Annotated in this window: 27 protein-coding genes and 2 CRISPR repeat arrays; of the genes, 11 read left to right on the forward strand and 16 right to left on the reverse strand. The window is 68.3% G+C overall.

The features are described 5' to 3' along the window. Window positions 1-292: 292 nt before the first annotated feature. From HR086_RS10630 to HR086_RS10640, 3 genes are all read left to right on the forward strand, one after another. A complete protein-coding gene (locus tag HR086_RS10630) occupies window positions 293-850 on the forward strand; it encodes a hypothetical protein (RefSeq protein WP_141640472.1) in 558 nt (185 codons plus the stop codon). Between the two features lie 112 nt (window positions 851-962). Further along, window positions 963-2,096: a protein kinase gene (locus tag HR086_RS10635; protein ID WP_174453882.1), complete on the forward strand. Its 1,134-nt coding sequence runs from the start codon at window positions 963-965 to the stop codon at window positions 2,094-2,096. A gap of 119 nt (window positions 2,097-2,215) precedes the next feature. After that, complete coding sequence (locus HR086_RS10640) at window positions 2,216-2,587, forward strand: response regulator (protein WP_141640470.1); 372 nt, start codon at window positions 2,216-2,218, stop codon at window positions 2,585-2,587. A gap of 13 nt (window positions 2,588-2,600) precedes the next feature. On the opposite strand, the gene HR086_RS10645 is transcribed toward HR086_RS10640, so the two are convergent. The 6 genes from HR086_RS10645 to HR086_RS10670 all read right to left on the reverse strand — a co-directional run bounded on the left by HR086_RS10645 (window position 2,601) and on the right by HR086_RS10670 (window position 12,561). Beyond that, window positions 2,601-5,048 carry a PAS domain S-box protein gene (locus HR086_RS10645; protein ID WP_174465518.1) on the reverse strand — a complete coding sequence of 816 codons (2,448 nt, stop codon included), beginning with the start codon at window positions 5,046-5,048 and terminating at the stop codon, window positions 2,601-2,603. 131 nt (window positions 5,049-5,179) lie between these two features. Continuing rightward, window positions 5,180-5,425 carry a hypothetical protein gene (locus tag HR086_RS10650; protein ID WP_141640468.1) on the reverse strand — a complete coding sequence of 82 codons (246 nt, stop codon included), beginning with the start codon at window positions 5,423-5,425 and terminating at the stop codon, window positions 5,180-5,182. Between the two features lie 245 nt (window positions 5,426-5,670). Continuing rightward, entirely contained in the window at window positions 5,671-8,913 is a 3,243-nt protein-coding gene (locus HR086_RS10655; RefSeq protein WP_174465519.1) for a bpX6 domain-containing protein, read from the reverse strand. Further along, window positions 8,910-10,823, reverse strand: a complete 1,914-nt coding sequence (locus HR086_RS10660) for a hypothetical protein (protein WP_174465520.1) — start codon at window positions 10,821-10,823, stop codon at window positions 8,910-8,912. Before HR086_RS10660 ends, HR086_RS10655 begins: the two co-directional genes overlap by 4 nt. After that, window positions 10,820-11,290: a hypothetical protein gene (locus HR086_RS10665; protein ID WP_174465521.1), complete on the reverse strand. Its 471-nt coding sequence runs from the start codon at window positions 11,288-11,290 to the stop codon at window positions 10,820-10,822. Before HR086_RS10665 ends, HR086_RS10660 begins: the two co-directional genes overlap by 4 nt. A gap of 89 nt (window positions 11,291-11,379) precedes the next feature. After that, a complete protein-coding gene (locus HR086_RS10670; RefSeq protein WP_174465522.1) occupies window positions 11,380-12,561 on the reverse strand; it encodes an AAA family ATPase in 1,182 nt (393 codons plus the stop codon). A 230-nt stretch (window positions 12,562-12,791) separates the two neighbouring features. Between HR086_RS10670 and HR086_RS10675 the strand changes: the two genes are divergently transcribed. The 6 genes from HR086_RS10675 (at window position 12,792) to HR086_RS10700 (ending at window position 19,757) form a co-directional block, all read left to right on the forward strand. Beyond that, on the forward strand, window positions 12,792-13,385 hold the full coding sequence (locus HR086_RS10675; RefSeq protein WP_141640460.1) for a porin family protein: 594 nt from the start codon (window positions 12,792-12,794) through the stop codon (window positions 13,383-13,385). A gap of 61 nt (window positions 13,386-13,446) precedes the next feature. Continuing rightward, the gene (locus tag HR086_RS10680) at window positions 13,447-15,393 is read left to right on the forward strand and encodes a gliding motility protein (protein WP_174465523.1); all 1,947 of its coding nucleotides are present in this window, start codon (window positions 13,447-13,449) and stop codon (window positions 15,391-15,393) included. Then, window positions 15,390-17,033, forward strand: a complete 1,644-nt coding sequence (locus HR086_RS10685) for an SWIM zinc finger family protein (RefSeq protein ID WP_174465524.1) — start codon at window positions 15,390-15,392, stop codon at window positions 17,031-17,033. Before HR086_RS10680 ends, HR086_RS10685 begins: the two co-directional genes overlap by 4 nt. 165 nt (window positions 17,034-17,198) lie before the next feature. Beyond that, window positions 17,199-18,476 (forward strand): reverse transcriptase family protein, encoded by a 1,278-nt coding sequence (locus HR086_RS10690; protein WP_174465525.1) that lies wholly within the window; start codon window positions 17,199-17,201, stop codon window positions 18,474-18,476. Window positions 18,477-18,618: 142 nt separating this feature from the next. Next, window positions 18,619-18,969, forward strand: a complete 351-nt coding sequence (locus tag HR086_RS10695) for a calmodulin (protein WP_174453871.1) — start codon at window positions 18,619-18,621, stop codon at window positions 18,967-18,969. Window positions 18,970-19,070: 101 nt separating this feature from the next. After that, window positions 19,071-19,757 (forward strand): YqiA/YcfP family alpha/beta fold hydrolase, encoded by a 687-nt coding sequence (locus tag HR086_RS10700; protein ID WP_174460686.1) that lies wholly within the window; start codon window positions 19,071-19,073, stop codon window positions 19,755-19,757. Between the two features lie 858 nt (window positions 19,758-20,615). Next, window positions 20,616-22,708: a CRISPR direct-repeat array (repeat unit 37 nt; unit sequence GTTTCAACCCACGCTCCTCGCGGTCACGAGGAGCGAC). 9 nt (window positions 22,709-22,717) lie between these two features. After that, window positions 22,718-29,085: direct repeats of the CRISPR family, unit length 37 nt; unit sequence GTTTCAACCCACGCTCCTCGCGGTCACGAGGAGCGAC. Window positions 29,086-29,288: 203 nt separating this feature from the next. Here the strand turns inward: HR086_RS10700 and cas2 are convergent. The 7 genes from cas2 to HR086_RS10735 are packed head-to-tail and all read right to left on the reverse strand — an operon-like array spanning window position 29,289 to window position 36,856. Then, on the reverse strand, window positions 29,289-29,588 hold the full coding sequence (gene cas2, locus HR086_RS10705; RefSeq protein ID WP_141640452.1) for a CRISPR-associated endonuclease Cas2: 300 nt from the start codon (window positions 29,586-29,588) through the stop codon (window positions 29,289-29,291). Then, a complete protein-coding gene (gene cas1c, locus HR086_RS10710) occupies window positions 29,589-30,617 on the reverse strand; it encodes a type I-C CRISPR-associated endonuclease Cas1c (RefSeq protein ID WP_174465526.1) in 1,029 nt (342 codons plus the stop codon). A gap of 37 nt (window positions 30,618-30,654) precedes the next feature. After that, window positions 30,655-31,302, reverse strand: a complete 648-nt coding sequence (gene cas4 / locus HR086_RS10715) for a CRISPR-associated protein Cas4 (RefSeq protein ID WP_174465527.1) — start codon at window positions 31,300-31,302, stop codon at window positions 30,655-30,657. Next, window positions 31,299-32,204 (reverse strand): type I-C CRISPR-associated protein Cas7/Csd2, encoded by a 906-nt coding sequence (gene cas7c, locus HR086_RS10720; RefSeq protein WP_174465528.1) that lies wholly within the window; start codon window positions 32,202-32,204, stop codon window positions 31,299-31,301. The genes cas4 and cas7c overlap by 4 nt, the downstream gene beginning before the upstream one ends. A gap of 41 nt (window positions 32,205-32,245) precedes the next feature. Beyond that, window positions 32,246-34,006, reverse strand: coding sequence for a type I-C CRISPR-associated protein Cas8c/Csd1 (gene cas8c, locus HR086_RS10725; protein WP_174465529.1), 1,761 nt, complete (start codon window positions 34,004-34,006; stop codon window positions 32,246-32,248). After that, window positions 34,003-34,668, reverse strand: coding sequence for a type I-C CRISPR-associated protein Cas5c (gene cas5c / locus HR086_RS10730; RefSeq protein WP_174465530.1), 666 nt, complete (start codon window positions 34,666-34,668; stop codon window positions 34,003-34,005). Before cas5c ends, cas8c begins: the two co-directional genes overlap by 4 nt. A 19-nt stretch (window positions 34,669-34,687) precedes the next feature. After that, complete coding sequence (locus HR086_RS10735; RefSeq protein ID WP_254626276.1) at window positions 34,688-36,856, reverse strand: CRISPR-associated endonuclease Cas3''; 2,169 nt, start codon at window positions 36,854-36,856, stop codon at window positions 34,688-34,690. A 448-nt stretch (window positions 36,857-37,304) separates the two neighbouring features. Here HR086_RS10735 and HR086_RS10740 point away from each other — a divergent pair, with 448 nt between their 5' ends. After that, the gene (locus HR086_RS10740; protein WP_174465532.1) at window positions 37,305-38,813 is read left to right on the forward strand and encodes an aldehyde dehydrogenase family protein; all 1,509 of its coding nucleotides are present in this window, start codon (window positions 37,305-37,307) and stop codon (window positions 38,811-38,813) included. Between the two features lie 91 nt (window positions 38,814-38,904). On the opposite strand, the gene HR086_RS10745 is transcribed toward HR086_RS10740, so the two are convergent. Continuing rightward, complete coding sequence (locus tag HR086_RS10745; protein ID WP_174465533.1) at window positions 38,905-39,711, reverse strand: hypothetical protein; 807 nt, start codon at window positions 39,709-39,711, stop codon at window positions 38,905-38,907. Window positions 39,712-40,028: 317 nt separating this feature from the next. On the opposite strand from HR086_RS10745, the gene HR086_RS10750 reads away from it, so the two are divergent. Next, on the forward strand, window positions 40,029-40,742 hold the full coding sequence (locus HR086_RS10750; protein ID WP_174465534.1) for an esterase family protein: 714 nt from the start codon (window positions 40,029-40,031) through the stop codon (window positions 40,740-40,742). A gap of 28 nt (window positions 40,743-40,770) precedes the next feature. Here the strand turns inward: HR086_RS10750 and HR086_RS10755 are convergent, their stop codons facing one another. Both HR086_RS10755 and HR086_RS10760 read right to left on the reverse strand, forming a co-directional pair. Then, window positions 40,771-42,171, reverse strand: coding sequence for an MATE family efflux transporter (locus HR086_RS10755; RefSeq protein ID WP_174453862.1), 1,401 nt, complete (start codon window positions 42,169-42,171; stop codon window positions 40,771-40,773). 189 nt (window positions 42,172-42,360) lie between these two features. After that, on the reverse strand, window positions 42,361-44,437 hold a 2,077-nt coding region (locus HR086_RS10760; RefSeq protein ID WP_174465535.1), incomplete at its 5' end, for a beta-propeller domain-containing protein.

Here is a 44,437-nt window from a genome sequence, read left to right on the forward strand (position 1 = left end):
CACCACCGCCCCCCGAATCCCGCCGGGCCCCCTATGACAGGGCTCCCGCGTGAAACCCAGGAGGTCCAGGGCATGACATGGGACCTTTCACGCGCGGTGGGCCCCTCCTCACAGGTCGTCCGCGCCCCGACTTCGCGGCTTGACACCTCCCATTCGTAAAGCTGAAAATCAAGACATAGCCTCAAAACTGTTCAGGAGCGGAAGCCTCGCGCGAGGCGGTGCAGGCGAGGCTCGACGTGGCCCGCAAGTTCCTCCAGAACAGCAGTGCTTGCTCGAAGACCGAGGACCCACCATGGCCGGGCACCCCACCGCCGATGAGCTGATGAAGCGTCTGTTGGCCACCCGCGAGGCTGGCGACGCCACCCCCGCGAGCCCGGAGCAGTTGCGCCTGCTGCGCGAGCTGACGCGGGATGCGCCCACCTTCGCGCCCGCGCTGCTGGAGCTGGCGCGACTGCTCCAGCTGGCGGAGGAGCCGGGCGTGGACCCCGAGGTCACCTTCACCGAGGTGCAGCGGCTCCTGGAGCAGTCCGTCTCCGTGTCGCGCCGCAACCCGGCCGCGCTGGTGGAGCTGGGCTACTTCCTGGACGTCATCCGGGGCCGCGAGGACGACGCGATGACGCTGTGGGAAGAGGGCTCGTCCCACGCCCTGAAGACGCTGGAGCAGGCGTGGGCCGGCATGCTGCGCGGCCTGGGCGACACGCGCACGAAGGAGTCCCTGGAGAAGGGGCTGCGGCTGGCGGAGCGCGCGGAGAAGGTCTTCCCTGACTCGCCGCGGCTGCTGGACGAGGTGGAGCTGGTGCGCGAGTACGCGCGCCAGGACGGGCTCATGAAGCCGGCCTCGGAGCCATGAAGCGGCGGATGGAAGACACACTACCCAGGAGGTGACTTCCCGCCGGAGGACGACCATACTCTCCGAGTGAGCCCGCGGGCCCATCGGGTCCGTTCGTCCGAGGAGAGTCGCCATGTCGCCCCCGTCGTCCGACGCCTCCGCCCAGCCGCACGTGCTGCTGCGCTCCGGTCGCGCCTCCTATGAGCTCGTCAAGTCGCTGGGCGCCGCGCACCACGGGGAGTTGCTCCTCGCGCGCCGCCGCTACGAGTCGGACTTCGGTGGCTACGCGGTCATCAAGCGCCCGCTGCGCGCCGAGGCCGCGCACCGGCTCTGGGAGGAAGGCCGGCTCACCGCGCTGCTGCACCATCCCAACGTCGTCAGCGTGCATGACCTCAAGGGCCCGGACGAGGCGCCCGTGCTCGTCTTCGAGCACACCCCCGGCCACCGGCTGGACTCGCTCATGGAGGCCTCCGGCCGCGCCCACCTGCCCTTCACGGAGGGCTTCTCCCTCTATGTCGCCGCCGAGGTCGCGGAGGCGCTGCACCACGCCCACACCCTCACCGACGAGCACGGCCGGGCGCTGCGCGTCGTCCACCGCGACGTCGGTCCCCACAACATCCTCATCACCGAGCACGGCGCGGTGAAGCTGCTCGACTTCGGCGCCGCGTCGTCCGTGCTCTCCGGCACTCCCGAGGGACAGGAGCATCCCACCAGCCTCGCCTACGCCGCCCCCGAGCACGTCGCGCGCCAGGCGTTGGATGGACGCGCGGACCTGTTCAGCCTGGGGCTGGTGCTGCTCCAACTGCTCACCGGACGACACCTCTTCGAGGGCGCGGACCGGTTCGAGGCGGAGCGCCGCCGTCGTCGCGAGCAGGCGCTGTCGTCGGACACGCCGACGCAGGAGCACGCGCTCGACTCGGCCATGCAGGAAGCCGTCAGCGTGGCCGCCGCGCGGGAGCTGCGCCGCCGCATCCGCGCCTACACGCGCGAGGACCTGGAGGACGCGCTGCGCGCGGTGCCCGTGGCCTTCCAGCCGCTCTTGCGAGGCACGCTGGCGCCCGAGCGCGAGGAGCGCTTCGGCACCGGCGCGGAGCTGGCGCGCACCCTGCGGTTGTACGCCCGCCGCGCCGGCCAGGTGTTCGGTCGCGCGGACGCGCTCGCGGAGGTGACGGGCCTGCGCTACGCCGCGCTGCGCGTGCAGGCTGGTGAGTCCCCCGAAGAGGTGCTGGAGGACAGGCTGCTGCCGGAGGAGGACCCCGCAAGCTGAACGCCGCCCACGTCCCATTCCGGAAGCGTGTGCTAGCGAACATCCCCGCAGTCGTGACGTGGACGTATCGACGCGGTGCGGCTGGCGACCCTGGCCCTTCGGTACGAGTCTGAGTCTCCATGTGCACGCCAAGCCTCGTCCTCCTGGTCGAAGACCACGCCGATAGCCGGGAGCTGCTGGAGGAGTTCCTGACGATGGAAGGCTTCGCCGTGGAGACGGCGGGCAACGGCCAGACGGCGTGGGAGCGACTGAGGCGACTCCCCCGCCCGGACGCGGTGCTGCTGGACTTGATGATGCCGGTGATGAGCGGGTGGGAGCTGATGCGCCACGTCCGTGAGGACGCCAGGCTGAGCGCCCTGCCCGTCGTCGTCGTGTCCGGCGCGGGCAACAGCCAGCCGCTCCCCGAGGGCGTCCAGGCCGCGGTGCCCAAGCCGGTGGACCTCTGGGAGCTGCGCGCGACGCTCGCCCGCGTGGTGAACGCGGCAGGCTGAGGGCGTCGGCGCGTCAGGCTGGGGGTGGCACGCGCGGGAGCGTCACCTTGAAGACGGTGCCGTCCGCCTCGGTGGAAGCCACCTGGATGTGGCCGCCGTGGCCCTTCACCACCTGCTCGACGATGTAGAGGCCCAGGCCCAGGCCCCCGCTGATGCTGCTGCCGGGGTGACTGCTCGTGGCGCGACGGAACGGGTCGAACAGGTGGGGCAGCGCTTCGGCGGAGATAGGCTCGCCGGGGTTGTGGACCTCCAGCACCACCGTGTCGCCCAGGTCCGACAGCGTGAGGGTGATGGGCGCGTCCGGCGCGCTGTACTGGAGCGCGTTGCCACCCAGGTTGCTCACCACCTGGAGCAGCCGGTCGGCGTCCCACTGACCGTCATACCGGCCGGAGCCCCCCGCCACCCGCAGGGTGCGCTCCGGCCACGCGGCCTCCAGTTCCTCCACGCCCTGCCGCACCACCGCGCGCAAGTCTCCCGGCGTGCGCTGGATGGGGATGCCTCCGCCCAGCCGCCCGCGCGTGAAGTCGAGCAGCTCTGAAATCATCCGCGTCATCCGCGCGCTGGAGCGGGCGATGCGCGTGACGAAGCGGCGCTCGCGTTCCGCGAGCACCTCGCTGTGGAGCAGCTGCGTGGTGGACAGATGGATGGCGTTGAGGGGGTTGCGCAGGTCATGGCTGACGATGGCGATGAGGCGCTCGCCGAAGCGGGCCGCCTGGAGCTCGGCCTCCTGCGCGCGGCGGCGCTCGGTGACGTCCGCCAGCGTGGCGACCCCGGCGATGAGCTCTCCGTCCCTGTCGCGGATGGGCGCGCTGGAGACGAGCACGGTGAGCGTGTGGCCATCCTCGTGCTTCAGCATCGCCTCCTCGCCCTGCACCACCTCGCCGGTGCTCAGCGTGCGCGCCAGCGGCCACGCGTCCGGGGCATAGGGTGTCCCGTCCGGATGACAGGCGCCGTAGAGGGTGGCGAACGTGTCCACGTTGGACATGGGCTGGAAGGGGCGCCCGGTGAGCATGGCGACCTGCCGGTTGGCGAGCACCAGCCGGCCGCTGGCGGCGTCCGCGATGAAGACGCCCGCGGGCAATTGCTCCAGCACGGCGGCCAGCCGCGCGCGCTCCGATTCGATGGTGGACAGCAATCGCTGCCGGTCCGTCTCCACCGCGCGGCGTTGGGTGATGTCCAGCACGGTGGCCACGCGCCGCGACACCTTCCCCGTCTCGTCGCGAAAGGCCGTGACGTGGGAGAAGGCGGGGAAGCGGCTGCCGTCCTTGCGCACGTGGAGCGACTCGTACTCGTGCGAGGGCTTGGAGTTCGCGGCGGCGGCGTGGCGCGGGAGCATGCCCCGGGCCTCGGGAGCAATCGTCGCCTCCAGCGGCTGGCCGATGAGCTCCTCCGGCGAGGCTCCGTGCATGCGCGCGAAGGCGGGATTCACGTCGAGCAGGGTGTCGTCCTCGGCGGACACCACGACGACGCCGACCCCCAGGCGGAAGAAGACCTCCTCCCAACGCCGCAGGCCGGCCTCGCTCTCGCGCAGGCGCTTCAGGGAGGCCTCCGCCTCCGCGCGGGCCTCGCGCTCGCGGTCCCGGGCCTGGCCCTGGGCGAGCAGTCCGGTGGCGCGCGACGCCATGGCGCGAAACAGCAGCAGGTCCTCCTCGGACAACTCGGTGCTGACGCGGCTGCCCATGAGGGCCACGCCGATGAGCACGTCGTTCAAGACGAGCGGGACGCCGTACAGCGCGCGCACGTCGGAGGTGCGCACCACGGCGGAGTGGGCCCGCTCGTCGCAGCTTGCGTCGTGTACCAGCAAGGGCTCGCGCGTCGCGGCGATGGTGCCGACGAAGCCCTGCCCCATGGGCACGAGCCCCCCGATGTCCACGCCTTCGCCCACGCCGCTCTCCACGCGCAGGAAGTCCTCGCCGTCGCGCAGCAGGACGACGGCCACGTCCACGGCGGCCACCGTCTCGCACAGCACCTGGAGCAGCCGGGGCAGGAAGCCCGCCACGTCGGGGCTGCCCAGCGCCGCCGCGCTGATGCGGTCCAGGGCCTGGATGGTGCGCTCGCGGGCGCGCGTGTAGCGACTGACGGCGGCGGCGACGGCCTCGTCCATCGCCTCATGGAAGATGCGCTCCTCGTCGGGGCGGAGCGTGGCGTGGCCTCGCGCGGACCACAGGCGCAGCACGCAGCCGCGCAGGAGCCGGTACTCGGTGACGACCTGTCGCAGGTCGAAGCCCTCGCCCAGGCGCTCCAGGGCGTGGTGGTCGCTGATGGCGCTCAGCCCCGAGGCCAGCTCCGCCTGGGGCTTTCGCATCATCCTCGCGATGCCCTCCAGCAACCCGGGCAGGCCGTCGCGGAGCGCGGGGCGCGTCAGGGCCTGGGCCGCGGGGATGGAGCGCACCTCCACCTCCCAGGCCTCCAGGATGGTGTCGCGGTTTTGAATCAGGAAGTCAGCCAGGGGAATGGGCAAGGGCGTGTCGAAGAGGGTGTTCCGGGCCGGGCACGACGTGCCGTGGGTCTAGCCACTCCCCCGCCCTTCGACAACCGCTCGGAAGCGATGCGCCATCCAGGCCACACTTCCGCCCGGGTTCGCGGCGTCCTTCAGTGCGACGTCGGCGCCATCACGTCCGTGAGCCGCAGCAGGCGGTGCTCCTGCTCCAGCAGATAGTGGACGCGGAAGCCGGAGCCCAACACCACCAACCCCACCTCTTCGGGCAACAACGGCCCCTCGAGCGGGAGTCCCGCGGCCAGTTCGGCCAGCTCGCCTTGAAGCTTCTGTCTCACCGGGGCAGGACACCGGTCGAGCGTTCGCAACGCAGGAGGAGAGAGCTGGAGACGCAGAGCCATGGTCCTACTCAGGGTGACCACCCCGGGCGCGCGTATCAAGATGTGCCATGGGTCCATGACACTGGTTCGCTTCCAACTTCAGCGAATCTGGATTTCCGGCGCTGCGTCGCGCGTCACGCCTGGGTTGTCCTCCACCGAACGCGAAGCCTGGGGTCTGGCGGACAGGACAGGAGGGCCCGAGGTATCTGAAACAAGTCGCTCCTCCGACATCCTGTCTCAACCCCGACGTCAGGGGCCGATGCGGCTCACGCGGCGCCGACGTTGCGCACCGTGCCGTGCTCCAGGTCCAGCCACAGCATCCGGCCCCGTGTGTCGAACATGAGCAGCGCGGTGTTGGTGAGGCGGACCTGGGGAGTCGGTGACTCCTCGAAGGTGAAGTTGAGCCGCGCGCGCATGACTTCACTGACGTCGAGCAGGCGGACCTGCCAGGCCCCGTCGAAGAGCGTCAGCTCCGCGCGCCACGACTCGGAGAGGAAGCACTTCACGCGCTCCAGGGACTCACCGACCACGGACATCGGCGCGGCGAAGCGCGGTCCTTGAGGCTTCACCCACAGCCAGTCCGCCTCTCCAGGGCGAGGGTACTCGCGGTCGCTGAAGTGGACGGAGGCGCGCACCTCGCCATCGGCGGTGATGGCGCAGGAGCGCAGCACGGCGGAGACACCCTTGCCGAGGGCCACGAACGGCTCACGCGAGCGCAGGGTGGGGCCGTCTTGCAGCGCATAGACCCAGCACTCCGCGTCGGTGGTCACGAAGCACAGGTATGTCTCGTCCGCGGCCAGCATGGCGACGGGGCCAGGCACCTTCGACACCCGCCACAGGGCACGCGGCTCGGCGGCCTGCGCGTCCAGCATCATCACCGTGAGCTCCGAGGCGACGAACCATGTCTCACCGTCATACGTCGGCGCCCACGCGTGCATGGCCACGTCGCACCACGCGGTGGCCCGCCGCCGCACCACGTCCACGCGGGACACATGGTGCAGCTCGCCCCGACGCGCGATGGCCAGCACGCGGTCCCCATGGATGGAGGCGACCAGGGAGAAGGCCGGCACATCGAAGTGCGCCAGCCTGCGGCCCTCCGCGCTCAGCAACACCGCGCCCGCCTCGCCCAACGCGAGCAACAGCCGGTCCGAGGGGAGCACCACCGCGTCATGGATGGCGAACGGCCCCGCGTCCCCCAGCGAGGCGGTCGCCTGCACCACGAAGCGGGTCCACGGGGACGGGACCTTGGGGGCCAGCGCGGGCAGGTCCGCGCGCAGCGCGCCGTCCGGCAGGTCCCTGAGCAAATGGGTGATGAAATCGGTGGGCAAGTGGGCCTGACCCAGGGCCCTGTCTCTCATGAGGGCGCGCACGGTGGGCACGAGCAAGGCCGAGCGGACTCCGGAGGGAGGCTCGCTCGCCAGCGTCCGGGCGAAGGCCAGCCGCTCCGCCGCGCCATTCAGGGAGTCGTCGTCCAGCAGCGCGAGCACGCGGGCACGCGCCGCGTCGAGTCCTCCCGGAAGCGAGCCCGCCCACAGCGCCAGGAGTCGCGCGCCGCCCACGCCGCCCACGTCCACGCCACGCTCCATCCACTCGCGCGCTTGCTCCCGAGCCGCCTGCACCGGCCAGATGGCCTCGACGGCCTGGACCCAGCTTCCCGCCTCGGCGCGAGACTGGCCCCACAGCAGACGCAGCTCATGTGCCTCCGCGAAATGCGTGCTCTCCAGGCGCAGCACCGCGTCCTCGAAGCAGCCGCTGCGCCGGGCGATGGCCTTCGCGCGCTGTGGGTCCTTCGCGAGAAACCACTGACGCACCACCAGACCGGGTGCCAGGGCACGCCCCTCGGCCAGCTCCGCCGCGAGCTTGAAGCGACGGTGCCGCTCCAGGAAGGCGACGGCTTCCTCGTGCGCGCCCAGCAACTCGGAGAGGATGAACGCGGCTTCCTCGATACGACCTTCGCGCTCGAAGCGCTGCAAGGCCGCGCGGTAACGCTGCCGGAGCGCCTCGTAGAGTTCTTCACCTCCGGCGAAAGTGGCGGCGGGGCCGCGCGGGCCTAGCTGGAGCTTGAGGTCCTCTCTCGGCCCCGGCAGACCGAGCGCCTCGCGGGTGTTTTCGTTCAGCTTCTGATTCAGCGGAATGGCATGGCGCAGCGCTTCGTGCAGGTCTCCGCCCTCGAACATCTCGAACAGGCGACGCAGATACTCCGCCTTGCGCCGGCCGAGCAGCTCGCCCAGCGGCGTATGTCGCAGCAGCCACTGGGACAGGCGCGCCAGGGAACCCGGGCCTGGAGGAGGCCCCGCGTTCCGAGGTGACGTCTGGCCACCACGAGCGCCACTTCCACCGCCCGCCGCCTTCGCCGTCGAGCGCGGCCGGAGCGCCGCCCACAGTCGGCCCAACAGGGAGGGAGTCCTCGGAGCCAGGACCTCGCGCCGCGAGCCCGACGAGGAGGAGCCCTTGCCTTCACCCGAGGGCAGCGCGCCCGCCGTGGAGGGAGTGTTCCTCAGCCACGCCGCGAGGCGGCCAAGCCACCTGCTTCCTGTTCCTCCACCCTCACCCTCCGCTGTCTCCGCCTTCGATGCGGACCCCCATAGGGCGCGCAGTTGCGACAACACTCCAGCGCGCGCGACGACGCCGTCACCGCTGGAGCCCGACGACGCGGCACTCCGGCCCGTCCATGCGGAGCGCAGCCGCGACAGCAGTCCAGGACGCGCGCCCGACCCCTTCACTCCGGCGGCCTGTCCCGTCCATGCGGAGCGCAGCCGCGACAGCAGTCCAGGCCGCGTGCCCGACCCCTTCACTTCGGCGGCCTGTCCCGTCCATGCGGAGCGCAGTCGCGACAGCAGTCCAGGACGCGTGCCCGGCCCCTTCACTTCGGCGGCCTGTCCCTTCCATGCGGAGCGCAGCCGAGCCAGCAGTCCAGGACGCTCGGCCACGACGGCATCGGAAGGGGGCGCACGTCCCTCCATGCGCGCGAGCACCACCCGTGCTTCATCGGACGGCTCGGGAATGGAGCCACCGAAGGAGGCGCGTGTGACAGGCGCCACGGGCTCCACCGCGGCTGCCACGGGTGGAGGTGGCGCGCCCAGGCTCCGCGTGGGCAGCACCGTCCACGCGGACACGTCGAACCACGAGGACAGGTCCACGACCCGCGCGCTCGACAGCGGATGGACCCGGGCGACGCCCGCTCGCACGAGCACGAGCGAGTCACGCGGCGCACCCAACCGCGCCCACTCCGAGGCAGCCAGCGGCGCGGAGGTGAGCACACCGCCTTCGAGCGTGAGGGGCAGACCCGGGCTCGACCCCGTCGAGACCCGCTGAGCACAGTGAAGCCGCAGCAGATAACCCTCCGCCACGAACAGCACGGACGCGCCCGGCGCCCACAACGCCATCACCCGCCGCCGAGCCTCCTGCTCGCCGAGCAGCTCCGGGTCGAACCAGAACGCCGAGGCACTCACCGTGCCCCGGTGCACATGCTGACGCGGCGCCGCCCTCGCGTGGGCGAAGCGCCTCATATGCCCTCCGCCGTCGCGCGATAGCGCACGTGTCCGTCACGAAGGTCCAGCAACACCAGCTCCCCGGTCTGCGTGAGCCAGCCGAGCAGCGACGTGGTGTGGCTGAGCTCCGCGTGCACCACCGGAGCCGAGGCCTGAGCAAGCACGTGGTGGCCGGTCGCGCCGAACCACGACAAGGTGCGCTCATCCGGCCCCAGCACCACCAGCCCGGCCTGCCCTGGAGAGCCATGGCAGCATCCCACGCCGACCACGTGGAAGCCTTGAGGCACCGGGAGGTCCTGGACAGAACCCTCGAGAAACAGTCGCCACACTCTCGGCCCGTGACTCATCGCGAGCAACCCCGAGTCCCCAGGCACCTTGACTCCGACGGCGTGACCGAAGAAGGACTCACCCCCCCGGGCCTCCAGCACCGTGCTCGTCGACGCGTCCGGCCCCACGACATGGAGCGTCGTCCGCGAAGGCAAGGGCTGCCCCTCCGAGGGCGCGATGTAGACAGGCTTGCAGACATTGGGCGGATACGGAGACACGGGATAGAGGCTGTGCAACCCCGTGCCCACGCGAACGCTGGGGCCACTGCGGACGTAGACGAGCTTGCCGTGGACCCGGGCCATCGCCGTCACCGAATTGTCCAGCGCCATCAACTCGACGCGATGCTCGGCCTTGACCAGGTAGACGAGGAAGAGCTCTCCGCTCCGCGTCAGCAGCAGGACCGACTCCCCATCGCGGTCCCTCCACGAGAACAGCCGGCCGGGGCCTCCGTGCGCGACGGGAAGCTCCGACGCGTGGCCCGGCGTCCACCGCTCGGACACCGGGCGCCGCTCACCCGCGTCGGCCCGGGGAGGCTGGGGCTTGAGCGTGCCATGGAGGACATAGCGGTCCGGCCGTTCCATCAACGCGAGCAGTCCGCCATTCGAGCGCCACCCTGCGGCGAGCATCAGATGACCGGGCTGAAGCCTCATGCGCCGAGGTCGGGGCGCGGTGGAGCTGGACGAGTCGGGAATCGCCATCGCGGACACGCCGCCGTCGGAGTGGAACATCACCAGCCGGAAGCCGTCCGCCGAGAAGTGGAACGAGCGGGCCTTCTGGCCTCCGGCCATCGACACGGGCTTCGCGACGCGACTCTGGAACGGGTCTCTCAGCAGACGAATGCTGTCGTCGGGAGGCGGCAGGTCCAGCACGACTGAACGCACCGGACGGGAAGCGGGACGCACGTCCACGGTGAGCTTGCGCACCTCGGGGGCCAGCACCTCCGTCACCTCGATGCGGGACATCGACTCCGCACCGGGCAGCCGTGCGAGGCGAGCACTCCCCACCAGCCACGTCTCTTCCGGCGCATCGCCCAGGGACAGGGCCTCATGCCATGCGGCGAGTCGCTCGGCGGCGGGTGGATCCACGTCGCGTGCGGAGAGCCAGGAGAGCAGCACGCTGGGAGTCACCTCGGAATAGGTGCCCCGCTCGGGCGGAGCCTGGAGCACGCCCCACGCGAAGGAGGCCCCGGCGGCCTGGGCACGGCGGGCCATGACGATGAGCAGCGCGAGGTGTGCGATGCGAGGGTTGCCAAGCTGGTCGGGCCCCGCGTCCAGCAACACGACGGTGCGGCGAGCGCCCTGCGGCTGACGGAAGGCGGGCTTGAGAAAGGACAGCTCCCCGAAGGCGGCGCGGCGCACCAGCTCGTCCGGAGCCTCCAGGGCCCACAGCCACTCACTGACGAGCAGCCGGTCGAACGAGCCCCGGCGGGTGATTCCGTCGTAGCCCTGGGGCTCGCCACCGGCGGTCTCTCCGCGCGGGCGCAACGCCCCCATGGCCGCGGACAGCCGGGCCACGAACGGCCCCAGGTGCGTGGCCATTTCCTCGGGGAACAGCGCGAGCGACTCCGCCCACGGGCGCAGCACGGGAGGCAGTGAGCTCATGACGCCCCTTCCCTTCCCGCGCCGGCTTCCTCGCTCGCGAGCCAAGCGACGAGCGTGGGGCGATGCACCGGCCGAGCCGAGGCCACCGAGACGAGCTGAAACGAGCCAGGAAGCACGGCGAGCGGCGTGGCGGTGTCCCCCGCCAGCGCCAGCAACGCACGCTCCAGCAGCGAGGCCACCACGTCCGGCGCGAGCGCACAGGGCAGCAGCAGTGACGGCGCGGCGCTGTCGCGGCCCAGGTACAGGGCGCCATCCACCCACGGCAGGGACTCCGCCGCGCCCAGCAGCACGAGGACGCCCTGCCCCGCGACACCGCGCCACGCCCCCAGCTTCGCGTCGTCCTCCCGAAGGGCCCGTCGCGCGAGCACGCGCGCCACCTCTCCCACGCCGATGACGGCGAGCGGCTCCAGCGCCTCCGCGCGCGGTCCCCAGCGCACCGGCAGGGCCCCCTGACTTTCACTGCTCATGACTCCACTCCACCGCCCTCTCGCACGTCTTGAAGACCCGTCCCCCGCGTCGTCGACGCGGACCGCGCCGCCAGTCGTCACATCTCCGGTCAGGAGAGCCCGGCGCCGCGAGCCTCCAGCGACACCGGAGACACGAGCGCGAGCGCCTCCGTGAGCCCGGCGCGCAGGACCTTCAGGTCCTCGGTGAGGAACTCGGGAGCGAAGCTCGCGTCCATCTCCCTCGCCACGCCCTCCAGCTTGAGGTGCCACGCGGCGAAGGCCTCGGCGTCGGTGTCGCTGGGGCGCTCGGCGAGCAGCACCTGCCCCGCCTGGACGATTCGCTGAGCCCGAGCCCACGGCCCCGCGCTGGCCTCCAGCGCCGCCGCCGAGAGGGCAGGGTTCTCCGTCGCCGCGAGAAACTCCCTCAACACCTCCCGAGCGAGCGCCTGTCCTTCCTTCGTCGGCACCGCGTAAATGAGCGGCCACAAGTCCGCGGTGCTCGGCACGGAGCGTCCCGCGAGCACGGCCGCGGCGGCCACCAGTCGCTGCACCTTCACCGCGCGCCGGTCCGACAGCGTCAGTCCCGCCGCGCGCAGGGAGCGCAGCGCGTGGGCCAGATGCGGACGCACGGGAGCCAGGTCCGCCTCGCGCGCCGCCTGAGCGAGCACATCCAGCGCGGCCAGGGAGGCGCGGCGTCCAGTACCGTCGCCCCACAGCGAGGCCCCGCCCGCGAGCAGGTCCTCCAGGCGCGGGTCCGGCACGGGCTCGACGAAGATGCGCGCCAGGAAGCGGTCCGCGAACGCGGCGAGCGACTCATCCTCGGGCAGCGCGTTGGCGGCGCCCACGCAGACGCGCAGGGGGCAGCGCATGCGCGTGTGGCCCCGGCGGAACGTGCGCTCGTTGAGCAGGCCCAGCAGCGTGTTCAGGATGGCGGTGGAGCCGAGGAAGACCTCGTCGAGGAAGGCGACATCCGCCTCCGGCAACATGCCCGTGGTCTCCGTCTCCACCAGACCCTCGCGCAGCTTGCGCAGGTCCACGGGGCCGAACAGTTCGGAGGGCTCGGTGAAGCGGCCCAGCAGGTACTCGAAGTAGGAGCCCCCCAGCGCGCGGGCGGTGCGGCGCACGGCCTCGCTCTTCGCGGTACCGGGGGGACCGATGACCAGCAGGTGCTCACCGGCGACGGCGGACAGCGCGATGAGCTCCACCATGGCCTCGCGCTCGACGAGCCCCTGTCCCGCGTCGGAGAGGGCGTCGCGGACGGCGGTGGCCGCGGCTTCAAAGGTGACGGACATGAACGAAAGCCTAACCGCCGGACTCCGCCAGCGCGAAGAGCACCCACCCCCTTGAAGGAATACCAGCGGACGTCCACCGGCCTCGCGGTACCGGGACGCCTGCTCGTCGACGGTGAAGGCCGGGGGTGGGCGCGGGAGCGGGGCGTCCTCCCGTGACGGAGGGCGGTTGGCTTCATGACACGGAGTCCCACTTCATGCTCCGGGCGCGAGTCGGACATAGACTGGCCTCCATGAAAAAGGTGTCGAAGTGGGTGGCGCTGGTGGGCGTGCTGGGCGTGGGCACCCAGGCGGTGGCGGACGGTTGGAATGGTCATGCCTCGCTGGGCGCGGGAATCTCCCTGGACCATTTGAGTGACTTCAGCGCGAAGGGACCCGCGCTGCATGCCTACCTGGGCGTGGAGTCTCCGCCGGGGCTGTCCCTGGGGCTGCTGGCCGAAGTCTCCGAGACGTGGGGCACGGAACTGCGCGACGCGGCGAGGGACAACCGGCTGGAGCGCACGCAACTGGATTACAAGGCGGTGGGAATCGAGGCGCGGCTGCGCTTCTTCCGGGACAAGCCCATCACCCCCTGGGTGGGCGCGAGGCTGTCGAAGAGCTGGGGCAGCACCTTCACCCCGGACGCGATGGGCAACTTCCTGCGAGAGAACGTGGACACCACGAGCATGGCCTTCCGCCTGGGCGTGGATGGCTGGTTCAGCGAGCACTGGGGCATCTCCGCCGCCACGGCCTTCCAGTTCTGTGACGTGAAGCTCTCGCGGGACTCGGTGGACGAGTGCGCCAAGCTGATTCAGTCGGTGATTGTGGGCCCGGTGCTGCGCTTCTGAGGCACCGCCGGGCGAACTGTCCTGGTGCGCGGCCCGACTCGGCCGGTGTAGAAAACCAGGCGTGAGCGAGAGCTGGGAGCAGCGGGCAAGACGCGAGGCGCGGGAGATGGAAGCCGCCATCCGGAGCGCCCTCGCGCGAAGACAGTCGGACCTGGAGCTTCGCGCGGAGCTGGAGTCGCTGGCCCGGCGGCCCCGCTTCCAGAGCTTCCCCTGGCTGTGGGGACCGGCGCTGCATGTGAGGGACCGCGTCCTCTTCCGTCCGCTCATCCTCTCCTGGCTGGTGCCGGTCAACGTCACGGCGAGCGGGAAGTTGTTCGACCCGTGGAAGAGTGAGTACGCCGCCGCGCTGGAGACGTGGCTGTCGGACGCGGACCGCGCCGACGACGTGGCCGTGTTCCGCAAGCTGTACGGCTGGAAGCTTCAGGGCCTGGGAAAGTTGCAGGAGGCGGTGTGGCGCGAGGACGTCACGCGACGCTTCCGGGGCGCGAAGACGCGCGGCGCGCGGCACCTCGAGTTGAGCAAGGTGGAGCAACCCCTCCTCCGGCTGGATGAGGCGACGGCGCTCGAATTGGATGCGGTGGACCCGGAGGCGGCGCGGCCCTTCATCCGTCAACACCTGCCCTTCACGCAGAACACCTGGTCCCCGTCGAAGAAGCCGCTTCCGATGTGGAGCACCTACCGGGAGCGCCTCTTCGCCAGGGGCGACACGGAGCAGGCCTGGACGGTGTATCGCCGGCTGGTGTCCGAGGAGACGTGGCGTCGGGACGTCATGGCGCTCACGGAGTCGGTGAAGGCGCCGGACGCGCTGGTGCGAGAGCTGGGCGAGCACCATCCGGAGTTCGCGCCCACCATGGCCGCCCACGTCTTCGTGGAGCTGGTGGAGAAGCGCGGGCGCGACGTGGTGCCCTATGTCCTGGAGAACCTGCGCTCGGTGTTCCCGAGGTGGGCCGGCAGGACGAGCATCCATGGAGTGAAGAACGCGAAGGCCCTGCCGGAGTTGCTCGAGCTGTGCCGGGTGCGCGGCTGGGAGGACGTGTGGGCGGCGGCGCTGCGCACCTCCTCGACGGAGGAGACGTTCGACACCGAGGTGCGCAAGCTGGTGAAGGACGCGGACCGGGACGAGCCCGTGGCGCGGCGGCGGCTCCTCCATGTGGCGGGGGCAGGCGCCGAATGGAACCTGCCAGGCCTGGGCTTCGCGAGGGTGTTGCCGCTGAAGGACGCGACGGCGGTGGCGATGTACGAGCGCTTCCCGGAGCTGATGCGCGGCCCCTTCCGGATGCACGTCGCCTCCGGCTGGCATGCGGCATACCCGGAGCTGGTGGCGCGCGCGTTGGAGCAGCGCGATGAGGAGCTGCTGGACTTCATCGCGAGCCGCGCCGCCACGCAGTTCGTGCCCGAACATGGCGCGGACAAGCGCCAGAAGGAGTGGACGCGGGTGCTGGACGCGCTGGCCGAGCACTACGAGAAGTTGCCGAAGGAAGGCGGCGTGTTCGCGCGTCGAGCCGCCAACGCCCTGGGCGCCGTGCCCGCGTTCTCCATCTGGGACTTCGACCGGCTGCTGATGCGGAACCGGCTCACGAGGCTGTTCTTCCAGCGCTCGGATGACTTCTACCTGGCGGACCCGCTGGCGGTGCGGGACCTGCTGGAGGCGCCGCAGATTCACGTGCAGGCGCTCGCGTTCCGGCTCCTGGGGCGGGACTCACCGCGCGCGAGGGCGCTGGCGATGCTCAACCTGGACCTGCTCCAGGCCACGCTGCTGAGGCCCCTGCACCGGCGCACGCGGCACGCGGCCTTCGCCGCGCTGGCCAACGCGGCGTTGCATGATGTGGAGGCCGCGAGGATGTTGCTGCCCCGGATGCGAGACACCTTCGCGCTGCCGGACAAGCGCTATCCGAAGGAGGCCCTGGTGGAGCTGCTGGCGAAGGTGCTCACGCGCTGGCCGGAGCTGCGAGGCCCGTCGGAGACTCCGCGAGTCTTCTCCGCGTCCACGAAGGAGGCCCTGTCATGACGGTGGTCGACCTCCTCTACGCGACGCCGTCGGTCTTCGAGTCCACGCGGGAGCGCGCGCTGTTGGGCTTGTCGGCGGACCAGCATCGGCCGGTGCGCTTCCACGCGAAGGTGGCGAAGGACGTGCTGCCGATACGGCTGGCGCTCCAGGCGCTCGGGCAGCTCATCTGGCAATCGGACGAGTGGAGCTCGGAGTGGATGGGGGGATTGATGGACCCCATCATCACCGTGCACCCGGACCGCGTCTTCTTCGAGGCGTTCAGTCAGGACCAGAGTTCGTACGGAATGGTCATCGTGGACCGGAGCTGCTTCGCGCCCGAGGGCGAGGTGCGCTGCGGCACCACCAACGTGGACTTCACCGCGTGGCTGTGGGCGGCGCTGGCGGAGATGCGCTCCAGCCGGGAGACACACCTGCGCGTGGGTGCGGAGGGCTTCGAGGTCCGCACGCAGGGCGCGGGAGGACGCTTCGAGCAGAAGGTGGAGGTGCCGGACGCGTGGGTGCGAGGCTTCCTCCAGCTCCAGGGCGGCATGGCGATGCCGGGCACAAAGCTGACGGTGAGGCCGGTGGACCTGCTATCGGCGGTGCGCTACCTCACCTTCACCAAGGCGAAGATGTCTCCCCGGGCGCTGCGCTACGTGCTCACTCCGGGTCAGGACGCGAAGCTGGTGCTGGAGCCGTGGGAGCACGAAGTGCCGTTGCGTGGCGCGACGCATGGCTCCACGGAGCCGCGCACGGTGCGCACGTGGGGTCGGCGGAGGCTGCGGCTGCTGGAGCCATTGCTGCCGTACGCGGACAAGGTGGACATCTACCTGAAGGGCCGGGCACTGCCGCACTTCTACGGGGTGCACCTGGGGCCGGGGGTTCGCTTCGTGCTCGGGCTGTCGGGGTGGACGGAGAACCGGTGGACGGGCACGGCGGGGATGGACCTGCTGCTGGAGCCGGGGCAGGACAGCGAGCTGACGGAGCGGGTGCTCGGGTTGTTGCGTGAGCGCGTGCACGCCTCCACGGACGAGGTCGCGCGGGCGCTGGGCGTGAGCAAGGCACAAGCGGCGGAGGCATTGGCGACACAGTGCGCGGCGGGGCGGGCGGTGTTCGACGTGGAGGCGCGGCACTGGCGGCACCGCGAGCTGTTCGCCACGCCCGTGAACCTGGGCCGGCTGTATCCACCGGATGTGCGGCGCGAGGAAGCCGAGCGCCTGGTGGCGGCGGACGCGGTGAAGGTGACGTCGGAGACGACGCGCGAGACACGCAAGGTGCGCAAGCTGCCGACGCCCGAGGGCGCGGTGGTGCGCGAGGTGGTCCACCGCGACTGGGTGGTGCACGGGCACGTGGGGCCGCAGCGGGACGTGGAGCTGGTGTTGAACGACGAGGACCGGCTCCTCTTCGGCAAGTGCGGCTGTGAGTACTTCCGCGAGCACCTGATGAACCAGGGGCCGTGCGCGCACCTGCTGGCGTTGCTGCGGCTGGCGAAGGCGCGGCGCAAGGAGTTGGCGAGCTCGGTGCCGTCTTCGGCCGAGGCGCTCGCGGTGAGCACGGCGGGAGCGGCGGCGCGGCGACCCAGGAACGAGGACGCCGACACGGACGAGGCGGACGACACCGAGGCGCTTGACGAGGACGGCGGCGATGACGATAACCGGTGATGCTCTCGGGAAGGGCCCGGGCTCGCGGATGAGCCGTCGGTGCCGTGGTGTTTCGCCGCGGCGGTGTTCTGTCTCCTTCTCTTCTCCAGGGTCCCAGCGTACGGAACGCAGGGAACCCCGGGTCCAGCGCCTCGCAGGTCGTCCCCTGGCCCCTCCCGGAGCACCATGAGCTGGCTCGATTGGTTCAAGGGGCTGTTCTCCCCCAAGCCGGTGACCCGCGACGTCGCGCGGTTGGATGCGTCCGAGCGAGATGCGCGAGGCCGTCCGGCGGACGTGGTGCGCGAGACGGTGGCCACGTCGGGGCCGCTGAAGCCCGGGCACCTGCGACAGATTCTGCGGGACGCGCGGCTGTTGCCCAAGGGCAAGCGCGTCTACACGCGGAAGCGCAAGCGGCTCTTCGCGGCGACCGAGGCGCGGCGTTTCTTCTCCACGGCGTTCCGGACGCGGAACCGGAACGTGCGCGATTTGCTGCCGGACGAGGCGCAGCTCGCGCGGTACGGGTTGCCGGTGTGGCGCACGGAGGAGGACGTGGCCACGGCGCTGCGTATCTCCGTGGGGCAGTTGCGGCACTACTCGACGCACCGGGCGCGGGAGCGCGTGTCGCACTACGTGACGTTCTCGGTGCCGAAGCGTTCGGGGGGCGTGCGGCTGTTGCATGCGCCGAAGCGGAGGCTCAAGGCGCTGCAGCGAAGGTTGCTGGCGGTGCTGGTGTCGAAGCTGCCGGTGAGTGCGCAGGCACACGGCTTCGTGACGGGGCGCTCCATCAAGACGGGAGCGGCGCCACACGTGGGCAAGCGGGTGGTGTTGAAGCTGGACCTGAAGGACTTCTTTCCGTCGGTGACGGTGAACCGGGTGCGAGGGTTGTTGTTGGCCTTCGGGTATGGCTATCCGGTGGCGGCGACGCTGGCCGTGTTGATGACGGAGGCGGAGCGTCAACCGGTGGAGGTGGAGGGGACGGTGTTCCATGTGCCGGTGGGGCCACGAGTCTGCGTGCAGGGTGCGCCGACGAGTCCGGGGCTGTGCAACGCGGTGCTGACGCGGTTGGACCGGAGGCTGGCGGGCCTGTCGCGCAGGTATGGGTATACGTACACGCGTTATGCGGATGACCTGACGTTCTCGGGAGATGACCTGGGGGCGCTGGAGAAGGTGCGGGCGCTGGCCGCGAAGTACGTGACGGAAGAGGGCTTCGAGGTGAACCGTGAGAAGACGCGCGTGATGCGTCGGGGTGGGCGTCAGCGAGTCACGGGAGTCACGGTGAACGAGGGGCTGGGGTTGTCGCGGGAGGAGCGGCGCAAGCTGCGCGCGATGATTCACCAGGAGGACCGGGACGGTGGGGATGCGAAGCGCGGTGCGCGCATCGATGGGATGTTGGCGTATGTGGGGATGTTGAATCCCGAGCAGGCGGCTCGCCTCGCGAGGCGACGCAAGCCGCGGGGTGGGTGAGTCGCTGGACGGATTGAGGTGTGTGGTTTCGCAACCCCGCACCTGGAACTGAGGGGTTTTCCACTGCGGGGCGCGCGGGCGGTTTGTGGGTTGAGGAGGTGACCCTTTACATCGGGCGCCCCACCCTCACAGGAGTTGCGCCATGGCGACTGCCACCCGCTTCGCATTCACGCAGCCGAGCTCACCTGGGACCGAGTTCATCATCGAGCTGACGGACGACCAGACGATCAACCATGCACGGAAGATTCTCTCCGGCGAGGAGCAGAACGAAGTCCACGTGCATGGGCGAATCATCAAGAGGACGCAGCCGTACAATCCGAAGTTCTCGTTCCATCTGGACCCGACGACCATCCGGTTCTTCGCGATGGCCATCGAGGTCTGCGACGCGAACATGGTGTACGTGGAGGACCACCTGGATGAAGCGGGAGGTGCCTTCCTGCCGGGCAGCCACTGGTGCCCGTGGGACTCCAGGCTCACGCGCGAAGTGAAGTAGCGAGCGGCCTCGACGGGCCTCATGCCTCGGTTGAGCGCGGCTAACGCGGTCCGAGGGTGAGGCCCCGAGAGGAGGCGAGCCTGACGGTACAGTGGGTGGTCATGAGTGACCTTCCGTCTGTCCCGGGGCTGGTGGCGCCGCGCTGGCTGTATCTGCATGGGTTCGCGTCGGGGCCTGACTCGACCAAGGGAGTGGCCGTGGCGAGGCACTTCGAGGCGCGAGGCCACCACGTCGCGAGGCTGAACCTGCGAGTGCCCTCGATGGAGCAGCTCCGGTTGAGCGCGATGTTGGAGACGGTGCGAGCGGCGCTGGGGGAGAAGGAGGACCGGGCGGTGCTGTTCGGCTCCAGCCTGGGAGGCCTGACGGCGGCGAGAATCGCCGCGGAGGATGCGAGGGTGTGTGGGCTGGTGTTGCTGGCGCCGGCATTCCATGTGGTTCCGCAGTTGCGGAAGCGGATGGGTGAGGCGGCGTGGGGGCACTGGAAGACGTCGGGTTGGATTGAGACGGACGACTTCGCGGAGAAGCGCAAGGTGCGCATCCACTCGGGGTTCATCGAGGATGCGGAGGCGGTGGACGCGCGCACGGGAGGTTGGCCGGACGTGCGGGTGCCGACGCTGTTGATTCACGGGAAGGCGGACGACACCTGTGACATCCGTTACTCGCGCCAGTGGGCGGAGGGACGGAGGCATGTGCGGATGGTGGAGGTGGAGGACGGCCACGAGCTGACCGCGTCCCTGCCCCGCATCCTCGCGGAGTCGGAAGAGTTCCTGCGACCCTGGGGGGCGTGACGGAGAGGACTATCCCTCGAAGGTCTCCCATCCCCCTGGAGGCGGAGGGAACCCGAGCGCGTCCAGACACTCGCGAGCCTGGAGGACCCAGCCTGGCTCCATGAGAAGGTCCGCGGGGGCACCTGTCACCGAATCGGAGAGTGCTTGTACTTGGGGAGCGGCGGCGCGAAAGCGTTCCGCATCAGGGCTCCCCCATGCTTTTTCACAGAACGCCGCGAGGGACGCGACGCGGGTGTTAAGCGCCAGTCGCAGCTCCGAGGGTGGGGCCTGCATGCACCAGCGTGCGTAGAGACGGGGTGCGGCCATCACGCTCAGAAGATTGAGCGCCTCGGCCACCAAGACGGCTTCCTGCTCCCAAGAAGGCTCACCCACAGAAGGGCCCCAGTCGGGCGTCGAAGGGTAGCGTCTGGAACAGGAGCGCCTTGCCTGTAACGGACTCACCACTCAAGCATGTGTAGACGGCCCATCCCTTGATCGCGAGATTCTCCATGCCCTCGATGAAGCAGTAGGGGCATCTTCCTTCGCCGCAGCTCGAAACGAAGCACGCCGTGCCTCCGCACATGACGGACGCGGGCCATCCACGCTTGATGCATGCAGGGGCCTTTGTCATGGGAGGCTCCGCATGTGCGGTCGGTATTCGCACGACGCCGAGGACGCTGAAGCCCATCAGCAGGGACATCAACATCCTTCTCGCATGTCGCTGCACCTGGGCTCCTTCATCCGAACCGACTGCGAGAGTCTACCATTCAGAAGTGGCTCTCTGGCTCCAGGGCTGCGGCACAGGAAGGTCCGGAGGCATCTACCTCTGGATGCGGACATCGAAGAAATCCAAAGTCCTCTCCGCCAGTCGAAGCGGGCTTTTCAATCCGCGCCCCAGGAGATCACGCGGAGCGACTGCACGGCGAGAGTCACGCAGCACACGCTGACGTTTCAACCCACGCTCCTCGCGGTCACGAGGAGCGACAGTGGCTCAAGCGCGAGGCAATCCCCGGCATCGGGTTTCAACCCACGCTCCTCGCGGTCACGAGGAGCGACATGACGGTTCGAGAGTACGTCCTGGAGCTCAAGTTTCAACCCACGCACCTCGCGGTCACGAAGAGCGACCAGCGCCCCGTGGTGGACGCCACGCGCATAGCCGTTTCAACCCACGCTCCTCGCGGTCACGAGAAGCGACCGGGGCGGAGAACTTGTCACCCAGCTCGAATTGGTTTCAACCCACGCTCCTCGCGGTCACGAGGAGCGACCGTCTCCACATACTGTGGCGAGGGGAAGCCATCGTTTCAACCCACGCTCCTCGCGGTCACGAGGAGCGACGAAGTATTGATGCTGCTCGGGATGACCGGGAGCGGGTTTCAACCCACGCTCCTCGCGGTCACGAGGAGCGACGAGAGCGGGACAGGCGCCGTGAGGGCTCGCTGGCGTTTCAACCCACGCTCCTCGCGGTCACAAGGAGCGACTGGGCTCCAGCGGGTAGTCGAGGCTGGTGGTGTTGTTTCAACCCACGCTCCTCGCGGTCACGAGGAGCGACACGAGGGCGTCGGCGTCCTCTTCGGACATGGTCTGTTTCAACCCACGCTCCTCGCGGTCACGAGGAGCGACCAGCTCCGCCCTGGGCTTGGCGATGAGGTTGCGGAGTTTCAACCCACGCTCCTCGCGGTCACGAGGAGCGACCTTCGCCCGGCAGGTGGCTGCCTTCGTCGGTGCGACGTTTCAACCCACGCTCCTCGCGGTCACGAGGAGCGACCGCGGCGCTCGCGCAGCGCGTCCGGCAGCTCCATGTTTCAACCCACGCTCCTCGCGGTCACGAGGAGCGACCGCGGCGCTCGCGCAGCGCGTCCGGCAGCTCCATGTTTCAACCCACGCTCCTCGCGGTCACGAGGAGCGACGGGGTTCCTGCGCCACCGCTATGCGTGCTGGGAGTTTCAACCCACGCTCCTCGCGGTCACGAGGGGCGACGACTGAGCTCGACTGCTACCGCGCGTGGATGGCGTTTCAACCCACATTCCTCGCGGTCACGAGGAGCGACCTCCGAGAGTGGTGGGCACCGGGTCCAGCTTCGCCAGTTTCAACCCACGCTCCTCGCGGTCACGAGGAGCGACCCCGAAGGTGGCGCGGTCCACAACTGGGCATGCGTTTCAACCCACGCTCCTCGCGGTCACGAGGAGCGACGTGCGGCGTCAGCGGCCCCAGCGACCCGCCCGATGTTTCAACCCACGCTCCTCGCGGTCACGAGGAGCGACCTGGCCGAGGTAGCGGGCTGCCGTCGTCACCTCATCGTTTCAACCCACGCTCCTCGCGGTCACGAGGAGCGACCTCCCGGGTGGAGGCGCGTAATCAACACGTCGTTGTTTCAACCCACGCTCCTCGCGGTCACGAGGAGCGACGGCTACGTACCAGTACTGATAGCAGCGCAAAGGTTTCAACCCACGCTCCTCGCGGTCACGAGGAGCGACCGTGTACTCCCACGTCGCGAGCGGCACGCCAGGTTTCAACCCACGCTCCTCGCGGTCACGAGGAGCGACTCTCCACCTCCACGCGGGTGGCGTACTCCGAGTCGTTTCAACCCACGCTCCTCGCGGTCACGAGGAGCGACAACCACGCGAAGAAGCTCTACGACGTGGCGGTGTTTCAACCCACGCTCCTCGCGGTCACGAGGAGCGACCTTGGTGGGCCTCCGCGAGCTGGAGGCTCCACCGGTTTCAACCCACGCTCCTCGCGGTCACGAGGAGCGACCAACCTGACCCGGCACTACTCCGGCGCCGTGACGGTGTTTCAACCCACGCTCCTCGCGGTCACGAGGAGCGACCACCCGGCCAACTCGATGCCGAGGACCAAGTCCCAGTTTCAACCCACGCTCCTCGCGGTCACGAGGAGCGACGAGACGCCCGAATCCCACATCCTCGCCGCGATCCTCGTTTCAACCCACGCTACTCGAACGAGGAGAACGTCCCTGGATTCGAGTTTCAACCCACGCTCCTCGCGGTCACGAGGAGCGACTGTTGGACTCCGCTACGTGGAGCTGCGCCGGGTTGTTTCAACCCACGCTCCTCGCGGTCACGAGGAGCGACCGCATTAGTCGCAGTTGGTCGGGCTGTAGTCGGTGTTTCAACCCACGCTCCTCGCGGTCACGAGGAGCGACCTCATCGGCGTCGACGACGAAGATTGTCGGTTGGTTTCAACCCACGCTCCTCGCGGTCACGAGGAGCGACCAGGCTCTCGAACAGTCTGCTACCTGGAGAGGGTTTCAACCCACGCTCCTCGCGGTCACGAGGAGCGACCCGCGCCGGCTCGGGTCATCGGGTCGTCGACTCCGTTTCAACCCACGCTCCTCGCGGTCACGAGGAGCGACGCCCCGCCTTCCGCAACACAGCCTCGGCATCACGTTTCAACCCACGCTCCTCGCGGTCACGAGGAGCGACTTCGGCCCTGCGGGCTTCGCAGTCTTCTTCCCCGGTTTCAACCCACGCTCCTCGCTGTCACGAGGAGCGACCACTCGTGGCGTCCTCGCCGTAGTACGACGTGAGGTTTCAACCCACGCTCCTCGCGGTCACGAGGAGCGACCTTCGAGGTTGGTGATGAGCCGGGCCGGGCGTACTACGTTTCAACCCACGCTCCTCGCGGTCACGAGGAGCGACACGTTCCATCGTCCCTCCGTGGCAGGACTTCGACTGGTTTCAACCCACGCTCCTCGCGGTCACGAGGAGCGACAGTCATGCCCGAGCCTGCCGCGCCCGAGATGGTATTTCAACCCACGCTCCTCGCGGTCACGAGGAGCGACAGGACACGGGTTCGGTTGCGGATGTGGTGCCGGCAGTTTCAACCCACGCTCCTCGCGGTCACGAGGAGCGACCTCCGCCGCGCATGCTGCGAGGGCACCGACACCCTGTTTCAACCCACGCTCCTCGCGGTCACGAGGAGCGACTTGTGACGCCGGACTTGGTCCGGATGCGGTTGTTGTTTCAACCCACGCTCCTCGCGGTCACGAGGAGCGACTGCGGTTCAACGCCAGTGCCGGCATCGTGACGAAGTTTCAACCCACGCTCCTCGCGGTCACGAGGAGCGACTGCCCTCCCCGGCGTACCACGCGTCCGGCAACATGTTTCAACCCACGCTCCTCGCGGTCACGAGGAGCGACGAGCGGAGGGTCATCCCATCCCCCGGCACAGGTAGTTTCAACCCACGCTCCTCGCGGTCACGAGGAGCGACACTCGCCCACGCTGCGTCGGGGTCGCCTGCTGGTTTCAACCCACGCTCCTCGCGGTCACGAGGAGCGACTCTGCACTCCGGCCGTGTACCCAGCGGCGCCGGGTTTCAACCCACGCTCCTCGCGGTCACGAGGAGCGACACCCCACCGCGCGACTCACACGCAGCACTGGAGGTTTCAACCCACGCTCCTCGCGGTCACGAGGAGCGACACTTGGCCGAATCGACCTCCTCCGGTTGCTCGGGTTTCAACCCACGCTCCTCGCGGTCACGAGGAGCGACTACACCGGGCGCAGCATCGACCCCACGGTGATGCTGTGTTTCAACCCACGCTCCTCGCGGTCACGAGGAGCGACTCAGACGTACCACCCCAAGGAGCATCACCCATGTTTCAACCCACGCTCCTCGCGGTCACGAGGAGCGACCGCGGGCCTCAAGGCGTCCGAACTCAAGGAGAAGGTTTCAACCCACGCTCCTCGCGGTCACGAGGAGCGACCTGGCTGACTCGGACGCAGTGCTCGGCCACCGAGTAGTTTCAACCCACGCTCCTCGCGGTCACGAGGAGCGACGCCGGCGCGCGTAGGTCTCGTGACTCTCCTCGGGGTTTCAACCCACGCTCCTCGCGGTCACGAGGAGCGACTTCCCCGCCTCTCGCGTCACGGACGGGGCACGGGAAGTTTCAACCCACGCTCCTCGCGGTCACGAGGAGCGACCACCGTGCCAGACGAGGGGGAGGACGCATGACAGGGCGTTTCAACCCACGCTCCTCGCGGTCACGAGGAGCGACCTCCTCCGAATGCTTCGCGGAGAGAAACTCCTCGTTTCAACCCACGCTCCTCGCGGTCACGAGGAGCGACTACAGCTGGCGGTCCACGGGAGACATGGTGAGGTTTCAACCCACGCTCCTCGCGGTCACGAGGAGCGACTACATCGAATCCCGTTCTATGCAGCCGCAAATGAGGTTTCAACCCACGCTCCTCGCGGTCACGAGGAGCGACCACCCTCACCTCCGGGCGCGTCACCGGGAACCCGTTTCAACCCACGCTCCTCGCGGTCACGAGGAGCGACGACATGGCACCCACGCAAGCACAGGTAAGCGCGGTTTCAACCCACGCTCCTCGCGGTCACGAGGAGCGACGACATCGTCAGCGGGCCCGCCACCGAGTCGATGTTTCAACCCACGCTCCTCGCGGTCACGAGGAGCGACGAGCGCGACGCTGGCGCCCGGTGCCGTGCGTAGGTTTCAACCCACGCTCCTCGCGGTCACGAGGAGCGACAGCCGCTCGCGGAGAAGACGCTCTGGCGCATCGCGGTTTCAACCCACGCTCCTCGCGGTCACGAGGAGCGACGCGGCCTGTGCCTCGTCGTCCGTCAGACTCGGGTTTCAACCCACGCTCCTCGCGGTCACGAGGAGCGACTCCAACCCTCCGGCCGCTCCGGAGAGTTCGACGTTTCAACCCACGCTCCTCGCGGTCACGAGGAGCGACGACCCCACGTGAGAAACTCGGCGACGTTCTCCAGGTTTCAACCCACGCTCCTCGCGGTCACGAGGAGCGACACGGGCTCCGAGGCCACGCTCATCCGCGAGGGGTTGTTTCAACCCACGCTCCTCGCGGTCACGAGGAGCGACCGCGCTGCGGGAGCGGGAGGTTTGAGCCGTACGAGTTTCAACCCACGCTCCTCGCGGTCACGAGGAGCGACAACGCGAATTCAACCGTGTTCGCGACGGAGACTCGGTTTCAACCCACGCTCCTCGCGGTCACGAGGAGCGACTGCGTGCGGCGGCGGGGCCACCCATCCGCGCAGTTTCAACCCACGCTCCTCGCGGTCACGAGGAGCGACCGCCCATCTGCTCGGCCGCCGACATCGCCAACAAGTTTCAACCCACGCTCCTCGCGGTCACGAGGAGCGACCCCATGGCCGTAACGGTGCTGTCCCCGAGCGGTGTTTCAACCCACGCTCCTCGCGGTCACGAGGAGCGACAGACTGCATCCAGCCCCGCGAGTGCCGCCGCTGAGTTTCAACCCACGCTCCTCGCGGTCACGAGGAGCGACACGCCTCCCCGCTGGCTTCGACCTGGATGAAGACGTTTCAACCCACGCTCCTCGCGGTCACGAGGAGCGACCAAGGAGCGCCTCGGCCAACTCCAGTCCCGCTGGGGTTTCAACCCACGCTCCTCGCGGTCACGAGGAGCGACGCCGTCCGCTGCTGTGTAGATGCGGCTCCACGACGTTTCAACCCACGCTCCTCGCGGTCACGAGGAGCGACCACGGTCGACGGCCGCCAGCAGAGGCACGACACGTTTCAACCCACGCTCCTCGCGGTCACGAGGAGCGACTGTTGAGCATGACCCAGAAGGGCTGGGCGGTCCGGTTTCAACCCACGCTCCTCGCGGTCACGAGGAGCGACGACGTCGCAAAGCATGCTGCGCAAGGCCAACGGTGTTTCAACCCACGCTCCTCGCGGTCACGAGGAGCGACTGTGGCGCGCGGACCGTGCCGCCGCTTGGAGAGAGTTTCAACCCACGCTCCTCGCGGTCACGAGGAGCGACGCCTATACGGGCGAAGCATGGTGTACCTCGGAGGTTTCAACCCACGCTCCTCGCGGTCACGAGGAGCGACCGAGCGCCTGCACGACATCACCGAGGCAGACGCGTTTCAACCCACGCTCCTCGCGGTCACGAGGAGCGACATGGCTACGGCTCCGGAGTGGCGACAGGTGCTGTTTCAACCCACGCTCCTCGCGGTCACGAGGAGCGACGGCGGGTCCACTGCGGCCGAGTCCACCACCGCACGTTTCAACCCACGCTCCTCGCGGTCACGAGGAGCGACAAGTCGCTGCGACACCGGACGCGTTGTCGGCGGTTTCAACCCACGCTCCTCGCGGTCACGAGGAGCGACTGTCCGACGAGGGAGTTCACCGGACCGGCTCCAGGTTTCAACCCACGCTCCTCGCGGTCACGAGGAGCGACTGGGGCAGCTTCACGACCTGGAGCGACCTGGTTCGGTTTCAACCCACGCTCCTCGCGGTCACGAGGAGCGACATTGGAGAGGACCTCCAACGTGCGTCCGGCCAGCACGAAGCGTTTCAACCCACGCTCCTCGCGGTCACGAGGAGCGACGGCCGAGGTCGCCCATCGCGCTCTTGTACGCTTCGGTTTCAACCCACGCTCCTCGCGGTCACGAGGAGCGACCGTGTCGGTGCTTGAGGGCGTGGGGTACACCACGTTTCAACCCACGCTCCTCGCGGTCACGAGGAGCGACCTACGTGCGCGCCGAACTCAACAAGTTGTCGTTGTTTCAACCCACGCTCCTCGCGGTCACGAGGAGCGACCGCCCCGAACTGGAAGAGTTCGGCGGTGGCCTTGTTTCAACCCACGCTCCTCGCGGTCACGAGGAGCGACGACAACGGCAAGTTCCTCCAGCATCCACACCGGGTTTCAACCCACGCTCCTCGCGGTCACGAGGAGCGACCACATCGTCTTCTCAGCGAGCGGCCTCTTCCTCTCGTTTCAACCCACGCTCCTCGCGGTCACGAGGAGCGACGTGTACGGCGTCGTGCCCGGCTTGTACTGCGATGTGTTTCAACCCACGCTCCTCGCGGTCACGAGGAGCGACTGTCCAAGTCCCGGTGCCGCGACCGCATCCCGATGTTTCAACCCACGCTCCTCGCGGTCACGAGGAGCGACAACTTCTCCGACCTCTGGGACGGCATCAGTTCCGCGGTCGTTTCAACCCACGCTCCTCGCGGTCACGAGGAGCGACCTGATTCGCCAGGACGCGGGCCTCCCCTTCGTGTCGTTTCAACCCACGCTCCTCGCGGTCACGAGGAGCGACATCTGGTGCCTTCATTCGGCCCACCGATGTGCGGTTTCAACCCACGCTCCTCGCGGTCACGAGGAGCGACTGCCTCGGGGAGACCCAGCCGGGCCGCATCCTCGGTTTCAACCCACGCTCCTCGCGGTCACGAGGAGCGACGCCACGCCCATCCGTTCCGCAACGCAATCGTAGACTGTGTTTCAACCCACGCTCCTCGCGGTCACGAGGAGCGACAGTCCGGCGCAGGCGCGGGCGTCTCCACTCGTTGTTTCAACCCACGCTCCTCGCGGTCACGAGGAGCGACCCTTCACGACGGCAGGGAATCCCGCCGCCTTGCTGTTTCAACCCACGCTCCTCGCGGTCACGAGGAGCGACTCGGTCGGGCTATCCGAGCCGAAAGGTTCGATGCGAATGTTTCAACCCACGCTCCTCGCGGTCACGAGGAGCGACCAAGCTGGTGGATGGCATCTGCGCCGCGTGCTCGTTTCAACCCACGCTCCTCGCGGTCACGAGGAGCGACCTCCTGCGGCTCGACATCCCAGACGTCAGTGGTGTTTCAACCCACGCTCCTCGCGGTCACGAGGAGCGACGTCGGGGCTCGGTCGTCATGCGTCCTCCTCAGGGTTTCAACCCACGCTCCTCGCGGTCACGAGGAGCGACTCCGGATGCTCCTCGTACCAGGAGAGGGACGGCCAGTTTCAACCCACGCTCCTCGCGGTCACGAGGAGCGACACGGCCAGTTCAGCGGCGGTTTTCTTTAGGTTCTCGTTTCAACCCACGCTCCTCGCGGTCACGAGGAGCGACCCCAACACGAGGTTACAGACAGGTGATGAACGCTAAGTTTCAACCCACGCTCCTCGCGGTCACGAGGAGCGACTCGGGGTGCCGACTTCCCGTGGACTACCGCATCTGGTTTCAACCCACGCTCCTCGCGGTCACGAGGAGCGACTGGCCCGCGTGGCGCACTTCCGAGGGCGTCTTGTTGTTTCAACCCACGCTCCTCGCGGTCACGAGGAGCGACCAGTACCAGTAACTCTCACGTATGGGTTTGGATTGTTTCAACCCACGCTCCTCGCGGTCACGAGGAGCGACGACGAGCCGTATGCCGACGCGGAGCTGCCAGGAGGGTTTCAACCCACGCTCCTCGCGGTCACGAGGAGCGACGACGAGCCGTATGCCGACGCGGAGCTGCCAGGAGGGTTTCAACCCACGCTCCTCGCGGTCACGAGGAGCGACCACGTTTGTTCACCCACTCGGCTTGTGTGAACCAGTTTCAACCCACGCTCCTCGCGGTCACGAGGAGCGACTCTGCCCTTCCAAGTTACCAGAACTCCAAGGGAATCCAGCCGCTTCGCGCGAACCTGGCTCCACTCGAGTCACCCGGCCCGAGTCGGCGGCTCCAAACCCCGCGCAACCTCTGAAGACTATTGGAGCTTTCAAAGAACGCGAACCTCCGACGAAGCCCACACCAGCACAGGTCCGCGCGCCCCATTCAGGGCACGCGAGCAACTCAGAGGATGAGCGGTCCCTCAACATCCAGTGGAATCCTCGCGCCATGATGCTCCGTCTTCCGAGCGACATCTTCGCTCAGGAAATAGAACCGCAGGCTGTCGCTCGCATCATCCAGCTCCGCGAGCAGCCGTGCGCGCAGGACCACCCAGTCCTTCGGCTCCAGCACGCACTCGAAGACCGAATACTGCACCCGGACGCCATGGTCCTTGCACGCCCGAGCAATCCGCCGGAGCCGCCGTGGCCCCTCCGCGTCGGAGACCCGGACGTCGTAACACACGAGCACGGTGACCTTTCTCACTCAGCGCACCGCGAACGGAGGATAGCCATCCAGCTCGCCCCGGAGCGCCCGAGCCAGCAGCAATGCCTGCAGATGGGGAACCAATCCCCAGCTCGTCTGCTGCCCCAGGAACACATGCTGGACCTCCGCCTGCTTCGCGCCCTGGTACGCCACAAGGAACGTCTTGCGCGCGTCGTCCTTGAGCATCACCGCTCCCGCCGCCTCCGTCCTGAAGTCCTCCGGCTTGAGCTGTCCCCGGTTCACCAGGGAGAAGACCAACCGGTCCACCACGGGCGCGCGGAGCTCCTCCATCAAGTCCAGCGCGAGTGACAGCCGCCCAGGCCGGTCCTCATGGAGAAACCCCACCGCGGGGTCCAACCCCACGCCCGCTAGCGCCCCCGCGCAGTCCTGCACCAGCAAGGCATACCCAAAGGACAGCAGCGCATTCAGCGGGTCCCGCGGAGGCCGCCGGTTCCGACCATCGAACACGAACCGCCGAGCGTCCCCCTTCAGCAAGTCCGGGAACACCTCGAAGTAGTCCCGCGCCGCGATGCCCTCCAGCCCTCGCACCTGCTCCAGGTCCTCCGTCCGCTCCAGCGCACGAAGATGCCCGGAGAGTCGACGAGCCGCCTCCTCCAGTGCCGCCTTCCGCTCCTCCACCGCATCCCGACGCGCATGCAGCAGGAATTGACGAGCATTCCCCAACTTCCCCACAACCATCGCCCGAGCGATGGCCAGCGTGCGAACCCCGTCATCCGCCACACGGAACTGCGCGCGCCGCAAGAGCACGTTGCCGCCAGGCATCCCCTCGACTCGCGCCAGGAACCGTCCCGTCATCCCGAAGAACGACACGTGAATCCCCGCCTCCACGCAACTCTCCAGGAGCTCCGGCGTCATCCACGCGCGGGCCAGACACACCACCGAGCGCAGATGCCGTAAAGGCACCTCCGCCTTCTTCTCGTCCTGAATCGTCACCACCACGCGCTCGCCCTCCTTGTTCAGACGGGTGCCCTCCACGGTGATGAACAGCGTATTGAGCGCGGTCGTCATGTCTGCCCTCCGCCAGTGACACGCCAAAGCCCGTTCTTCAGAGGTCCACGGACTCCACTATCCGCCGCAAGTGCTCGGCAACGCGCCGCTGTCCCGCCGTGACGTGCGGCAGGCACAGCGGCTCCAGCGAGCACGACTCGCACTTCGGCGCCTTCGGCACCACGGGCACATCGCGCCGCTCCAACAGTTCGTGCATCCGCGCGATGGCCTCCTCCGTCCGAGCCCGAAGTCGCACATCGAACGAGACAGCCTGTCGCCGGTGCTGCGCGCCATAGAAGAGCGCGCCCTCGGGGACAGCGACGCCGTGCATCTCCTCCAGACACAGCGCCTGGGCACAGAGCTGCACGGCGTCCGCGTCGTGCGACTTCCGCCGCCCACGCTTCACTTCCACAGGGTACGGCCGCCAGCCGGTGGGGCTGGCGGGGTCCGGGTGGTACTCGACCAGGTCCGCGCGGCCCGTGAGTCGCAGCCGTGAACAGCCCAGTCGAACCGCACGCTCCACGCGACGGCCCGGCCGGGCATCATGACCGGGAAGGTCCACCCGCTCATGGAGCAGCCGACCCAGCGCGGTGTTCACATCCTCCCGCCACAGTTGTTCGACATGGATGAGCGCGGCCTGCCGTTCGCAGAACAGCAGGTGCTGCAAGGCGGACAGCGCCACCCACGTCTCACGGGTGTCACTCATCCCGCCAGGTCCATCACCTCGATGCCTTCGGGCAGCTTCGCCGTGTCCACCGTCACCGAGTAGTCCGTGAACGCCCGAGCGGGCTTCTCCGGCTGCACGGGAGCAATCCGGACGCGGTCGAACAGGGCATGCGCGGGCGCATTGCCCAGCTCGGAGCCGTGCTTGAAGACGATGACCTTGCGCATGGACATCAGTCCGCGCGCGGCGCTGCGGTCCAATTCGAACATGTTCGCGAAGGCCTTGAACAACAGCTCCAGGTCCACCTGGTTGAACTTCGTTTGCTTCGCGAGGTGCGGGGAGATGAAGCCGTGTGCGCGATACAGCCCGTAGGGCACGGTGCTCTTTCGCCCCATGGTGCGGTTGTCTCCACCCTGTTTCTCTGCATCCTCCTCTCTGGCAACGGCCATGCGTGTGATGGCGTGCTCCTGCGAGACGATGGGACTCACCGAGCGGGCGAAGGTGAGCTGCACGGGTCCTCGCACCTGCCCCGCGTTGGCACCCGTGGACATGACGGCGCCGAAGGTGCGGACGTCGAAGAATGTTTTGCACATCCAGTCGCGTCCCTTCTCGACCTCTGAGCCCTGGGCCTTACCCGCATCCTTGCGCTTCTTGCCGTCCTTGGGCTTCTCGTTCAGGTCGATTCCCAGGTCCTTGTATGCGTCGTTGATGGACACGTTCAGGATGGCCTTCTCCTTCACGAAGATGTCGAACCCTGGCTTCTTCTCCTGGGTGAGCTGGATGAAGTTGCGTACCTTGCGCTTGAGGCTCACGTCGGTCACCAGCCCATGGCCCGTCTCCGGGTCGATGCGCGGCAGGTTGCCCGCGTCGGGGTCACCATTGGGATTGCCGTCTTGGACATCGAACAGCAGGACGAAATCGTGGCGGTTTCTGAGTTCGGTCATGGCGTTCTCGCTCTCGGGCATGCGTGGAAGCAAAAAACTCATCAATCGGCGGAGTCAGAAGATTCATCGTTCGAGGACTGGGCCTCGGAAGGAGAACGCTTGGCGAAAAGTGCCTCGCGTTGGTGGTAGTAGCCCACGGCAAAAAGCCCCTGTTCCTCCAGATGGAGGAATCGCGGGAAGGTTTTTGAATCGAGCAAAGTCACCACTTCACCCTTGATGTTCTCCAGCCATTTTCCCGAACCCTTCCTCTCTGCCTCTGCCTTTGAGAGATGATGCACGGAGAGTTGGAGGAGCCGAGGGAAGACAGCGACAGGATTCCGAGAGGCCGCACCGAAGTAGCGATCCCGAATGGTGGCGTTGAGGTCTTTTCCCAGCGCAGCGATCTGCAAGCGCTCCAGCACAGCGAAGAGACGACCCAGAACGTAAGGTTGGACCCGGCTGTCCTTGTCCAAAGACACAGTGACCTCCTGAGAAAAGGCACGGCTACGAATGAGGGTGGCCTTGATGAGCGCAACACGGAGACGGAGCTGCTCGTGCTCCAGTGTCCCTTCGGCGGGGGGAAGCCGGAGTCGGTCCAGGCATGCCGAGAGGAGCTGGTGCGGGAACGGATGTCCCCGGAGCGCGGCGCCCGTCATCCGGGTGGCGAGATCCGGCGACAACTCCTTGCCCGATGGCGCCTCCACGGCCTTGAGCAGTCGCCACACCGGGATGGGATGGTCGGTCTTCGCTTCGCCCAGGCGTAGGTCATCGAAGTAGCGACGGAGGTTCCTCTTCACGTCGCCGACACTTGTCCGGAACCAATCGCGCACGGCGACGCGGCCAGAGTTGCCCGCAAGCGTCACAGAGTAGAAGATTCGTTCGTCCAGTTCCCCAGGCTCCAGTCCGCGCAGGGGTGCCTCGAGGAAGAGCCGGAGATCCGCCTCCGTCGGGTCCACCCAGTTGAGCAGCAGGCTCTCCTGCTCCGCGGTGCTGTTCGTCCAGAACACCAGCACCGAGTCCTCCCCTAGCTTGATACCCTGTCGGTAGTGACGTTCCTCAGTTCTCTGAAGCAGGTGATTCAACGCGAGCATGCAACCCAGCGCAGCCTGCTGCGAGATGGGAGCATTCTCTCCTTGTTTGAGTCCATGGGAGTCAAAAGTGTCCGCATTGAAAGACACCAATGGCGCCCCCGCGCCTTGCGTTTGTGGAACGTTCTTGAGCTTAGGATGAGTCTTGACCAGCACAGCAGTCCTGCCAGTCACCAAGCACAGTCCAGTCCTCCCAACCGACGCCGCCTGCTCCCCTCGTCGCTCCCACCACGCGCGAACCTCCGGCAATTGGTGCACAGACGCCGAGTCCCCGACAACGAAGGCGAGCATCTCCGCCCCCGTCCATTCGTCTTCGGACCGCTCCGCGAGGGCCTTCGCACGCGCCTTCTCGTTCGCGAGGAACGCCTCCACAGCGCGCAGTTCGGGCACGTCTGTCTGGGCTACGGCCTCGCGTAGCAGCGTCAAGAAGGCCGCGAAGCGCACCGCGCCCTTCCCAGCCTTTCCCGTGCGCGTGGAGGGCTCTTCCTCCTCATGCCCCAGCACGTACTTCGAGTTGTCCACCAGGAAGCCCGCAGCGATGTTCACCGAGCGCGGCGGGATGCGGGGAATGAGCACGGGACGTCCCCGTCCCCGCTCATCCTGCGTCGGCACCAGGGCCAGGAACTTCCCCTCCGGACTCAGCTGAATCAGGAAGTCCACGGCCTTCCTCTCATAGAGCGGGTCATCCAGGAGTCCCCGCTCCTTCGCGAAGTCGTTGAGCGCCGTGAGCATCATGACGGACCTCCATTGCGTTCCAGCACCTGGTCCCACGTCGGCACCTGGAGCACGCCGTGGTCCAGGTACGCATCGAAGAACAGGGGCCGTGTCGCCGCGCCCGCGTCACCGAAGGCGAAGTCGTAGAACATGAGCCCCAACGGTCTGCGCCCCAGCCCCTCTTCCGAGGGACTCAAGTCCTCCCCCGCGGGCTCCACCCGGGCATCGAACTCGCGGCACCCCAGGTACGGCGCATGGAAGAACTGTCCCTTCTCCAATCGCCGCTCGAACATCTCCTCGAACTTGCGGACGTTGTCCTCGGCGCCCACCTTTCCGGGCACCAGGGTGAAGGACGCGGTCATGACGTAGTCCACGTCACGCAGCGCCACCGTGTTGCGTTGCGCGCGGTCCTCGTCCGCCGCGTAGTCGAACTTCCCCACCACCGCTCGGCTGTTCACCTCGTTGCGACGGAAGCTCGTCCACTTCACCGGCGCCAGGACGGCGATTTCATGGAGGTGCCAGCGAATCGCCGGCTTCCATAGGATGGCCTCCAGCACGCCTCTCGCCGCCGAGGGAGTCATGACCTCATAGCTGACCCGCTCGGCCTTCATCTCCGGCCGCGTGAAGCACGCAATGGGCCCGCTGGCACGCACGCGGAACCGTCTGCTCGCTGCTGTCTTCATCCACACCTCCAGAAGTCCATCAACCGGGGATGAGCACTCCCGGGTCGAGAATCCCCACCCGGGTCGGCACCAGGCCGAACTTCTCGTCGTACGCGGGCCCATGCTCCGGCCCGAGAAACACCACGGTGTCCGCGACGAACCGCGCCAGCTCGCGCGACACCCATGCCTCGCGCACCTTGCGCGGCACCGTGACCGTGAAGCGCTGCAAGGCCCGCAAGCGGTCTCGCGAGGGTCCCAGTTTCCGAAGCGCGTCGAGCAGCGGCTCGCAGCCCGCGTAGGGCACGATGACGGGAGCGCTCCACTTGTCCTCCACGAGCTTGAAGTGCTCGGAGACCGCCTCGAAGCGCAGTGCCTTGCGCATGTCCTGGATGCCCTTGCCGTCGCTGACCGCCGTGGCGTAGAGCCGCTCGAAGTAGCGCTTGAAGCTCTCGGGCGCGAACAGGTCCAGGTCCGGCCGCTGCGTCAGCATCGTCCTGGCGACGCCCAGCGCCGTCTGGAGGACTCCGCGAGGAGGCTCCGTCTCCGCCTCGAAGACGCGCAGCTCCCCGAGCCCCTCCAACAGGCCCTCGCGGTTGCACCGCCCCGCCGCCTGAGCGAGCGCCTCCAATCCCGCCATGCTCCGGTAGACGACGCGGAAGTCGAGGTCCACTCCCGCCTCCACCAACTGGGTCGCCACCAGTCGCACGGGCTCGCCGCGTTGCTTGAGTGCCTTGATGCGCGCGAGCACCGACGAGCGGTGCTCCGGACACATCAGCGCGGACAGGTGCAACGTCGTCCCAGGGTTCCCCAGCAGGGCCTCCACCTGCTCATAGAGCCCACGCGAATCGTCACGCCTGTGGACCACCGCGAGCACGTCCCGCTCTCGCGCCACGGCTTCGGCCAGCTCGGCGTAGGAGGTCTTCTCCCGTCCCTTGGGCCACTGGACCTTCACGCGGCGCAGGCGCTCGAACGCGCGCACCTCTGGCGGCACCAGCTCCCGAACGGTTGGGAACCCCATCGGAAAATCCGGCCGCCGTCCCAGCGCGGGCTGCGTCGCCGTGCAGATGACCACCGAGCAGCCGTAGTCCTCCACCAGGGTGCCCAGACCATCTAGGATGGTCGTCAGAAGCGCCGGCGGAAGCGTCTGCGCCTCGTCGAGCACGATGACGCTGTGAGCGATGTTGTGCAGCTTGCGGCACGCCGACGGGCGGTTCGCGAAGAGGCTCTCCAGGAGCTGCACGGTGGTGGTGACGACGACCGGCGCATTCCAGTTCTCACTGGCCACCCGGTTGCGCGCCGTCTCGCGTAGCGGGTCCACTGCGGAGTGGTGCTCGACGACCGCGCTTCCATGCGCGCCGAACGCTTCCCGGTACACAGCGGCGCTCTGCTCGATGATGGACGTATAGGGAATGGCGACGATGACGCGCCGAAGCCCGTGGGCTCGGGCATGCTCCAGCGCGAAGGCCATGGACGCGAGCGTCTTCCCACCGCCCGTGGGCACGGTGAGGCTGAAGACCCCCGGAGGACTCGGCGCCGCCACGAGCACGGCGGAGAGCACCTCACGACGAACGCGGTTCACCTCCGTGTCCAGGGCGCCACTCTGCTTGTGGTCCATGAAGGCGCGCAGAGCACTGGCGAGCTGCTCCAGCGTCACGCCGACCCGCCGCTCCGTGCCACGGGTGGCATCGAAGAACGCCTCGGTGTCGAGGAAGTCCGCATCACAGAGTGACGAGAAGAGCATCCGCGTCCAGAACTCGAGCCGGTGCGGCGGGAGCTTCAGCAGGGGCGCGACGGACAGCCCCGCCGGAGGCACTCGAAGGTCCTCGGGGATGCCCGGAGTCAGGGCCTCCTGGAGGAGTGCCTTCTTCTCCGGACGTCCGACGCGCTCCTTGAACTTCTCCAGGTCCGACAGGCCCCCATGATGTCCCGCGATGGCCATCGCCACGGGAAGTAGACCGCGGTCCACGCCCAGCGCCCACAGCGCCCCAGCGGTCGCATGGTCTCGGTCCGTCGACGCATCCACATCCTCCAGGTGCGCCTCGAAGCCATTCTCCTTCCGGATGCGGAACTGGAAGTGACGTCTGTATTTACCCAGGTCATGCCAGCGCCCTGTCGCGAGCGCTGGCACCTTCATGTCCTCGCGAGGCGCGAACTCCTCGGCGAGACTCCCGACAGCCTCCAAGTGGTCACGCAGGAGATGCGGGCGCATCGTCTCCGTGACATGAGCGAGCGGCTCTGCCGTCATGACGCGCGGCGGTTCATTCTCTGCCATCGCCATCCCCCATGACCTGGCCGAACCTCCCAGGTCATCTCAAGCACCGTACAGCACCAATGACTTATCGTCACCGCGCTGCCCACGGAGCGGTCAATTCCTCACATCTGCCCGAGGTATGACATCACCCTGATGGGTCGTCTCTACTCCCCAGGGGGTATGGACCCGCCATCAGATCACTGCGTCCAGTTCGACTGACGGAGAAGCCACGTCCTCGAGCTCCCCTGTCTGCCCTGCGCGCCAGTCTCCACCGTCCCGCCGGGCCCTTGCCTGCTTGCCCAGACAGACCGGCCGCGCGTGACGATATTCCGCCCACGCCGCGGCTCGTCATGAGTCTCGGCTTCAATGGATTCAGAGCGAATCCCGACGCGCGAGGAGGTGTACCGTGCTGAATACCGAACTCGTTGGCGAGCCCCTTCTTCACCTCGAAAGCCGCCGCCTGCTGGCTGAAGCCAGACGGGTCGTCCCGGAGGCTTTCGACTCTCAAGGACGGCTGCTCTCTCCCATCGCGGGCGCGTGGGTCCGTCCGCCTGCCTGGTTCGACGCCATCTCTCCCATCGACGGAAAGGTCCTCGCCGAACTGCCTTTGCTCGACGCCGCCCAGGTCGCCACGGGCGTCGAGAAGGCCGCCGGCGAGTTCATCCCGTGGGCCGCCCACTCCCTCGAGGACCGCAGCCGCGCCGTCATCGCCGCGGTGGACCTGCTCAAGGAGCACCGAGACCTGCTCGTGCGAATCCTCGCGTGGGATATCGGCAAGACACTGCCCACGGCCTACAACGACGTGGACCGGTGTCTCGCGGGCATCGAGTGGTACCTGGAGCAGATGGGCCCGATGCTCGAAAGCCGGCAACCGCTCGGCCTCGTGTCGAACATCGCCTCCTGGAACTATCCCTTCTCCGTGCTGCTGCTCAACGTGCTCGTCCAGACGCTCGCGGGCAACTCGGTCATCGCGAAGATTCCGACACAAGGGGGCGGTGTCTCGCTCACCGTCGCCTTCGCCCTGCTGCGCCGCGCGAAGCTGCCTGTCTCGCTCGCGGGTGGACGCGGAAGAGACCTCTCCGAATCACTCGTCGGCCACCCGCGCATCGCCGGGGTCGCCTTCATCGGCGGCCGAGCCAACGGCGCCGAGGTCCACCGCCGCCTGCGCGCCACCGACAAGCGCTACGCCCTGGAGATGGAAGGCGTGAATGCCTACGCCGTCACCTCCTTCTCGGACTGGGACAAGCTCGGCCAGCAGATTCGCGCGGGCTTCGACTTCGGCAAGCAACGCTGCACCGCCTACACGCGCTGGGTCGTGGAGCAGTCGCTCGTCCCCAAATTCGTGCGGACGTACGTGGACGCCGTGTCCGCGCTCCGCGTCGGCAACCCGCTCCTGGGCGCGCCCGTGGACTTCGGGCCCCTCATCTCGCCAAGCAAGGTCGAGGAACTGCGCGCCCTCATCACCGACGCGCGGGAGCACGGCACCGCGGTGCTGTTCCAGGGCGAGCTCGCGGACGACGCCTTCACCGCACAGCAGGAGCGAGGCGCCTACCTGCCTCCCACCCTGCTCTTCGGCGTCCATCGCGACAGCGAGCTGTACCTGCGCGAGCCCTTCGGGCCCATCGACGTGTTGATCTCCGTCGACTCCGAGGAGGAGCTGGTCCGGGAGGCCAATGTCTCCAACGGCGCGCTCGTGGCCTCCGTGGCGACGGATGACCCCGACCTCGCCGAGCGCATCGCCGGAAGGCTCCACGCCTTCAAGGTCGGCATCAACAAGCTGCGCTCACGCGGAGACCGCGAGGAGTCCTTCGGCGGAAAGGGCGGCTCCTGGGCCGGCGCCTTCGTCGGCGGCACGCACCTGGTACGAGCCTTCACCGACGGGCCCCATCCCATCGAAGGCAACTGGCCGGACTGACCTCGCCAGGCCCCAGGAAAGACGAAGGGCGAGCCCCCGGGAGTCACTCACCCCGAGGCGCTCGCCCTCGCATCAACACACCGCGCCCGCGTCAGTCCAGGTTGCGAACGCCCACGTGGACGTGGTCGTCGTGGTCGATGTTCGAGCCCCAGAGCACCTGAACCCGGTACTCCTTGTCTTGGAAGGTGAACGGCTGCTTGTGGTACGTGCCGAGCTGGTCGACGGGAAAGCCGTAGGCCTTGGCAATCGCCTCGGCCAGCTTGGTGCCCTTCGTGCCCTCCGCCGGGAAGTCGTAGGCGTACGCGTTCGTCTGCGACGTGTGGTGGTCGGAGGTGGACTTCGAACCAATCGACCCCGTCTTGGTGCGCTTGGTGCTGGAGACCGAGAACCCCATCTCCGTCGCGATGTCCTTGGCCCGCTGCGCCGCCAACTGCGCGCCGCTCCACGCCTCGCGCATCGCCGGCGTCTCGAGGCGGTTGGCCGCCGCCATCAGCCCCTGGGTGCTCAGGGTTCCCGTGAACGAGGTCGGCTGTCCCAGCGGGTTGGCGGACAACACCGAGGCCGCGGTGAAGCCCGGCGGCTGCCCCGCAACCACCTGCTGCGAGATGGGCGTGGGCGAGAGCATCGACAACTGGGGGTTGATGTCCACCGGGGCCGCGGGGGGCGCCGCCGTGAAGGCGTCCACCTGCAGGGAGGCCTGGACCGCCTGAGCCGCCGCGGCGGCCTTCGCTGCTTCCGCCTTCGCCGCTTCCGCCTTCGCGGCCTCGGCCTTCGCCGCATCCGCCTTCGCCGCATCCGCGCGAGCGGACTCGGTCGATTCGGACCGGGTGGAGGACTCAGACCTGCTGGCGCTGTCTGCGCCCCTGCTGCCGCCAGAACTACCACTCACGCTGGACATGTGCGGACCTCAGTCAAAACACGGGAAAGCCCCGCGTCGATTATCACCCGACAAACGTGGAAGTTGCGCTCAGCCCTCCAGGTGGGGACGAAAGCCAGCCGCTCCCTCGAGGAAGCGTGCTTGAGACATGTCTGTTTCTCATCCCTCGCGAATCCACCCGCGACACGCCACGGGGGTGGGACGGCGCGGACCCCGGCTCCGAGCCCCGCGAGGCCTCTTCGTTCCGCTCAGCGCGAGGTGTTCAGTCGTACGTAGTGCGGACGCTCTGCCCGCACGCCATTGCCAGTCCTTGACGCGGCGCGGTTAAGTTGCCGGCCATGAACCGCGAATACCACCGCTGGCACAGCGAGCGCCTGCATCGGGACATGGAGTTGCTGCTCTTCGGCCACTCCGGGGAACCGGTGCTGCTGCTCCCCACCAGTCGGGGGCGCTTCTACCAGGCCGAGGACTTCGGCCTCATCGGCGCCATCGCCGACCGCATCCAGTCCGGCCGCTACGTCGTCGTGTGCCCGGACTCGGTGGACGAGGAGTCGTGGTTCAACAAGTCCATCCATCCCCATGACCGCATCGCCCGCCACCAGGAGTGGGAGGCATATCTCTTGAACGAGGTGGTGCCGCTGCTCTTGAGTCGGAGCACGGGAGGCCGGCTCACGCTTGCCGGGTGCAGCTTCGGCGGCTTCCACACGTACAACGTGGGCCTGCGCCATCCGGACGTCTTCCGCCGGCTCATCTCCATGGGAGGCAAGTTCGAGACGGACGAGTTCCTCGACGGCCACCACGACTCGGACGTCTACTACCACTCCGCCACGCAGTGGCTGCCCAACATCACCGACGGCAACCAACTCTCCGCGCTCCAGCGCGTGGAGATGGTGCTCGCGGTGGGCGAGCACGACTTCTGCCGAGGCTCCAACGAGCACCTCTCCAGCCTGCTGTGGAAGAAGGACCTGGCCCACCAGCTCGCCATCTGGCAGGGCGGCAATCACGACTGGCCCGTGTGGCGGGAGATGATTCAGCAGTACCTGCCCTGGTAGTCGCCGGGCATCAAGGCGCCGGGCCCGCTCAGGACTCGAGCGGGCGCAGCGTGCCGGCACTCACGCGGTGGAAGCGCCAGAGCAGCGCCAGGGCCACCACGATGAGCCCCGCACACAGGCCCCACCAGATGCCCACCACGCCCATCCCCAGCTTGAAGCCGAGCAGCCACGTGAGCGGCAGGCCGATGGCGTAGTGCCCCACCATGTTGGCCAGGAAGGTGAAGCGCGTGTCTCCGGCGCCGCGCAGCACGCCCGCGCCCACGCCCTGCACGCCGTCGAACACCTGGAAGACGGCGCTCACCATCAAGAGCGGAACCACCAGCGGAATCACGTCAGCAGGCGCGCCAGCCAGCTTCGCCAGGGGCAAGGGGAAGGTCGCGAAGAGCAGCCCTCCCAGGGCCATGAAGCCCGCGCCACTCGCGAAGGCCATGAAGCCGCTGAGCCGGGCCTGCGGGGTGTCGCGCGCGCCCACCGCCCAGCCCACGCGCACGCTGCCCGCGTTGCCGATGCCCACGGCCACCGTGAAGGTGAGGCTGGAGAAGGCAATGGCGATTTGATGCGCGCCCATGCTCGCCGGCCCCAGGCCCGCGGCCAGCACCCCCGCCAGCGCGAAGACGCCAATCTCCGCGGCGATGTGCAGCCCCGCCGGAGTGCCGATGCGCGCCGCCTGAGCCAGGTCCGTCCACACCGGCCTGCGCGTGGGCTTCGTCTCCGGCGCGGGCATGCGGCGCACCGCCCAGAGGACGATGCCCAGCTGCAACGCCGTGCACAGCACCGAGTCCACCGCCGCGCCCACCACGCCCAGCGCCGGCACCAGCCGCAGCGGGCCCGTCCACTCGGGAAGCCCCGCGCCGCCGAAGACGAGCAGCAGGTCCGCCAGGAGGTTCACCACGTTCGCCGCCAGCGTGGCCACCACCAGCGGGCGGATGTTCGCGGTGGACGTCAGGTACGTGCGCACCGTCATGAAGGCCAGCATCAGCGGCAGGCAGGGCGCGCGCCACACGAGGTAGTCCTTCGTCTGCTGCAGCTCCGGCTCGACGATTCCCGCCCAGGGAAGCACGCCCGGCGTCGTCAACAAGAGCATCCACAGCACCACGCCCGCCGCCAGCGCCAGCCAGCCGCCCTGCCATAACAGCGCGCGCGCTCGGGACTCGTTGCGCGCGCCGATGGCCTGGGACAGCAGGGGGTCCAACCCCATCATCAGCCCCATGCCGAAGCTGCTGACGGCGAAGAAGAGGCCGTTGCCCAGGCCCGCGGAGGCCAGCGCGGAGGTGCCCGCGTGCCCCATCACCAGCGTGTCCACCAGGCCCATGAGCGCCTGCCCGCCCTGGGCGATGGCGATGGGCACCGCCAGCTTCGTCAGGGCCCGGAACTCGGTGCGAAGAGGGGTACGGACTTCGGTTTGTGGCGGAACGACGGCGGTGGACATGACGGCCCGGCCTATAGCGCCTTCCGAAGTGGAATGCGCCAATCGCGAGGGACGCCTCTTTGCCCGCCCACCTGACCTGCCCGGGCGGTGGACCGTCTCCGGAAAAAGACAGGGGCCCCCGGACATCCACTGTCCCGAGGGCCCCGACCCATCACGTCATGTCACGCCCGCGTCGATGCGGGTGCGACTTCAGCGCACGGGCGGCTGGAACACCGTGGTGGCCACCGGCGTCTGGAGCGAGCCCACCTTCGACGCGCGGATGCCGGCGTCGGTGATGGCGTACACATAGTCGTCCGCCATGACGCTGCGGCGCACGGAGGGCGACCAGTACCAGCTCCACTGGGGCTCGTTGAAGCGCTGGTACACGTCCTTCATCGACAGCGCGCCCACCGGCGTGAAGCCCGTGGCCGTGTCCACGCGGAACACGCGCAGCTCGCTCGTGAAGCCCGTCCAGTAGTCGTACCCGTTGTTGTAGTTCCAGTCCGTGAAGGGCAGGGCCAGCAGGCCCTTGGCGGGGAAGAAGTTGAACGCCTTGTGGTCGCCCTGCGCGTCGCTGTAGCTGCTCGTCCCGCCCATCCGATGCGTGAAGGCCTCCTTCGGGTGGGCCAGATCCGTCACGTCGAACAGCGACAGCTTCAGCGCGCGGCTGGTCCAGGTCCCGTCCTCGGCTCGGTCCTCGCCGAAGGTGAGCAGGTGCGTGTCACCCAGCGGGTGGATGTACGTGGAGAAGCCCGGAATCTTCAGCTCGCCCACCTTGCGCGGGTGCGCCGGGTCACTCAGGTCGAAGGTGAAGAGCGGGTCCGTCTGGCGGAAGGTGACGACGTAGCCCTTCTTGCCCACGAAGCGCGCGCTGAAGATGCGCTCGCCCGCCGCCAGGTCCTCGCTGCGACCCAGCTCCTGGAGGTGTCCGCCCTCGGCGCCGAACGTGACGACGCGGCTGTGGGTCTCCATCGAGTTGGGGACCGACACGCCGTCATTGCCGTTGTTGGTGGGGTCGACGCGCCAGGTGCTCACCGTGGTGGCCACGCGCAGCACGCCCTCGTGCTCGTCCATGGCGAACTGGTTCACCAGGCTGCCCTCCAGCGTGCCGCTGCCCGCGTACGTCGCGCGGTTCGGCTCGCTGAGGTCGAACTTGTGCAGGTACGTGTGGTCGGACTGGTTCGCCTCCGGCCACCACCACCAGTGCGACGCCGCCAGGTAGAGCGCCTCCGTGGACGCGTACACCGTGCCGGGCGCCGACACGATGCTGGTGCGGCCCAGGGGAGCCGCGCCCTCCGCGGCGTCCAGGTCCAGCGACAGCACCGTCACGAAGCCCAGCCCGGTGGGCGCGTTGGAGCGGTAGAAGTCCCCGCACGACACGGGCAGCGGCGTGACGGTTCCATCCTCGGCCACGTGCTTGCCCGGAGCCACCCAGTCCGCCAGCGTCTGCGCCCGGATGAGCTGCTCGTTCTTGACGAGGAGCGCGTCGATGGCCTCGTTCATCTGCTTCTTGCTGCGCTCCAGCGACGACGAGTACTCGGGATAGAAGCGCACGTCCGCCGGCCAGCGGAAGTCGTCCGACAGCACCAGCCGCACCGCGCCGTCCATGCGACGGGCGCTGAGGTACGAACCCGGCAGGAACACCTGCTGCTTCACCTGGGGCGAGGACAGGTTGGACACGTCCACCACCGTCACCTTCAGCGTGTCGCCCCCCATGTAGCCGCACCGGAAGCCCGCGCAGTCCATGACGGGCGCGCCCGTGAGCAAGCCGCCCCACACCGTGGGACGTCCCGGACGGTCGTCATCCACCTGCGAGGTGATGACCAGCCGCTTGCGCTCCTTGTCGTAGAGCATCTCCCGGGGCCAGCCCTGGATTTCCATCGACGAGGCCAGGGTGAGCTGCTCCGCGGGCCAGGAGCGGTGCAGGTACAGCCGGGGTCCGGACAGCACGAAGATGTGCGTGCCGTCGTTCTGCACGAAGTCCGCCTCGTGCACGCCCGCCACCTGGTTGTTGGTGCCCGTGTAGTCATCCGGCCCGCGCGGCGAGCCGCCTCCCGAGCTGGCGTCGCCCTCCGTGGGGGCGTCCGCCCTGGGCGGCATCGAGCCGTCACCGAACAGCCAGCCGCCATTGCGAGGCCGCATCGACTCCAGCGACGCGCGCATCCTCCGGGTCGCAGTGTCCTCGATGTACTGCTCCAGCGGAGCACAGTCCTCGAAGGACTCCAGCCGGGCCTGCTGCTGCACCGGTTCGTTCTCTACCTTCGGGTACTCCGGGTCATCCCCGCAG

Source organism: Myxococcus sp. CA039A (genome assembly GCF_013336645.1).
Taxonomy (GTDB): Bacteria; Myxococcota; Myxococcia; order Myxococcales; family Myxococcaceae; genus Myxococcus; species Myxococcus llanfairpwllgwyngyllgogerychwyrndrobwllllantysiliogogogochensis.

Bases quoted from the DNA above. Each gene is read 5' to 3' on its own strand.
- HR086_RS10630 (WP_141640472.1), top strand. From the start codon at position 293: ATGGCCGGGCACCCCACCGCCGATGAGCTGATGAAGCGTCTGTTGGCC.
- HR086_RS10635 (WP_174453882.1), top strand. From the start codon at position 963: ATGTCGCCCCCGTCGTCCGACGCCTCCGCCCAGCCGCACGTGCTGCTG.
- HR086_RS10640 (WP_141640470.1), top strand. From the start codon at position 2,216: ATGTGCACGCCAAGCCTCGTCCTCCTGGTCGAAGACCACGCCGATAGC.
- HR086_RS10650 (WP_141640468.1), bottom strand. From the start codon at position 5,425: ATGGCTCTGCGTCTCCAGCTCTCTCCTCCTGCGTTGCGAACGCTCGAC.
- HR086_RS10655 (WP_174465519.1), bottom strand. From the start codon at position 8,913: ATGAGGCGCTTCGCCCACGCGAGGGCGGCGCCGCGTCAGCATGTGCAC.
- HR086_RS10660 (WP_174465520.1), bottom strand. From the start codon at position 10,823: ATGAGCTCACTGCCTCCCGTGCTGCGCCCGTGGGCGGAGTCGCTCGCG.
- HR086_RS10665 (WP_174465521.1), bottom strand. From the start codon at position 11,290: ATGAGCAGTGAAAGTCAGGGGGCCCTGCCGGTGCGCTGGGGACCGCGC.
- HR086_RS10670 (WP_174465522.1), bottom strand. From the start codon at position 12,561: ATGTCCGTCACCTTTGAAGCCGCGGCCACCGCCGTCCGCGACGCCCTC.
- HR086_RS10675 (WP_141640460.1), top strand. From the start codon at position 12,792: ATGAAAAAGGTGTCGAAGTGGGTGGCGCTGGTGGGCGTGCTGGGCGTG.
- HR086_RS10685 (WP_174465524.1), top strand. From the start codon at position 15,390: ATGACGGTGGTCGACCTCCTCTACGCGACGCCGTCGGTCTTCGAGTCC.
- HR086_RS10690 (WP_174465525.1), top strand. From the start codon at position 17,199: ATGAGCTGGCTCGATTGGTTCAAGGGGCTGTTCTCCCCCAAGCCGGTG.
- HR086_RS10695 (WP_174453871.1), top strand. From the start codon at position 18,619: ATGGCGACTGCCACCCGCTTCGCATTCACGCAGCCGAGCTCACCTGGG.
- HR086_RS10700 (WP_174460686.1), top strand. From the start codon at position 19,071: ATGAGTGACCTTCCGTCTGTCCCGGGGCTGGTGGCGCCGCGCTGGCTG.
- cas1c (WP_174465526.1), bottom strand. From the start codon at position 30,617: ATGACGACCGCGCTCAATACGCTGTTCATCACCGTGGAGGGCACCCGT.
- cas4 (WP_174465527.1), bottom strand. From the start codon at position 31,302: ATGAGTGACACCCGTGAGACGTGGGTGGCGCTGTCCGCCTTGCAGCAC.
- cas7c (WP_174465528.1), bottom strand. From the start codon at position 32,204: ATGACCGAACTCAGAAACCGCCACGATTTCGTCCTGCTGTTCGATGTC.
- cas8c (WP_174465529.1), bottom strand. From the start codon at position 34,006: ATGATGCTCACGGCGCTCAACGACTTCGCGAAGGAGCGGGGACTCCTG.
- cas5c (WP_174465530.1), bottom strand. From the start codon at position 34,668: ATGAAGACAGCAGCGAGCAGACGGTTCCGCGTGCGTGCCAGCGGGCCC.
- HR086_RS10735 (WP_254626276.1), bottom strand. From the start codon at position 36,856: ATGCGCCCGCATCTCCTGCGTGACCACTTGGAGGCTGTCGGGAGTCTC.
- HR086_RS10745 (WP_174465533.1), bottom strand. From the start codon at position 39,711: ATGTCCAGCGTGAGTGGTAGTTCTGGCGGCAGCAGGGGCGCAGACAGC.
- HR086_RS10750 (WP_174465534.1), top strand. From the start codon at position 40,029: ATGAACCGCGAATACCACCGCTGGCACAGCGAGCGCCTGCATCGGGAC.
- HR086_RS10755 (WP_174453862.1), bottom strand. From the start codon at position 42,171: ATGTCCACCGCCGTCGTTCCGCCACAAACCGAAGTCCGTACCCCTCTT.